General features: G+C 46.3%; 27 protein-coding genes. 16 read left to right on the top strand and 11 right to left on the bottom strand.

Features of this window, described 5'->3' with window-relative positions:
• The first annotated feature begins 506 nt into the window (after window positions 1–506).
• The 4 genes from H6F66_RS12120 (at window position 507) to H6F66_RS12105 (ending at window position 6,313) form a co-directional block, all read left to right on the top strand.
• A complete protein-coding gene (locus H6F66_RS12120; protein ID WP_190421500.1) occupies window positions 507–710 on the top strand; it encodes a hypothetical protein in 204 nt (67 codons plus the stop codon).
• A 568-nt stretch (window positions 711–1,278) separates the two neighbouring features.
• Window positions 1,279–3,126 carry a S8 family peptidase gene (locus tag H6F66_RS12115; protein WP_190421508.1) on the top strand — a complete coding sequence of 616 codons (1,848 nt, stop codon included), beginning with the start codon at window positions 1,279–1,281 and terminating at the stop codon, window positions 3,124–3,126.
• Window positions 3,123–3,353, top strand: a complete 231-nt coding sequence (locus H6F66_RS12110; protein WP_190421498.1) for a DUF5818 domain-containing protein — start codon at window positions 3,123–3,125, stop codon at window positions 3,351–3,353. The genes H6F66_RS12115 and H6F66_RS12110 overlap by 4 nt, the downstream gene beginning before the upstream one ends.
• A 452-nt stretch (window positions 3,354–3,805) precedes the next feature.
• On the top strand, window positions 3,806–6,313 hold the full coding sequence (locus H6F66_RS12105) for a CHAT domain-containing protein (protein WP_199295510.1): 2,508 nt from the start codon (window positions 3,806–3,808) through the stop codon (window positions 6,311–6,313).
• A gap of 95 nt (window positions 6,314–6,408) precedes the next feature.
• On the opposite strand, the gene H6F66_RS12100 is transcribed toward H6F66_RS12105, so the two are convergent.
• Window positions 6,409–7,131, bottom strand: coding sequence for a hypothetical protein (locus H6F66_RS12100; protein WP_190421496.1), 723 nt, complete (start codon window positions 7,129–7,131; stop codon window positions 6,409–6,411).
• Between the two features lie 309 nt (window positions 7,132–7,440).
• On the opposite strand from H6F66_RS12100, the gene speA reads away from it, so the two are divergent.
• Window positions 7,441–9,474 (top strand): biosynthetic arginine decarboxylase, encoded by a 2,034-nt coding sequence (gene speA, locus H6F66_RS12095; RefSeq protein WP_190421494.1) that lies wholly within the window; start codon window positions 7,441–7,443, stop codon window positions 9,472–9,474.
• A gap of 190 nt (window positions 9,475–9,664) precedes the next feature.
• Here the strand turns inward: speA and H6F66_RS12090 are convergent, their stop codons facing one another.
• Window positions 9,665–10,858, bottom strand: coding sequence for an HhoA/HhoB/HtrA family serine endopeptidase (locus tag H6F66_RS12090; protein WP_190421492.1), 1,194 nt, complete (start codon window positions 10,856–10,858; stop codon window positions 9,665–9,667).
• 569 nt (window positions 10,859–11,427) lie between these two features.
• Entirely contained in the window at window positions 11,428–13,752 is a 2,325-nt protein-coding gene (locus tag H6F66_RS12085) for a CBS domain-containing protein (RefSeq protein ID WP_190421490.1), read from the bottom strand.
• Window positions 13,753–13,893: 141 nt separating this feature from the next.
• Between H6F66_RS12085 and H6F66_RS12080 the strand changes: the two genes are divergently transcribed.
• Window positions 13,894–14,124 (top strand): hypothetical protein, encoded by a 231-nt coding sequence (locus tag H6F66_RS12080; RefSeq protein WP_190421482.1) that lies wholly within the window; start codon window positions 13,894–13,896, stop codon window positions 14,122–14,124.
• 348 nt (window positions 14,125–14,472) lie between these two features.
• Here the strand turns inward: H6F66_RS12080 and H6F66_RS12075 are convergent, their stop codons facing one another.
• On the bottom strand, window positions 14,473–16,281 hold the full coding sequence (locus H6F66_RS12075; protein WP_190421480.1) for an NFACT RNA binding domain-containing protein: 1,809 nt from the start codon (window positions 16,279–16,281) through the stop codon (window positions 14,473–14,475).
• A 273-nt stretch (window positions 16,282–16,554) separates the two neighbouring features.
• Between H6F66_RS12075 and H6F66_RS12070 the strand changes: the two genes are divergently transcribed.
• The 3 genes from H6F66_RS12070 (at window position 16,555) to H6F66_RS12060 (ending at window position 18,480) form a co-directional block, all read left to right on the top strand.
• Window positions 16,555–16,818, top strand: a complete 264-nt coding sequence (locus tag H6F66_RS12070) for a DUF370 domain-containing protein (RefSeq protein ID WP_190421478.1) — start codon at window positions 16,555–16,557, stop codon at window positions 16,816–16,818.
• Window positions 16,819–16,987: 169 nt separating this feature from the next.
• Window positions 16,988–17,566: a guanylate kinase gene (gmk, locus tag H6F66_RS12065; protein WP_347269372.1), complete on the top strand. Its 579-nt coding sequence runs from the start codon at window positions 16,988–16,990 to the stop codon at window positions 17,564–17,566.
• Window positions 17,567–17,781: 215 nt separating this feature from the next.
• On the top strand, window positions 17,782–18,480 hold the full coding sequence (locus H6F66_RS12060; protein WP_190421476.1) for a hypothetical protein: 699 nt from the start codon (window positions 17,782–17,784) through the stop codon (window positions 18,478–18,480).
• Window positions 18,481–18,643: 163 nt separating this feature from the next.
• On the opposite strand, the gene H6F66_RS12055 is transcribed toward H6F66_RS12060, so the two are convergent.
• From H6F66_RS12055 to H6F66_RS12045, 3 genes are all read right to left on the bottom strand, one after another.
• The gene (locus tag H6F66_RS12055; protein WP_190421474.1) at window positions 18,644–19,015 is read right to left on the bottom strand and encodes a hypothetical protein; all 372 of its coding nucleotides are present in this window, start codon (window positions 19,013–19,015) and stop codon (window positions 18,644–18,646) included.
• 67 nt (window positions 19,016–19,082) lie between these two features.
• Window positions 19,083–20,795, bottom strand: coding sequence for an AarF/UbiB family protein (locus tag H6F66_RS12050; protein WP_190421471.1), 1,713 nt, complete (start codon window positions 20,793–20,795; stop codon window positions 19,083–19,085).
• Window positions 20,796–21,203: 408 nt separating this feature from the next.
• Window positions 21,204–23,822 carry a M1 family metallopeptidase gene (locus H6F66_RS12045; protein WP_190421469.1) on the bottom strand — a complete coding sequence of 873 codons (2,619 nt, stop codon included), beginning with the start codon at window positions 23,820–23,822 and terminating at the stop codon, window positions 21,204–21,206.
• A gap of 570 nt (window positions 23,823–24,392) precedes the next feature.
• On the opposite strand from H6F66_RS12045, the gene H6F66_RS12040 reads away from it, so the two are divergent.
• The 3 genes from H6F66_RS12040 (at window position 24,393) to H6F66_RS12030 (ending at window position 31,888) form a co-directional block, all read left to right on the top strand.
• Entirely contained in the window at window positions 24,393–26,060 is a 1,668-nt protein-coding gene (locus H6F66_RS12040) for a DUF3352 domain-containing protein (RefSeq protein ID WP_190421467.1), read from the top strand.
• A gap of 149 nt (window positions 26,061–26,209) precedes the next feature.
• Complete coding sequence (locus tag H6F66_RS12035; RefSeq protein ID WP_190421465.1) at window positions 26,210–27,124, top strand: class I SAM-dependent methyltransferase; 915 nt, start codon at window positions 26,210–26,212, stop codon at window positions 27,122–27,124.
• A 345-nt stretch (window positions 27,125–27,469) separates the two neighbouring features.
• Window positions 27,470–31,888: a CHAT domain-containing protein gene (locus H6F66_RS12030; protein WP_199295509.1), complete on the top strand. Its 4,419-nt coding sequence runs from the start codon at window positions 27,470–27,472 to the stop codon at window positions 31,886–31,888.
• A gap of 54 nt (window positions 31,889–31,942) precedes the next feature.
• Here H6F66_RS12030 and H6F66_RS12025 read toward each other — a convergent pair whose 3' ends face one another.
• Window positions 31,943–33,196, bottom strand: coding sequence for a glycerophosphodiester phosphodiesterase (locus H6F66_RS12025; protein ID WP_190421460.1), 1,254 nt, complete (start codon window positions 33,194–33,196; stop codon window positions 31,943–31,945).
• Between the two features lie 207 nt (window positions 33,197–33,403).
• Here H6F66_RS12025 and ligA point away from each other — a divergent pair, with 207 nt between their 5' ends.
• Window positions 33,404–35,461, top strand: coding sequence for an NAD-dependent DNA ligase LigA (gene ligA, locus H6F66_RS12020; RefSeq protein WP_190421502.1), 2,058 nt, complete (start codon window positions 33,404–33,406; stop codon window positions 35,459–35,461).
• Between the two features lie 131 nt (window positions 35,462–35,592).
• Window positions 35,593–36,516, top strand: coding sequence for a DMT family transporter (locus H6F66_RS12015; RefSeq protein ID WP_190421458.1), 924 nt, complete (start codon window positions 35,593–35,595; stop codon window positions 36,514–36,516).
• 302 nt (window positions 36,517–36,818) lie between these two features.
• Here H6F66_RS12015 and H6F66_RS12010 read toward each other — a convergent pair whose 3' ends face one another.
• From H6F66_RS12010 to dusB, 3 genes are all read right to left on the bottom strand, one after another.
• Window positions 36,819–38,579: a serine/threonine-protein kinase gene (locus H6F66_RS12010; RefSeq protein ID WP_190421457.1), complete on the bottom strand. Its 1,761-nt coding sequence runs from the start codon at window positions 38,577–38,579 to the stop codon at window positions 36,819–36,821.
• A gap of 114 nt (window positions 38,580–38,693) precedes the next feature.
• Entirely contained in the window at window positions 38,694–40,460 is a 1,767-nt protein-coding gene (locus H6F66_RS12005) for a serine/threonine-protein kinase (RefSeq protein WP_190421455.1), read from the bottom strand.
• Window positions 40,461–40,533: 73 nt separating this feature from the next.
• Window positions 40,534–41,589, bottom strand: coding sequence for a tRNA dihydrouridine synthase DusB (gene dusB / locus H6F66_RS12000; protein WP_190421451.1), 1,056 nt, complete (start codon window positions 41,587–41,589; stop codon window positions 40,534–40,536).
• A 29-nt stretch (window positions 41,590–41,618) separates the two neighbouring features.
• Here dusB and H6F66_RS11995 point away from each other — a divergent pair, with 29 nt between their 5' ends.
• The gene (locus H6F66_RS11995; protein WP_190421450.1) at window positions 41,619–41,795 is read left to right on the top strand and encodes a hypothetical protein; all 177 of its coding nucleotides are present in this window, start codon (window positions 41,619–41,621) and stop codon (window positions 41,793–41,795) included.
• A gap of 204 nt (window positions 41,796–41,999) precedes the next feature.
• Window positions 42,000–43,916: a molecular chaperone DnaK gene (gene dnaK, locus H6F66_RS11990; protein ID WP_190421448.1), complete on the top strand. Its 1,917-nt coding sequence runs from the start codon at window positions 42,000–42,002 to the stop codon at window positions 43,914–43,916.
• The last annotated feature ends 244 nt before the right edge of the window (window positions 43,917–44,160 follow it).

Here is a 44,160-nt window from a genome sequence, read left to right as displayed (position 1 = left end):
GAAGTATGAGCCATTGATTTGACTGATTTGTGTAGTTACTTACTAGCCTAAATCAAGCTCTGCTTCCCTCCTGATTTACGTTTCACCCCTAAGCAGTTTTGTCAGTCAACCAAGGGTTGTCTCTCGTTAGGAGTTTCTGGCTGGGAATGCCTACACTAAGGCGGCCGCCTCAGATTCTCTGTTTCCTTTTCACCGCCGATCGGCGTTCCCATTTTCTGACTGGGAACGAGGATAAAATTATCCAAATCCTTTGCCAGGTAAAGGGTTGAGGCTTAAGGCTATCTGAAAAATTTAGGAAGACAACCGGTTTCCCTAGAGTCAAATGTGACCCGGATCACTTGGGACAGTAAGAGGTAGTCACAATCTCTTAGCCAACGCGATCGCTTAAACTTTGGGATTTCAATCAAAAATTTACATCTAAAATGTCACATCTTGCTACAGGTTTCTATCACTTGATGTTCTTTATAAAAGCTTCATATTAAGAATATCGAATTTTACGAATCAGGATGCAATCTCAAATTGACCTAACCCAGTTCACTATTGAACAAGTGATTCATCAGATATTTACCTTTCGTAGAATTTCCCGCATGGATCAGCATCTACTCATGTCAGTGCTGCTATCCAAGGATTCCATCAGCGACCTGGAGAAAACTCTAATCGACAAAATGTTCGTTGCTGTGAAGCTTGGCAGACTGAGAATTGTCGATTAAAACCGAGTGTAACTTTACCAGGCATTTATATTTTAGCAAAATGCTTCTCATACTTTGGATAGTTGACAATGCCAAATAATTGTTCATTTATAAAAGTTAATTTTTCTTAATTACCACTGAGAAAAACTTATGGAACATATTCCTTAAAAAATATTCAAACTAACAAAAAGCTTTTTACCTTTCAACAATTTGAAAGTGCAGAAGTTACCTACTATCAAGGGGATGTGATGGGGTGTTTCCTAAAAATTATAACTATAGTTATTTTAATTATTATGATGCAAATGATTAATATGAAAATGGTATTTTCCCTAGTAAAACAGCACAATATTATAGAATTTCAGAACTACGAACCGGCCGATTATGGCAGTCCAGAGATTAGCCAAGGTGCAGGGAGGCGTTAAAGAACAGCTGCTTTGCTTGGAGAGAGGGAGACAAGCCGATAAAAAAGCACATCAACATGAGAGTTATATAAATCTCAAAACTAAAAAATAATAAAAAAATAAATATACCATCTGCTAGAGGCATGAGTTATCGTGGGGAGAAAACTGGCGATCGCGAGACGGTGGTTATGAGAAAGCTTTTGATAGCGTGCTTGTTTTTATTAGGGCTAGGATTTGCCCTGTTTAACTTCAAGGGATTGGCAGCTCAGGGAGAATTTGAGACGATTGTGCTGGACTTCCGCGAGGACGTGCCAGCCGAGGTGCGGCAGGAGCAGGTGCGATCGCTCGGCGCACAGCTAAACAGCGAATTCTCCCAGGCGGATAATGTGTATATCGTCAAAGGCGATCGCACTACCCTGAAAGCCTTGAGAAAATCCGGCCTAGTCAAACTGACAGAATACATCGAGCCGAATTATATGTATAAGTTGCCGGAAGCTCCCGGCAACTCCAATTACCGGGCATTCTCATCCAGCAAGGATGAGGCGCAGCCTGCCTTTAGAGGAGCTAACGATCCCTTATACGGCAAGCAGTGGAACCTGCGTAACGTCAGCATTGAACCAGCCTGGGACGAAACCAAAGGCGCAGGCATTACAGTTGCCGTAATTGACACCGGAATCAGCCAAGTTCCTGACTTGAAAGATACCAAATTTGTCAAAGGCTACGACTTCGTAAGCGACAAAGTAGAAGCAGACGACGACAACGGACACGGCACCCACGTAGCTGGAACAGTAGCTCAATCTACTAATAACAACTACGGTGTCGCCGGTGTTGCCTACGAAGCCAGCCTCATGCCCCTCAAGGTTTTGAGTTCCAGTGGCGGCGGAACAGTTGCCGACATTTCCGAAGCAATTAAATTTGCCGCGGATAACGGTGCTGATGTAATTAACATGAGCCTCGGTGGTGGCGGTGAAAGCCAAATGATGCAAGAAGCGATTAACTACGCCCACAGCAAAGGTGTCGTCATCATCGCCGCAGCAGGCAACTCTAACGAGAACTCTGCCTCCTATCCAGCTCGATATCCCCACGTCATCGGTGTTTCCGCCATTGATTCATCTGGGGAAAAAGCCTTCTACTCCAGCTACGGTGCTGGTGTGGATATCTCCGCCCCCGGTGGAGCAATGCAAGGAGAGGGAGATTCAGCAGCTGGTGGAATTCTGCAAGAAACCATCGGCTATGACGAAAATGATAATTTAATCCCCGTCTTTGCCGCCTTCCAAGGCACCAGCATGGCATCTCCCCACGTAGCCGGAGTTGCAGCTTTAATCAAAGCCGCTGGCGTGACAGAACCAGATGACATTGAGAAAGTTCTTAAGGAGTCAGCACGGGCAGTTCAGGATGACGGACTCAACTACTACGGTGCTGGCCATTTGGATGCTGGTGCTGCTGTAAAACTTGCCCTGCGCGGACAAATTACCTTCCGTGATTTCTTCCGCTGGCTGCGGGACAATGGCTATCTCAATCCTCGCTTCTGGATTGATGGCGGTGCTGTGGCACTGTTGCCTAAAGTGGCGATGGTACTGGGTTCCTATCTCCTAGCTTGGTTCTTGCGGAATTATTTCCCCTTCGGTTGGAGTTGGTCGCTTGCCAGTGGGTTACTTGCTGGGAGTTCTGGCTTGTTTTTCCTGCGGGGGTTCTATATTTTCGATCTTCCTCAGTGGCCTTTCCGCGTCATGGGTAGTTCGATTCCTGAGTTGGGAAGTGCAGTTCAAGGAAGCGGTTTATTGAATCCGATCTTTGCCAGCGTGTTAATTCCCTTTATTTTAGTAGCACTGCTACTGGGACACCGCAGCTGGAAGTGGTTTGCTATCGGTTCAGCGGTCGGTGTGGCATCCTGTTTAGTGGTGAGCGCCGTAGTAGATCCGGCGGTATTGTGGTTGGGTGAGGGCGCGATCGCTCGCACCTTCCTGATTACCAACGCCCTTCTGTGTTACGGACTCGCCTATCTAGCCTCTCAAGGAGAGAAACAAACGGCATGAGCATTTCAGTAACAGGCACCATCGAACGCAAAGGACTCGGCCCTGGAACCTGGGCATTAGTCACCGACGATGGCGAAACCTACGAACTCCAGAAACCCCCGGAAGAGTTACGCAAATCGGGACTGAAAGTAAAAGTCAAAGGTGAAGTCAAAAAAGATGTGATGACTTTCGCCATGATTGGCCCGGTTCTGGAAGTCAACTCTTTTGAGCAACTGAGTTCGGACTAAGGCTAAGGTCAGGATGGCTAATTGTATTCTGGTTAGCCATCCTGACCTTGAAAAAAAATCCCCGGCTCAAACCGGTGAGCCAGGGGATGTCAATCAGGGTGCATCTACCAATCTACTTTTCTCTGGCTTACACCACTTATCCGGAGAAATCCCAGGAAAATTTTTTTGTTCTAGGGAATGTCAGCTGTGAGGCGACCGCCTCACTTAAACTACTACTCCGTCTATCGTTAGGGGAGGCAGAGCCTCCAAGAATTACGTTTCTAGGCAGAGCTTAGAAATAAAAAGTCTTTTATCCTTCTCTCGTTCGCTTCACCAGGTATGTACCATCAGAGAAGGCGAAACTGCAAATTATGGAAACTTTAAGTAAATTAAATCTATCTAGGAAAAGAGGGGACAAATTACTCCTCCTCCAAAAAGAGAGCAGACAGATGTTCTAACTGAAGCAGGAGTGCATGGTAGCAGTGGCTCAGGAATTTCACATCTCTGTAAATCCCTTAGGGGAAAATAAATATTGGGTGCGGACAGAATGTGTTGGTACACCCGGTGCTGTGCCATTGGCCGAGGAGCAAGTGACGTGGCAGGTGGAGGGGTGGTTGGCCGATGCCAAGCACTTGATGAATGACCCGTTGTTGATGGTTTTGTCTCCAGGCGACACTTCTCGATCGGCATCGAACAACACACAGGCAAATCAATCTTCTCTAAACCTGGTGGCTTTGGGCCAGCAGCTTTACGAGGCGTTGTTTCAAGGTACGCTGCGAGATAGTTGGATGATTGCCCAAGCGATCGCGCAACATCGACAAGAGGTGCTGCGGTTGCGGCTGGGACTCAAAGACCCCCGCTTACTCAGCCTACCTTGGGAAGTGCTGCACGATGGCGAGCGCCCATTGGCAACGGGTACAGATGTTGCCTTCTCCCGTTATCAGGTGAATACCAGGTTGAGAAGTGCCGCTTTATCAGGGGCTTCCCAGGCAAATCAACCAATAAAAATATTAATGGCGATCGCTGCCCCGACTGACCAGGAAAGTTTGGATCTTAAACAAGAAGCAAGCCATCTGCAAGCAGAACTCAGTAAACGCTCTCATAATGGCTTGCCAGAAATTCAGCTCACTGTTTTGGATCAACCAGGCTCAGAACAACTGACGCACGAGCTAGAACAAGGTCAGTATCAAGTTTTTCACTACGCAGGGCATAGCGACCAAGGCGCAGATGGCGGCGCTCTTTACCTGGTTAGTCGCAAAACTGGCTTAACGGAGACTTTAAGCGGTGATGACCTAGCTGGGTTGCTGGTAAATAACGGCGTTCAACTGGCAGTATTTAACTCTTGTCGCGGCGCTCATACCGCTATGTCAAATTCCAGCGATGGCGCAGCAGAGCGAAACCTGGCAGACGCTTTGGTTAAGCGCGGAATTAAGAGCGTCCTGGCGATGGCAGAACGGATTCCCGATCGGGTAGCTTTGACGCTGGCGCGCCGGTTTTACAGCAATTTGAATCAAGGTTATCCCATAGACCTGAGCTTGAGTCGAGCGCGGCAGAATTTAATATCTACTTATGGTTCTCGCCAGCTTTACTGGGCTTTACCCATCCTTTATCTGCACCCGGAATTTGACGGTTACTTGACACCAGCCCATCACGCCATGAATGCGGGAGCCGAACGCCTCCAGTTGACTGACGCTGCTGGTACAGACCTTCCTTGGGCGGGAATTCTTGGTACACTCACCGGGGAAGAAGAAGCTACATTTGTTGCCCCGCCTGTGTCTAGATCCGGTTCCCTAACCCCCGACAACAATTCAAATCTACCGCCCAAGGATGATGATTTATACGATGAGTATGACGAACCAGACTGGGCAGATCCGGTTGACGATCTATATGACGATGCTGGCGACGAGGACGACATCGCCCTAGTCGCGGATTTGCTGCGCCAGCTCAACCCTGAACCGGGAACGCCAGCTGGGGAGACTCAGAGCGGGGGAGACAATGTAGTTTTCCATCCCTCTGTGTCCCAACCCCCAATCCCCAGCCCTCAGCCCCCAGTCTCCAATCAGCCTACCCCTACTGCCCAGTCAGCCCCTACTAAGAATTCGGTGTCGGAGACATCGCTACTAGGATATTCTGGTGCCGTAAGGCCACCAACCCCCTTCTGGAGACGTGGTGAGGGCGGGAGACAACGGGTTAAAGTCGTTCCAGCCGTGTTGGGGGCGTTAGGATCGGCGGTAGCGATCGCGCTTTTAGGATACTGGTTCTTCCAAAGTCGCCCGCCCCAACCTGGAGAACTTTTAGAATCCCAAAGAAGCTCTTTGCCAGTTACCCAGCTACCCAGTTCAAATCTCAAAGCTGTTGATTTGAAAACAGCCAACACCTCCACAGTCACAGTTGCCGCAATTGAACAGTTCGGTCAAAATAACTTAGCCGCCGCAGTTCCTGCTGTAGAAGAATTGCTCAACCGAGGAGCATTGCAGCAAGCCAAAGGAGCGCTAGATACTGTTTCTCGCCAGCAAATTGATGACGCTGCGATTAGTTTCTTGAGAGGGCGTTTGGCGTGGCAATCTATTCAAACTGGCAACAAGGATTACAGTCTAGATGATGCCCGTCGTTTTTGGGAGGTAGCTGTCAAAAAACAACCCAAATCTATCGCCTACCTCAATGCTTTGGGTTTCGCTTACTATGCTGAAGGCAATTTCAAGCGTGCTAATGAGGTTTTGTTTGATGCTTTATATTTAACTGGAGAAAACAAGCCCAATCAAAACACCTTGACTACCTATGCTGGCTTAGCACTGGGACTGAAGGAATTGGCGAAAACTCAGCCAGATGATAAGCGGACAAAACTTTTGGACGAGTCTAAAAAACTTCGCCAAAAGGTGATGACAGACGATCCCGTTAATTTTCAACCAGAGGCGCTTAGTAAAAACTGGCTCTGGTCAGAAAAAATAATTCAAGATTGGCAAAAAGCCAATAAAAATTAAAAATTGCCTCTTGAATTTTTATTGGGAATTGGGAATTGGAAGAAATCTTACCCAGTCCCTATTCTCCAGTCCCCATTTCCCAGTCCCTTCTTTTTTTACTTTTTTAGCAGTGCTGCAAGAGGCTGCCGCTTTCGCAGATCCATAACTTCTGCCAAACTTTCCTCGCCCCAATCTAGAGGATGATTCTCCTCCGCAGGCACCACTGTTACTTCACTCCTTGCGGATGCAGTCCTTGGGATGGGCGCTACTTGAATCCCATCTACAGATGGTTGATTTTGCAACATGGGACGGCGTTGCATTGGGCGCGCCAGCGTTGCGGTGTTGCTCTTAGCAATTCGCTTTTTGCCGACACTAGAACTAGGGACGGGTTTTGTACCTGCCCTTGGACGTTTGAGCGATTTACGCCGAGATGTACGATTTACGTTCAGCGCTATCAAAAGAGAACCGCCACAAAAGCCGAACGCGATCGCAGCATACAACCAAGAAGGCACTTTCTCTTTCTTTGGAGCTTCCACTTCCGGTTCTGGAACCGCCGTGAAGCCGGGTAGGGCGGTCTGGGAGTCCTCAGTCGGGCTCAAGCTGGGTAGAGGCGTTGAGGATTCCGGAAGCGTTGTTTGAGCAGGTACAGGATCAACAAGTACAGGCTTCTCTTCCTTGATTGGGCCGGTACTGACCAGACCCAGCGCTGCTATTGCACCAATTACCACTACCGATGCCCACAAGCCACCCCAGAAGGCAAGTGGGTAGTTGTAGAGCATCTGGTGCAGAAAATGAACACTGAGGCGCTGTCTATGAGGCTTATCGGGCTGATTGAGCATTGAACGCCCTCAACTGGCACAACTGACTAACATTGGGTAGTTTATATCAAAGTTTAGAACAACAGGTATAACTTAGCAGTGGCAAATTGCAAAAAGAAGGGATTGGGAATTGGGAATTGGGAAGAATCTTACCCATTCCCTAGTCTCTAGTCCCCAGTCCCCAATCTCCTACAGCAAATTTTGTTAACAATAGAGGTGAGTTTATTAGACATCCAACCACAGATACAGGCTGGGTACAAAATGGCAGTTTAATCTTGCAGGATACGATAGACTAGCTACTCGACAGGGTATAGCGAGGTTAGAAAGAAAATGGGTGAGCAAGTCACTTCTGCAATTCCAGAACATTCACAAACCGATGAAGTCAACACGGACAAGTTATCAAATGACCGTGCATCGGCAATTGTTAAACAACCTCAAATGAGTTTGTCGCGGACGACCCGCGAAGACTCGCCTAAATCCTGGGCAATAGAAAATAGTGAGAATTTATACCGGATTGAAGGCTGGGGTCAACCGTATTTCTCGATTAATGCAGCGGGTCATGTCACGGTTTCTCCCAAAGGGGAACGCGGTGGATCTTTAGACTTATTTGAACTGGTTAACGCCCTCAAGTTGCGTAATCTGGGACTGCCATTGCTGATTCGCTTTTCTGATATTTTGGAAGACCGGATCGAGCGATTGAATGCTTGCTTTGCTAAAGCGATCGCTCGTTACAACTATCCCGGTGCTTATAAAGGGGTGTACCCTGTCAAGTGTAACCAGCAGCGACACTTGCTTGAGGATCTGGTGCGGTTTGGCAAGCCGCATCAGTTCGGTTTGGAAGCTGGCTCTAAGCCAGAAATGATGATTGCTTTGGCATTGTTGGATACGCCGGGAGCGCTGTTGATCTGCAATGGCTACAAAGACCGGGAATACATCGAAACTGCGATGTTGGCTTCAAGACTGGGACAAACGCCGCTGATTGTGCTAGAGCAGATTGAAGAAGTGCAGCTGTGTATTGAAGCTAGTCGCCAGTTAGGAATCAAACCGATTTTGGGTATCCGGGCTAAGCTCTCTACCCAAGGTGTGGGACGCTGGGGAAGTTCTACAGGCGATCGCGCTAAATTTGGACTCACGATTCCAGAAATTATCCAGGCGGTACAAGAGTTACGAGATGCCGATCTGCTGGGATGTTTGCAGCTGTTACACTTCCACATTGGTTCGCAAATTTCTGCTATTAACGTGATCAAAGACGCAATTCAGGAAGCTAGCAAGATTTACGTCGAGTTAGCCCATCTGGGAGCTGACATGAAATATCTCGATGTCGGCGGTGGTTTGGGAGTGGACTACGATGGTTCTCAAACCAACTTCTACGCTTCCAAAAATTACAATATGCAGAACTATGCCAACGATATCGTGGCAGAGTTGAAGGAAGCTTGCGCGGAACACAATTTGCCAGTTCCAACGCTGATTAGTGAAAGTGGCAGAGCGATCGCTTCCCATCAGTCAGTGTTGATTTTTGATGTTCTTGGCACCAGTGATGTCCCCTCTGGCGCACCCGAACCCCCACAAGAAGGCGAATCAGCCATTATTCGTTACCTCTGGGAAACCTACCAATCCATCAACGAGGAAAACTTTCAAGAACTGTATCACGACGCGGCTCAATTCAAAGAAGAAGCCATCAGCCGCTTTAATTTGGGGATTTTACGCCTGACCGAACGAGCCAGAGCTGAACGGCTTTACTGGGCTTGTTGCGAGAAAATTCTGGCGATTACCAGAAAGCAGGAATACGTTCCTGACGAACTGGAAGACCTGGAAAAAATCATGGCGAGCATCTACTACATCAATCTGTCTGTATTCCAATCTGCGCCGGATTGTTGGGCAATTGACCAGTTATTCCCCATCATGCCAATTCATCGGTTAGATGAAGAACCCACGCGGCGAGCGATTCTGGCAGACCTCACCTGCGACAGCGACGGCAAAATCGACCGCTTTATTGACCTGCGGGATGTAAAGTCAGTTCTAGAGCTGCACAACCTAAAGCCGGGAGAACCCTACTACCTGGGAATGTTCCTGAATGGCGCTTACCAGGAAATTATGGGCAATTTGCATAATTTGTTTGGCGACACCAACGCTGTCCACATTCAGCTGACACCCAAAGCCTACAAAATTGAACACGTAGTCAAGGGAGACACGATGACGGAAGTGTTGGGTTACGTGCAGTACGACTCTGAAGATTTGATTGAGCAGATTCGCCGTCTATGCGAACAGGCGCTACTAGACAAGCGGATTACTATACAAGAATCCCAGCGCTTACTGCAAAACTACGAGCAGAGTCTGAGTCGGTACACTTATCTGTCGTCGTAAGTAGCAGGGGCAATGTCAAAGCCCTTTAATATCGTAGACAAGTAAGCCCTAGTAGGTTGGGCCTCGTGCAACCGCGAAACCAAACAAATGCCCTATTACCTATATTCCGCACCCCCAGTTGTCACATAAGACAATTGAAGGTGCGGAATTTGGGTTAGATGTCAAGTGAGGGAAAATCGTCAGCGTAAAACTACTCAACAGGGAAAGCACCGGGTTGGACTTGGACATTCTGGTTTTGACCGTTGCGATTGATTTCTACTTCCAGCTTGCCACCAACTGAACTAGCTTCTACCCGTTCCTGTACTTGATCGGCACTATTGACTTGTTGACCGCTAATTCTTTTAATAACATCTCCTTCACGTAAGCCAGCGCGGTCTGCTGGTGAGTTTTTGACGACTCGCACGATTAAAACGCCTTTGTCCTGAGTGAGTTTAAATTGTACTTCCGGACTTTTGTTAATTTCTTCTTTCACGTCTGGGGTAATCGTCACCATTTGAATTCCCAAATAGGGATGTTCAGCACGACCTTGGCTAAATAGCTGATTACCGACTCGCGAAGCAGTTTCAATCGGGATAGCAAAACCGAGTCCCTGAGCATTTGCCCGAATTGCTGTGTTGATGCCAATGACTTCGCCACGAGCGTTTAATAACGGGCCGCCGGAGTTTCCGGGGTTAATTGCCGCATCAGTTTGAATAAATCTTACTCGCTTATCAGGGACACCCACCTGTAAACTGGAACGACCTGTAGCGCTGACGATGCCTACAGTTACAGTGTTATCTAGTCCGAGGGGATTGCCAATAGCGATCGCCCACTGACCTGGTATCAAATTTTCCGAATCTCCCAGCCGTACCCACGGCAACTTATTAGCATCAATTTTGACCACAGCCACATCAGTAACTGGATCTGTCCCCACTACACGACCATTCAAAATCCGGCCATCCTTGAGCGTCACCTTAACTGTATCTGCCCCAGCGACAACATGAGCATTTGTCATCAAGCGGCCATCTGAGCTAAGAATGAATCCAGAACCCGTACCCCGCTCAATTCGGTCTTCTGGGGGAATTGGCATTTCGTTGCCAAAAAAGCGTCGGAAAAAGGGGTTTCTGAAAGCATCCGGAACTTGCTGGGACACGGTACGAGCCGAATCTATCCTGACCACCGCAGGGCCGACTTTTTCTACAGCTTCAGCAATAAAGTTCAGGTTATCTTGGGACGACCCGCGCCCTGGAGATATTTGTTGTACCGCTGGGGGAAATATTTGCTGCTGTCCGCTACTAACGCGAGTTTCGTCAGCATTAAAATAGCGACTGGCATATATTCCTGCACCACCGCCGATAGCCAACAAAGCGAGATAAGTGGTCAGCTGCTTGGCAAGTAAACTCATATTCTTTGCGCTGAACGACAGCAATACAGTAGATAATCCCACTGTAATCAAAAAAGTTCTTCACCGCAGCAGCAAATAGACTGAATACGGTTTCTGTAGTAGCTCAGAGATTATGGGCATATCTAGGCTGCAAAAGAGAATGACACACTTGTTAAGCCAGGACAGACGCTACAAAATTCGCAGGTTGGGAAGTTGTCTCTATCCTTGCAGAAGTTATAAAATATTTTTTCGTTCGTAGCGTCTCCTCACGAGAGCGACGGGCTAAAAGGGCTAAAGGTTACAAATTAAATAAGACGGCTGTAGAAATATAGGGTTTCTCAGTCGGGTGGAATATATCGCGATTGTTTTCTTTTCGCCACCTTAGTCAAGACATAGTAATGCCATGTCCTTATAGACGTATCGCACTCAACTCTTGAATTGCTAAATAAAATTGAGTAACCAATTTACCATTGAAATTGTAGAAACAATAAATTAGCGATCGCGCATTTTTTTGGGTTATTTCTCACGGCAGAATGCGATCGCCCCCAGCACCAAAGATTCAGCTCATATAGAATGTTTTTTATTAATTTTTAATTTTGCCTTTTTAATCCCTCACAAACACACTCATTCTCGTGTATTTTCTGTGTTTCGTTTCGTTCAATAGTAGGTTTTAATCGTCGATTTGGATAAACCGGTTTGACGTGAGATTGCTGTCTAATCGGAATTTGAATTATAAACTCTGTTCCATGACCAAGCGCAGAATTACACTGAAGCTGACCGCCGTGTTTTTCCACAATAATTTGATAGCTAATTGACAATCCTAACCCAGTGCCTTTGCCTACAGGTTTCGTTGTGAAGAAAGGGTCAAACATTTGACGACTGATTGCCTCTGTCATACCAATGCCATTGTCTGCAATGCAAATCGCCACTTGATTTTTGTCTACTACTTCGGTGCGAATCCGAATAGTAGGTAATTGGTAATTGGTACTTTCCTCGCCATCCTTGATTTCCCATCGCCCCTTATCCCCAGAGGGAATTTCAAATTCTCCGCTCCGCATTTTCAAGGCATCAATCGCATTACTCAGTATATTCATAAATACCTGATTAAGCTGACCCCCTAAACACTCTACAAGAGGCAGGTTGCCGTACTCTTTAATGACTCTAATTCCAAAACGCCCTGTTCTTGCTTCTAGCTGATTTTGTAATATCAAAAGGGTACTATCTAGCCCCTCGTGAATGTTAACAGATTTTAATAGACTCTCATCTAATCGAGAGAAGTTCCGCAGTGACAGCACCAAATCCCGGATACGGTTCGCTCCCACTTTCATCGAAGCTAACAGTTTCGGAAGGTCTGTACTGAGAAAATCTAGGTCAATTTCTTCAGTAAGGCGCTGAATATCAGATGTTGGCTGGGGATAGTGCTTGCTAAAGAGTTGCAGCAGCTTCAGCAAATCTTGGACATATTTATCTGCGTAGTTGAGATTGCCATAGATAAAATTGATGGGGTTGTTGATTTCATGAGCAACACCAGCAACTAGCTGCCCCAGACTTGACATCTTTTCTGTTTGAATTAGCTGGGCTTGCGTTTTTTGCAATTTGTCAAGAGTTTGTTGTAAATGCTGGGCTTGTTGTTTTAATTGCGCTTCTGATTGCCGCAATGCCGCTTCTACTGAGACGCGCTCAATAATGTCTTGTTTGAGGAGAGCATTGGCTTTATTGAGTTCGGCAGTTTGTTCTTCTATCTGTATTTTTAAATCATCATGTGCTTGCTGCAATGCCTTCTCTGCTCGTTTGCGTTCAGCAATCTCAGAACGCAGTCGCTCGTTGCTGTTTCTTAATGCGGTAGTTCGTTCCTCTACTGCTTGCTGCAATACTTCGATGACATTATACATATCTGCTGGGTTCAGCACTTGCAGCAAACTGGTTTGGGAAACGATGCCTAGTAGTTGTCCGCGATCGCTACTTACAACCAAACGCCGCACACGCCGCCGTTGCATTTCTTGATGGGCATCCCATAGGGAATCTGAGGGACGCAAGCAAAACAAGGGCGTACTCATTACATCTTGAGCCTGCGTTTTTGACAAGTCCAGCTCTAACGCCTGGAACTGCACAACGTCTCGCTCTGTAACGATTCCCACTGGGACTAGGGGTTGGGGATTGGGGATTGGGGATTGGGAATTGCAAGGACTCTTACCCAGTCCCTTGTCCCCAGCCCCCTGTCCCTGTTGTGTAATAACTACACAGCTGACTAGCTGCTGAGCCATGAGCTGGGCTAAATCTAGAACAGAAGCGGTTAAAGGTGCATGAACGACTTTAGATGTCATCACATCGGAGACATATCGCAATCGCGTCAGGAGATTGACGGGTTGCAGTGCTTTCCGAATACTGTCGTTTGTCACTACCCCAACAATTTGATCGTTATCGTCCATTATTGGCAAGTGGCGAATCCGATGCTGACGAAATAAAGAAAGGGCAGTGAAAACATCCTGAGCTTCCGATTTTCTCAGTGTAATCGCTGTTTTTGTTACTATATCGCCAATTTTGACGTTTATTAGGGAAGTTCCAGCAGCAGTCAGTCGGACTATATCCCGCTCTGTGAATACTCCCACTAGCTGCGTACCTTCTATGACCAATACGTAACAACCCGAAGAATCGGCGGTGTCAAGAACACTTTCCCTTTCTGGAAACACAGAGGTGGACGATGCGACACTTCTCTGATAATTCCTCCCTATGAGATCTTTTGAAACGTCATTGGCATCTGTTTCTATCCTGTTGGGTAGCACACAACTACTCCTTAACTGACTCATGAGCGCGAGAACATCGACTAGAAGTGTGTCAGGCGCAACGGTTAGAGGTTGACGCTCAATGGCAGGCTCTAGAGATAGTGAAGGAATAGGCAAACCGTTTAGGTGCATATATAAACCCAGCCAGTAATTTCCACAGGGGTTCTGTTGGCAATTGTAAGCTAGGATACAGCCAAATTTGTTGTTATTCTTAGTTGGGTGCAATAAATCATTACTTTAGCGTCATAAATTATTACATACTCTCATGTTTATTTGCTGCTGAAGTTTAGACAGGGCAAGACTGAGGAAGCTAAAAAAGCCAATACGGAGGGAAAAAGCAGTTTTCCCTCCGTATTGGTTATTTTTAGCAAGTTAATTGTTACAGCCCGCGCTCAAGTAAGGCTATGGCGATGGCATAGGAAAAAGGTGAATAGGGAAAAGAGGGGATACCCAGAGCGGCGATCGCGTAATATTCTCAACAATAGCGATCGCGTCCATTTTTAGTTGTTAGGCTTGATGATCAAGCTGGTTATGGGGCGCAACAACCGTACCCATACCATCTGCTGCTGGCGCGAACGAGTGAAAAGCTCAAAAAGGCGAAAAGCCGGAAAACTAATTGGGTTTTTAATTGATAAATTTAATGTTTCAATAGATATTTATCTCTACCTAATAAAAAAGACCAGCTGTTACCACAGCTGGCGCAAAAAACTCGTTGATTCTGTTGTCGTTGATCTGAGGAAATCCTAACCTGCGCGTTCCCAACCGCCAGCCTAAAAGATTTCTTAATATTTACTGTAACAGGAAATACAAACTTTGGATCATAAAAATTTACATTTTGTTGAAATCTTCACACTAAAGATAGTTGACGGCTTTCTGAGGACGACCCCAAATGATGCGCTCATGCTTATAAATCGCAATCCCAGGTTTAGCACCTTTAGGCTTGTAGACGTGTTTGGGTTGAGTGTAGACCACTGGAACCTGGTCACTTTGTCTGGCGCGGCTGTAGTAAGAAATTAAGTCGGCGGCAAATTGCAAATCGGCTTCGTCAGGGACTTCCCCCGGTGCGACGCGCAGCAAGCCATGACTTCCGGGAATTTCCTGAGTGTGGAACCAGAGGTCATAATCTCCAGCCATGCGAAAAGTTAGCTGATCGTTCTGGCGGTTGTTGCGCCCAATTAGTAATTCAAAGCCGCTTGGTGTCTGGTAATTGTATGGGTGACTCGCTTCCTCATCCCTACGGCTGCGGTTGTCTGGATCTTCTAGATATTTCTGCCCAATCAGTTCATCGCGGATTTCTAAGAGCGTTTGTAAATCTTCGGGGTCGTCGTAAGCATCAAGCTGGGTGAGCGTTGCTTCCACTTGCTCCAGGTAGTCAATTTCCTCTTGCACCTGTTGGAGTAAAGGTTCAACGGCTGTACGAGCGCGTTTCAGTTTCTGGTGTCGCTTGTAGAGGGATTGGGCATTTTGGACAGCGTTTTTTTCTGGATCTAGGGGAATTGTGACTGGCTTATCTGTTTCAAAATCGTTGAGTGCGATCGCCTTCATCCCTGGTTCCCAGTCTTGGAGGTAAGCCATCAGCAAGTCTGCTTGTTCTCGGTACTGGTCTGCTTGGTCTGATTGCTGCAAGCGTTCTTTGAAGGTAGAAGCCTTCTGACGCAATTTTTGCAGAATGTTATTGAGTTTCTGACTTAACTGATGGCGGATCTGGTTAAATTCTTGTTGATTTAGTTGGTCGGTGTAGTAGCGGTTGAGTAATTCTTGGACTGATGAGGCAGGCTTGATAATACCCCAACCTAAGACGTTATAACCCTCTGGTGTAAAGCCGGGATGAAACTGGCTCTTGAGTGGGGACACGGAGGACAACGCTTTTTCTTCCTTCTCTCCTTGTTCCCCTCTACCTCGGTTCCCCTCTTCCCCAGTCCCCAGTTCAACTACTTGCAGCCACTCTTGCCATTTTTGAAATAATTTATCCCAGTCGGATGATATCAAGCTATCGGTGGTAGCCTCTGAATCTAGGCCTGCGGCTTGTGCCATTGATACCACCAGCGCTGGACTTAAACCCCGGTAGTTTTTCAGTAAGTTCCGCCGCAGCGTTCCTGGTACAAGACTGACTCGCTCTTGCCAGCGCTCTTGGGATTCTCTCAAACTGGGAGTAGTGTTGGTGAGCGCTGGGGGTACTTCGTAAGGTTGTCCGGTTTGGATAGGACGGACGCTGGACTGCTGGCTGCTAACTTGATGGGCGACAGTGACAATTAGGTTGTCTGCACCTGTGAGGATAACGTTGCTGTATTTGCCTATAACTTCGACGTACAGGTGCCAGAATACCGGGTCTCCGGGACGTTTGGCAAATTGCAAGTCTAGCACTCGCTCCCAAGGCGCGATCGCTTCAATTGCCACCAAGGCAAATCCTCCCAGTTGATGTCGCAGCTGGTCGCTGAAGGTAAATGTATCCGGTGTCCGGGGCGGTGGATTTCCTATACAAACTCTCGCCGCTTGCGGATGCCAACAAATTGTCAGCCAACCCCGTCGCTTCAAGGTTCGCAGTGCTAGAGATATTGTAAAGCGATCGCGCTGATAAACCTGTTCGGTGCGCGCTGGTATCCATTCATCGCGCAGTTCGCAACAAGCACCAGTTAGGGTAGTAAAGTCAACAAGTTGCACGAGAGAACGTAGTTTTTATTGTTACAAGCTCACAATTAGTTTACTTCTATCCTTGCTAACTAAGTCACCTGATCTGGAAGCAATTCACATGGAACCGCTATTTTTATCTATTTCTTTTGGAAGAGTTAAAAAGAACTGAAAGGTAAAAAAAAGCAGTTAGTACCTAAAAACGGGGTTTTTCGTGGATTTTAAGCTTGTAAGTCAATATTATTGTAGATAACATGGGAACTAGACTCTATGAAGCTTTTTATGCGGCTATGCCGTTAGTTTTTTATGGACATCCAGCTAATCAACATCGGTTTTGGTAACATTGTGTCTGCAAACCGAGTTGTTGCCATTGTCAGTCCAGAATCTGCCCCGATCAAACGGATCATTACCGATGCCAGGGATCGAGGCCAGCTGATTGATGCCACTTACGGGCGTCGTACCAGAGCAGTAATTATTACTGATTCTAGCCACGTCATTCTCTCCGCTATTCAGCCGGAAACTGTTGCCCATCGCTTCGTTATCGGCAAAGACGGTAGCGCCAACAACTAAAGACTAAAAAGGCAATCATGTAAAAGGCAAAAATGAATAATTTTTGCTGCGCTCCTTTCGTGGGGGATCGCCTGAAAGCTTTCTTATTGAGAGACGAAGGAAATATATAGTTCCTATAGTCCAAAGTCTCAATTCAATGTTTTAAAGTAGAAAGTCTACAGTTTGTTGCATGAGTCAGAAGAGTATGGGAAAAGGGAGACTGATTGTTTTGACAGGGCCGAGTGGAGTAGGCAAAGGCACGCTGCTGCGATCGCTTCTAGCGCGTCATCCAGAACTATATTTTTCTGTATCGGTCACCACTCGCTCCCCCCGTCCTGGGGAGATTGACGGTAAAAATTATTATTTTGTCAGCCGCAACCAGTTTGAGGAAATGGTAACAGCTGGTGAACTGCTCGAATGGGCTGAGTTTGCCGGAAATTATTATGGCACTCCCAAACGCCGGGTGAAGGAACACATTCAGCAAGGACAGTGGGTGATTTTAGAAATTGAACTCGAAGGGGCGCGGCAGATCAGGAAAAATTTCCCAGAGGCATTGCGGATCTTTATCATGCCTCCTTCTGTAAGCGAGCTAGAAAACCGGATACGAGGCCGGGGACAGGATTCTGAGGTAGCGATCGCCCGCCGTCTCAGTCACGCTCAAGCAGAAATTGCCGCCGCCAGTGAGTTTGATATTCAAATCGTCAACGATGACTTGAAAGATGCTCTTCAAGCGATTGAAGACGCTATTTTTACCACAGCAAACTGTTGATTTTTTTACGCCCACAACGCGAAGGTTCACGCTTTAGGTAGCACAGCGATCTGCCTGTCTCTTTAAATGTTCCTTTCTTTATAAAGAATCACCCTTTCGGGTGATTTACTGTTGCACACTGTCTTGTATTACGAAAAATTTGTTTGTGTATTTGTGTCTAATATCATGCCGAGAAAAAGACACTCGCAGACTGAATTAAAGGACACAAAACTGCTATGCAACTAGGAACTCTCAAAAAAATTGGCGCTGGCTTAACAGCTTTTACTCTATTAGGAATTACACTAAGTGTTGCCGTTCCCCAAAATTTAGCCGAACCATCTAACGCAGGTAATAAGTTTGCTCCCAGAACTGTCGCACCAGAGCAAGCAGGAGGTGCGGTTAGTGAAGCCGATACCGTCCGCCAATCCATAAAAGCTAGAGTAGGTACAGCAAACGCACTCGGTGCAGGTGTGCCAGGGACAGCGACAGATGATGGTCGGGTTTATAACGTGTTGAGTACCGTTAATATCCGCTCTTGTCCCAGCACCAGCTGCCGTATCTTGCGCGTCGCTCGACCGGGAGCCGATGTTTTAAACGATCCTAGCGGAGGCACTCAGCAAGGCAATGGTTATACTTGGGTTCGCGTTACCTACGGTTATACTTCCGCCAATGTCTGTGCAAGCGGTCGTCTTCAAGGCTGGATGATTGTTAACCCACTGGCTCCGGGAACGGCTCATGTAGTTAAGTCACCTGTAAATCTTCGCAGATCGCCATGCAGTGGCCAAATTATCAAAACTGTACCTATTGGCACCAAGTTGAACTTTGCTGTAGATAACAACCAGTGGAACAATAAGTGGTACAAAATTACTGTGCCTGGGTCAACACCAGGGACATTAGGTTATGTTGATGGTTGGGACTATGTTGATGTCTACTAACAATTAGGCTAATTCTTGTTGCTGATAAAGCAAAGCCCGGTAGTGATACCGGGCTTGTTTTTTAGAGCGTAGAGAGTAAGGTTAGACTACTCCTGTGCTGCTTTTTCAAGAGAGTTGTAAGGTGATTGAGGTTACAAAACTCAACCTACAACTAACTAATGACTTATTCCCAAACGTCCAAATCGAGCGCTCGCGAACCACCCCGTTCTAGCATTAACAAAAGGTTCTTGAGTTGTCCCCAAATCAAGAAGCCGATAAATAAAGTGAGTGGCACAGCAACCCCACAAGCCAGCGAGCCGGGAAAGCCAAAAATCTCTAATCCAGCCACAAGAAATACGCAGACACCCGCACAAATTCCCAGAAACGGCAGTTGTAACTGCATACCTTGCATTTGTGCTAGGGTGCGGGTGGAGCGGTTTTTTGCCCACTCCCGCACTTGTTGTTTCAGGGTGGCTTCAAAAGCAGCGCCAGAGGTTAGTCCAGCGAATAAACCAACAACGAGTAAAAAATACGGCGGGTCTGGAAAGTAATACACTAATAACTCCTAATGGTTAATGGCTAATAGCTAATAGCTAATTATTAAAAGCCATTAGCTATTAGCTTCAAGATTTGTGTTGAAAAGCAGAGAATGTGGAAACAGTGGGCAAAAGCGCTGCGACTCCCTCGGTGGAGAGTTCAGTTAAGGCTCCCAATGCCACATTGAACAACCGTGCTGGTTTCAGGTCGTCTTTAACCAGATTCCAGAGGCGTCGGACTTCCTCGGTATGAAGGCGGTCATCTTCTGTTAAAGCTATCAGTAATTGCCGTCGCAGAAACTGACCTTCTTCAGAAAGGATAAACTGTAAACCGAGTTGTGCTGTGGGTAATAGATCGAAATTATCATCACTGCGGGCGATCGCAATCATATTTTCCAATCGCTGCCACTGGAATTTACCATCTTTGAACAGCACCTCAATCAACCGCCGCCGCATTTCGGGAGTTTCCCCGGTGAGTAAACGCCGCGCCACATAGGGATAGCCAACTTCGACGATTTTGAAATTCGGATTCAAGCTTAAAGCTAATCCCTCTTGCGTCACCAGAGAACGAATAATCAAGGCAAATTTTGCGGGGACGCGGAACGGATATTCATACATCAGTTCCGAGAACTTGTCTGTAACTGTCTTGAAGTTGAAGTCTCGCACACTTTCGCCTATCGCTTGATCCAGCACGGTTTCCAGCGCCGGAATGATGGGAATAATGTTTGTCTCTGGTGTCAAAAAGCCTAGCTTCACAAAGTCTTTGGCTAACTCGATGTAGTCTTTGTTGATTAGGTGAACTACGGCGCTGACGAGGTTTTCTTTGGTATGCTCCTCCATCTGATCCATCATGCCAAAGTCAATGAATGCCATGCGCCCGTCTGGCATGGCAAACAGGTTGCCTGGATGAGGATCGGCGTGGAAAAAGCCGTGTTCTAGCAGCTGTCGCAGTCCTGATGTTACGCCAATTTCAATCAGGCTATCTGTGTTCAAACCTGCTGCTTTGATCCGCTCAGTATCTGTCAGCTTGAAGCCGTGAATCCACTCTAAGATAAGAACGCGGTTGCTGGTGTATCGCCAGTAAATTGCTGGAACTTTGACGGTGGGATCGTCGCGGAAGTTTGTGGCGAATTTTTCGGCGTTGCGTCCTTCGTTGAGGTAATCAACTTCTTCAAATAACTTGGTGCCGAACTCATCGACAATTAAGCGCAGGTCATGCCCTAAATTTAGGGGAAGCCAGGGAGCTACCCAACCAGCAGCCCACCGCATTAAGTACAAGTCTAGGGTAATGGTTGGTAGCAAGTTGGGGCGTTGCACCTTGACTGCTACTTCTTCGCCAGTGTGGAGACGGGCTTTATATACTTGTGCTAGGCTGGCTGCGGCTAGAGGATCTGGGGAGATTTCGCTAAATATCTCTTCTATGGAGCGGTCTAGCTCTGTCTCGATGATATTGAAGGCGATCGCATTATCAAACGACGGCAGTTGATCCTGTAGTTTGATGAGTTCTTCTAAAAAGTCTTTCCTTATTAGGTCAGGGCGCGTGGAGAGGGCTTGACCGACTTTAATAAATGTAGGGCCGAGGCGGGTTAGTATTTCCCGCAGTTCGGTGGCGTGTTTAGATGCGACTTGTCGCATCTCTACATTCCACAATTCATCCCACTTTAACCCGATAAAGAATCTCGCAAAGGACAAAATAATGTTGATGCCACGCCAGATAACTAGCCAAGGACGATAAAGGTAGTATTGGGCGATCGCTTTTGGATCGTAGCCCCCAGACTGGACGAGTGGATACCGATTCACGCTTGTGTCTGCCTCTCAAAACAAAACTTATTAGTAAGTAGCGGCTTGGTAGTAGTAAAGCCACTTTTTAACTTGATCAATCAAATAACACTTATTTCCAGAGATTCCTTCCGCAATCTCTCGTAACTTTATACATTGTTTTTTACCAGTTTTTTAACGTTTTATTAACTATAGTATACAAAAATACAGACACCATCGGGGATCAATATCCTGGGCTGGGGACTGGGGACTGGGACTGGGGGCTGGGGACTAGGTAAAACTTTTTCCCAATCCCCAATTCTCAATCCCCAATCCCCAATCCCCAGCTCCAAGATTGCAGGGGAAAAACTTTTTTGCTCAAAGGGGGAAATTCAGGAGAATTTTTACCCTCCCCGACATGGGGAGGGGTCAACACGTTCGGGCTTCAGACTAGCTGCTGGACTTGGCTTCTAGGTTTTCCATGCGACTTTTTAGCTCCTGATTTTGCTTTTTCAACTGATCGAGTTCCTCTCGCAATTGTTTGATAGCTTGATCGGAACCAACGTTTTTTTGCACCCGTTCAACTGCTTCCTCAGCGATACGACGAACTCGCCCATCGGGAGTTTGATCGGCAAGACTTTGTAAAATCGCGATCGCTTTCGGAGTCTCCATCTGTCCCAGTGCTATAGCAACTGAAACTTGCGTTAAGAAAAACGTTTCTTTAGAAAGTTTGCTTAATTGCTCTAGAATCCGTTCCAGGTTGACATTATTCTGACCTGTAGAAATGCCTCCTAGTGCGCGAATGGCTGCAAGGCGCAAAGCCTGCGGAACTCCGGGCGCGGTATATTCTAAAATCAGATCCAAAGCTTCTGGTGAAGTTTTGAGTTGAGATAAACCTGCGATCGCGCCCGTCCTAACAACCTCATTCCAACCAGCTTTTTCCTTCAGTACCCAGTGCAGCAGTTTCAGTACCTTTTCTTGCTTGGGCTTTTCGTCCAAGTGGGCTGCTCCAATTCCCGCGATCGCGTTAGCTGCGGCAGCTTCCACATAGTAGCTGGCATCTCCTTTTTCCAGCAGTGGTTTCAGTGCTTTATAGCTTTCTTGCGTCTTGATTTGAGCTAGTGCTTGCACCACTGCACGACGTACTAAAGCCTCTTTATCTTGCAACCCGACAACTAAAGCATCAAACGACTGATCGAGTTTAACTTCAGAGAGTTGTTTGGCAACTTCCGCCCGAACTCCCCAGCAAGAGTCATTCCGCAAAGCAGCAGCAAGAGCCTTTACCACCTCTAATCCACCTTTTTTTGCCAACGCCTCAGCAGCGTAAATGCGAGAAACCGGATCGGGATCGAATTGCAGTTGTGCTTTGAGTTCGGCAACTGGGTACTCTAAAGACACAGTTTTCAGGAAATTATTTCCCACATCAAAGCTTACATATTCGGGTTTCTTTTCTAAGGGGAAGTAAAAACTTTGTTCCCGCTCATTTACCCGAACCTTGAAAATCTTTGATTTTGGATTTTGCTTGTCGGGGTCAGCGTCCTCTTGCTGACTATAACCGAAGGCAATCGGAATTTTCAAGTCAAATAACTCGCTTTTGCTGCCGTTATTATCACTTGCAGCTTGAGTTTGCGTAACTGTAATTTTTGCTAACTTGCTGTCAGCATCCCAAACATAAGCAACTTTGAAATCTGGATGACCGCCGCGATAAACGTACTGGTCGAATAGAAATAATAAGTTGCGTCCGGTAGCTTTTTCAATGGCTCTTAGCAAGTCAACTGTTTCGACTGTTTGGTGGGCGTTATCCTGAACAAACGTATGAATTGCCTTAAAAAATAGCTCGTCTCCCAACTCTGTCCGAATCATGTGATAAACGCAAGCGCCTTTTTCGTAAAGGTGCCTGTCGTACAATTCAATTGCTTCCCGGTAAACATGAGTTACAATTGGACGACGGTAGCGGCTGCTATCTTCTGAAATGTAGCTACGAGCTTCATTTAATAGATAATAGGCTGCATCTTGCGCTCCATATTCTTCGTCTGTCCACAGCACTTCTGAATAAGATGCCATGCCTTCTTTAATCCAAGCATGAGACCAGTGCTTGATAACCACTAAATCCCCGAACCACTGGTGAGCGAGTTCGTGAGCAACTAAACTTTCAGTAAGGCGATTATCTAAAGATGCCCGTTCATCTAACAAGCAGCGGTCAGTTAGCAGGGTGGTAGAAGTGTTCTCCATACCGCCAAAAATGAAGTCATCAACGCAGACTTGGGCGTATTTAGGAAAAGGATAGGGATAGCCAAATTTTTCGCTGAAAAATTCAATCATCCGGGGAGTTTTGCCCATGCTGCGGCGGGCATCTTGTTCCCGATTTTTCTCCACATAATATGTTACGGGTTTGCCATTCCATTCATCCTTAATTTCCGCAAAGTCACCTACAGCTAAAGTTATCAAGTAGGAGGGATGAACTTGCTGCTGTAACCAGTGGTAAATTTTGCTTTCGCCATCTTCCTTTGTTTCGATCAATTCTCCATTGGAAATAGCGATCAGAGGTTTGGGAATTTTGACGCGAATTTCTGAAGTTGCCAACTGTCCCGGATAATCAAAGCAGGGGAACCAGAAGCGGGAGTCTTCATCTTCTCCTTGCGTCCAGACTTGCGTCGGTTTGTGGGGATAATGTTTGTTGGGGGTGATGAAGTAGATGCCGCGTTGGGGTTTTTCGACCGAGTAAGCGATCGCTACCTTTACCGATTTTCCCATTTCCGTAGGTGTCTGCATCTGAATATGCAGCTCGTTGCCATCATAGTCAAACGTTTGCGGCGATTCGTCAACCTCCACTGAATGAATATTTAGGTTAACGGCATCCAAAGTTAAACGGTCAATCCCACTCCGCACAGGGGATAATGTGATGGTGCAAGTGCCGACGACGCTTTGATTGGGAATGTCGAGGGCTAAATCCAGAAAAATATGTTCAACTTGTCCGGGTCGGTCTGGGTTGTAGTGGGGTCTAGCACCCGGTAACTCAAAGGATTTATGACGTGTATTGTCGGAATCAAAACTAAGCTGGAAATTCATGTTCGCGATCGCGCCCTTGAGACAATAGGGGTATGGCTACAACCCCTTAAACAAAGCCATTGAAGTATATTTTCCACATTAGCGCCTTTCCCGCGATTGTACTTAGGATTCCATGCACTACAGGGGATTTTTCATCATTGGACTGCTTTTTCAGCGATAGAATTGCTTTTACTCCACTTTTTAAGCAATTTTATTGCTTGGAGCCTCTCTTAAAAAGGATATTTAACGGTATCTCCACATTGCTCAATCCTCTCCAATTTATCGGAGGTTGGGGGTTCGCCTCGTGAAATCGCACGCAACTCAACTGTCTTGACTTCTATTCCAATTAACAATGGCAATTTACTCCCGCTCCTCTGATTTTATTTAAACTTAATAATTCCATTTGCGGAGTTTCTTCTAATCGCATTGAAGTAGCCCTAGGACACTCCCATAAAAAATAATTTAATGGGAAATAGTGCATAAGTAAAATTACCAATTGGGCTGCCAAAGAATTGGAATGAGAATATCCCAATACCATCACTGGCAGCAGCGACGACAATCAAAGAAGAAATAAACCGAGGAAAAATTAAAATGTCTGAAACAAAACCAAATCGTTTAGTTCCTATTGTTGTTGGTACTGCCGTTTTAATTGCAGGTGGCGTAGGTGGCTATCTTTACCTCAAAGGTGGTTTGGGTGGCGATGCGACGAGTCCTCTGGGGAGTGCCAAAGTGGTGCCAGATGAAGCATTAATGGCAGGTTTTGTCTCCACAGATCCGAAAGCTTGGGCGCAATTGGAACAGTTCGGCACCCCGGAAGCCCAAAAGTTAGTTGCCAAAGGTTTAAACAATTTCAACAAAGATATGTTGACTGAATCCAACGTCTCTTATGAGAAAGACATTAAGCCTTGGCTAGGTAGCGTGATGTTTGCTGTGCTGCCATCGTCTCCAGTAAAACCTGTACAAGCTACGCCACAATCCACACAGGAACCGAATGTTTTGATGGTTGTCGGTATCAAGGATAAAATTAGCGCCTTGAATTTCGCCAAGAAGGTGAAAAAAGCTGGAAGCAAGGAAATTGACTACAAAGGTATCAAAATAACCGAAGATCAAGGGAAATCTAGCAAAACTTATACAGCGGTTTTAAATAACCATTTAGTGTTGTCTGACCAAAGAAAAACTGTAGAATTAGCGATTGATACCTTCAAAGGTCAGCCTTCATTTGCTGGTAAAGAAGGTGCAGCCAATATTCTCTCGAAGAGTACAAACGTACAGAACTCCTTAGCTCAATTTTATGTGCCTGATTACGGCAATATGGTAGAGGAATTGTTGGCAACCAATCCTAATGCAACGCCATTACCTCCAGAAACAATAAAGCAGCTGAAAGCATTGAAGTCAATGGTTATCGGTGTTGGGGTCGATAATGCGGGTATACGCATGAAGGCGATTGGTAAGATAGACCCGACAGCGGTTGTGCAAGCAGAGTATAAACCCAATGCTGGCAATGTGGTGTCTCAATTTCCTGCTGATACTATTGCCTTGATCAGCGGCGGTGGTATCAGCCGTACTTGGGATGCGGTAGTTGAACAGTCGAAAAAAGATCCCGAAGCCCAGAAAGCATTTGAACAAACACGCCTACAACTAAAGGAAAGCCTGAATCTTGACCTAGATAAAGATATCTTTGGTTGGATGGATGGTGAATTTGCTATGGCTGCAATTCCATCTAGTCAAGGTATTTTAGCGCCAGTTGGCTTTGGTGGAGCTTTGGTGTTTCAAACAAGCGATCGCAAAACCGCTGAAAATACCTTCAGTAAACTTGATGCACTTGCTAAAGGTAACTCAATCACGGTAGCCCAAAGAAATGTTAAAGGTAAAGCTGTCACTGAATGGCAGATACCACAACAAGGTGCATTTTTGGGACGTGGTTGGATAGATGAAAACACCATGTTCATCGCTATCGGTGGCCCCATCGCTGATGTGATCGCCACCAAACCCAGCCAGACTTTGGACAATAGCCCATCGTTTAAAGCCGCCACAGCGTCGTTGCACAAGCCAAATGCAGGCTACTTTTACCTAGATATGGACAAAACCATGTCTCTAGTAAATCGCCAGCTACCTGCTTCCCAAAAGAATGCGATCGCGCCAGAAACAGCCGCTGTTCTCAATTCCATTCGGGGTGTCGGTCTAACTGCTACTCAGTCTGACAAAACAACTGCTGAAATTGAGGTGTTACTAGCCCTAAAGCAGAAAACTGGGAATTAGTCAATAGTTATTGGTCATTAGTCAGCAGTCAGGGAAGAGTTGGAAAGTTGGAAGGAAAATCCCTAGCCACCGTTTCAACCTTCAAACGTTGCAACGCTAACAGACAACAAACAATAAACTAATAACTAATGGCTAATAACTAGGGACTAATGACTACTGCTGTAAAAACTGCTCCCGGAATATCTTCGCGCTTGGTGAATGGGTTGCTGGCGATCAAGCCGTTAGCCAATCTTGCCAAGCATCAGGCGCGAACTATGATGATTAAACGCGCCGAGAGAATTGGAGTACCTTGGACAAAGCAAGTAAAGGAACTATCGCAACTCGACTGGGGAACTGGGTTAGAGAAAGTACAAAACCCAGAGCTAGTTTACCCAGAATACTATGTGCGATCGTTTCATGCCTACGAAAGCGGTAATTTAAGCTGGGAGGCTGCTTGGGAGGTAGAAGTCGCCGCTTATGCCGTTCATGCTGGTGTTTGGAAAGATGCTGGTAGCCAGGGAGATGCTAGACTTCGCCAAAGTTTCTTCGATATTCTCACTAGCCAAATTTCCACCCAGCCGCAAGATATTTTAGACTTGGGGTGCAGTGTCGGGATGAGTACCTTTGCCCTGCAAGATGCCTATCCCCAGGCAAAAATCACTGGCTTAGACTTGTCTCCCTACTTTCTGGCAGTTGCCCAATACCAATCGCAACAGCGTCAGAAATCAATTCAGTGGGTTCACGCAGCTGCTGAATCTACAGGATTGCCAGATGCTTCGTTTGATTTAGTTTCCATCTTTCTGATGTGCCATGAGTTGCCTCAATCGGCAACAATGCAAATTTTGAGAGAAGCCCGGCGCGTACTGCGTCCCGGTGGCCATTTGGCAATTATGGATATGAACCCAAAGTCGGAAATTTACATCAAGATGCCACCGTATATCTTGACATTGCTCAAGAGTACCGAGCCTTACCTGGATGAATATTTTGCCTTAGATATTGAACAGGCGCTAGTAGAGGCAGGATTCAAAGTACCCACTATTACTTTCAATACTCCTCGCCACCGCACGGTAATCTCACAAAAGTAATACTGTCGCTTTCGTGACGAGAGGGCTACAAAAAATTTTCTAACTCGTTTAGGACTATAGCAGTCCTAAACGAGTTGTGAGCCAGCCCTTCAGATGCCCGACTTCTTAGAGAAGTCGGGCATCTCGCCTTCACGAATTGTTTAAGGCTGCTACATGGGTTTGGACTTCGGGGATCGCAGTTTCTCGGTAAATCGATAAAGTCGAGCTTAGGATAGATTGCCTAAGCTGAGGAAAAAAGCAGAATATGGTGACTGCGTAAACCTATAGAACAGTGCTTGAGTGCAATTGAAGTGCATCTGAAATTGTCTCAAGGAGCGCAGAGATTTAGATATCATGCGATCGCTTATGCAAAAAGTTCTTTGGTTACTGGCAGCACTTTCCCTGGTCGGAGCTATTGGTCAACAACCAGCGCGCTCGCAATCTATTATCCCAGCTACTGACGGCACTGCTACCGTCATCACCCCTAACGGTAATCTTATCAACATTAGCGGCGGAAATCTATCCGGAGATGGAGTAAATCTCTTTCATAGTTTCACCGAATTTGGTATCCGCCCTAATGAGATAGCTAACTTTCTTTCTAACCCAAATATTGAGAACATACTCTCCCGTGTAACTGGGGGCAAAGCCTCAATAATTAACGGTTTAATTCAGGTTACTGGTGGCAACTCGAACCTATTTTTACTCAACCCATCGGGCATTATCTTTGGCCCAAAAGCTATTCTTAACGTACCGGGTGACTTCACCGCTACCACCGCCAACGGTATTGGTTTTAATCAAAATTGGTTTAGTGCTATTGGTACAAATAATTATGCGGCTCTAGTAGGCAATCCCACCAGCTTTGCCTTTACGATAAATCAGCCGGGGGCAATTATTAATGCAGGTTCTCTAGCAGTTGGTGCAGGACAAAATTTAACTTTGTTAGGCGGCACTGTCATCAGTACAGGAAAACTTGTTGCCCCTGGGGGTAATATTATCGTGGCGGCGGTGCCGGGTGAGAGTACGGTGCGCGTGAGTCAGCCGGGAAATCTGCTGAGTATAGAGGTGGGAACTGGGGACGGGGGACTAGCGACTGGAATTAAACCCCTCTCTCTTCCCCAGTTATTGACAGGCGGGAAATTGAGGAATGCGACTGGAATAACAGTTAATAGCGATCGCATACAATTAACCGGATCTGGGTTGCCAGTAGCAGCTGGAGATGTGGTAGCGCGGGAGGTGACGGCGGGAGCAGCGACACTCTCGGCACGCAATTTGACGCTGGTAGAAAGTCAACTCTACACTACTGGAAACTTGAATCTGCAAGCCACAGAGACAGTGCGAGTCCGGGACAGCGTGGAAAAAAGCTTTGTTGCCCAAGCTGGAGGCAATTTATACATTCAAGGCAATCAAAGCATCGATATTCTGGCGCTAAATCACCCAAAAACGCCCTTTACCAGTGGTGGAAATCTCAGTTTAATTAGCGATGGCAATATTTCTGGGGATGCTCACTTTAGCAGTGGCGGCGACTTTTCGATTCGCAACACACTGGGAAACCCTGGAAAATTTGTCAGTCTCTATGACCCGATTATTAGCTCAGTAGGGGATGTTAACTTTGGCGATTATACGGGAGTTTCGCTGAAAATAGAGGCAAAAGGCAATATCACAGCTGGCAATATTGTCATTACGGGAGCAGATACATCACTCATTGTTGGTCAAGACCCAGATATTCCCATTTTGAGCAGCACTCCCGCCTTAATTTTAAGAGCAGGCGTTACCAATCTGGAAAATCCGCCCAACTTCGGCTCAAGCTCCTACTCTATTACAAACCTCGGCACGCTTCCAGGCGGTAACTTAAGTAACGCCTATGACATCAACAATAATGGTCAAGTGGTGGGTGTTTCCAACATCGCTAATGGAAACTCTAGCGGTGTAGTGTGGGAAAACGGCGCTATCCAAAACCTCGGAACTCTCCCCGATAATGACTTCAGCAGCGCCAACGCTATCAATGATGCTGGTGTGGCGGTTGGTAATTCAGGCACTTTTAGCGGCAACTTAAATGCTGTAGTGTGGCAAAACGGCGCTATTCAAAACATAGGCAATAACTCTCTTCAAGCCAACGATATCAACAATCTCGCTCAGGTGGTTGGGATTACTAACTTAAACGGTAATAATCAGGCTTTTTTGTGGCAAAACGGGGCTATCCAAAACCTCGGAACCCTCCCCGGCAATGACTTCAGCAGAGCCAACGCCATCAACAACAATGGTCAAATTGTCGGCAGTTCAGGCACAGTTAGCAACGGTTCTCAAGCTGTGCTGTGGCAAAATGGCGTTATTCAAAACTTGGGTACGCTTCCAGGCGGTAATTTCAGCAACGCCTATGGCATTAATGATGCGGGTTTTGCGGTCGGGGATTCGCAGACGGCAAACGGCAACTCTCAAGCTGTGCTGTGGCGAAATGGCGCGATCGCACTCGGAACTCTACCAGGCGATAACTTCAGCCGCGCTAACGACATCAACAACATCGGTCAAGTTGTCGGTAGTTCGGAAGGTGCGAACCAGAACACTCGTGCTTTTCTCTGGCAAAACGGCATAATTTCAGACCTGAATAACTTGATTTCTCCCAGTTCTGGCTGGGATTTTCTGCAAACTGCCGCAGCTGTCAATGATGTTGGGCAAATCGTGGGAACTGGTTTCATCGGCGGACAAAGCCGTGCTTTTCTGTTGACACCGCTTACTTCTAGTTCTGTAGCAAGTCCGGGAAGCATTACGGTAGGAAATATTTTCACCCCAGGGGGGCCAGTTATTTTGTCAGCGACAAGCGATATTAATCAGCTTGGTGAAATTAACTCCAATGGTGGGGAGATTAGCCTTACTACTAGCAACGGCAACATCACTGCGGGAATAATTAATTCTAGTTCTACGGAGAATGGTGGTGCTGTCACCTTGAAGACTCCTAATGATATTCAAGTTAACTATATAAATGCCCAAGGTGGCGTTTCTGGCACAGGTGGTAGAGTTGACATTACCACTGATAACTTTTTTCGGGCGATCGCTACTTTTCCGAACCAAAATGCGATCGCTGCCAGCATTTCTACAGTTGGTGGACTAAATGGTAATCAGGTAACTATCCAACATGGCGGCGGAGCCAAGAGTATTCCTTTTGTAGTCGGCGATGCTACTGTGAATGGTACTGCTGGTGCAATTACTACTGGCAGCAGACTTGTAGATAATGCGATCGCGCCGCAGCGTTCTTTTGCAAGTAGCTTCACTCAAGGCAATATCCAAATCATTACTCAAAACTCGCCATTACCAGACCCAAATCAACCGCCATCAGATCCCAATCAACCGCCATCAGATCCCAATCCACCGCCATCAGATCCCAATCCACCGCCACCAAATCCAAATCAACTAAGTGAAAATTCCGCACCACCACAGGCATATCCAATTTCCCAGAGTGCGATCGCTTATAGTGTTCCTAACGTTGAAGTAGACGCGGTGGTAGCTGGACTTGAAAATTACTTTACCAACCAAGTTGAACAATATCTGGGTACAACAACCGATACTGCGCCGATAAATTTGGCACAAGCCCGCAACGTACTCCAACAAACTGAAACAGCAACAGGTGTGAAACCAGCACTTATATATGTAGTTTTTGTGCCACCATTGCTGAAACCAGAAACAGGGGAAAATAGGAGCAATTCCCAATTCCCAATTCCCAATTCTCCAGCCTCAAATTCTAGCGACCAACTCGAACTGGTAGTAGTCACCGCCAAGGGTGAAATAGTTCGCAAACGAGTAGAAGCGAGTACACGAGGCGCATACGCTACGCGATCGCAAGTTCTCAAAGTTGCTGACGACTTCCGCAACCAAATCTCCAGCCCCAGAAATACTCGGAGTTACCTCGCCCCAGCCCAGCAACTCCATCAATGGCTAGTAGCACCCATCAAAGAAGATTTACAAAACCTGGGCATCCAGAATCTTGTATTTATCATGGACACCGGCTTGCGTTCCTTGCCCTTAGCCGCCCTTCACGATGGCGAAAAATTCTTGGTAGAACGCTACAGTGTAGGACTAATGCCAAGTCTCAGCCTCACCGATACCCGCAGCAGCGACATCAAAGAATCCCAAATTTTAGCGATGGGGGCATCGCAATTTACCAATCTGCAACCCTTACCAGCAGTGCCAGTAGAATTATCTTTAATTACCCAGTATCTGTGGGAAGGGAAATATTTTCTTAACGAAGCTTTTACCCTGAAAAATCTCAAAGCGCAACGTCAGCAGAACCCCTCTGGAATTATCCACCTTGCCACTCATGCAGAATTTAAGCCTGGTGAACCCAGTAAATCTTATATTCAGTTGTGGGATACTCAGCTGCGACTCAACCAGTTGCGCCAACTAGAGTGGAATAACCCGCCAGTGCAATTATTGGTGCTAAGTGCCTGTCGCACAGCGTTAGGGAATGAACAAGCAGAATTAGGTTTTGCTGGGTTGGCTGTGCAGGCGGGTGTCCAATCGGCGTTGGCAAGTCTGTGGTACGTTTCCGATGAGGCGACCCTGGTACTGATGAGTGAGTTTTACCAGCAGTTGAAGAAAGCCCCCATCAAAGCCGAGGCGTTGCGACAAGCGCAGATAGCAATGTTGCGGGGAGAGGTAGAAATTAAGGGAGGTCAATTGCATACTTCGGCTGGAGATATACCAATGCCTCCCAACTTCGCCAACCAGGGAGATAAAAACTTTACTCATCCCTTTTACTGGGCAGCTTTCACAATGATTGGCAGTCCTTGGTAGGGGCGAATGCTTCGCCCCTACGACCCGCAAAAATCTTTGTGTCTATTCTATTGTCTATGAGGATGCGATCGCTTTTTTTGCTTTCTTCCCACCTTGATTTTGCCGACGGCGCAGAATTTCTGCTAACGGTAAAATACCCAATATTGCTAACGAACTTGGTTCGGGAACTGCTTGATTTGGATTTCCAGCCACACGGTTGCGGACAGCAACAGCAGTATCTGGGAAATCGCTAAACAAGCCATCAAGGCCAAGTTTCAAGAACTTTTCGTACTCCAGTTCTGGGTTTCCGTTGTATTCTGGAGCCAGGAAAAAGTCCTCATTGCGGAAAGTGTAGGCATGAACAAGCAAACCCGCCGCGTGAGCATCATCAATCAGCGTGGTAGGTTCTTTTAATGGCCTGTCAGCATCGCTGATCACACCATCCCCATTCAGATCGTCAGCTTTACCATCCCCATCGCGATCCACAGTTGCAGAAGGTATAATTAACCCTTTTGAAGGGCCAATCCCTTGTGCATATTCGGCAATACCTGCTAATCCTGTAGAAGTTACCAAGTCGCCATAAGTCCGAGAGTCCCCACTGACAACAAAATCATACGGCTGAGAGCCACTTCCACCAAACAACTGAACCAGAGAGACATTCGTTAAGGTGTTCAGTCGTTGTAGGTTTGCAACTTCAAAAGACTGAATGAAAACCGCATCGTCAGCATCAGTGTACCCGTTAGCCGTGAGGATTTCTACTAAAGGTTCTTCCAGCGATAAACCCACAGAATTAAAGTAGGTGGGGTGCTTGGTTTCCGGGTAAATACCAATGGTGCGACCAGTTTCCGCACTTTTGCGCTTGGCTAGGTCAATAACCTCTTGCAGAGTAGGAACTTCGTATAAACCGTCATAAGCTGTACTACGCAGCTGGGGAAGACGCTCTTTGGCGCGGAGAGTTTTGATTTCTGCTAGAGTGAAGTCTTCGGTAAACCAGCCTTCTACTTCTGCCCCATCAATAATTTTAGTGGTGTAACGGTCAGCAAATTCTGGACGACTGGAAACATCGGTGGTTCCAGAAATTTCGTTTTCATGACGAGCAATCAGAACGCCGTCTTTAGTTGAAACTACGTCTGGTTCAATATAGTCAGCCCCCATGTCAATTGCTAACTCATAAGCAGCCAGCGTATGCTCTGGGCGATAGCCACTGGCTCCCCGGTGTCCAATTACAATCGGGGGTGCGCCCGTTAAAGTTGCGGCTGCTGCTTCACCAACAGGTACAAGTGCCAAAGCTGCCGTTGCTAATAATACCAACTTCAAAGAACGAAACATAATTTCAGCTAAGTAAATGAATATGCCTAAGTGAATATACAGGTATGACATTAAGCTTAGAGAGCAATTTAGGTTAATTTAAGTATAAATACGGATTAAAATTTGCTCCTCGTTCCCAGTTTCCGGCTGGGAACGAGAAACAGATAGGGGGTTTTGCTAGTTACACTAAAATCGAACGGCTATAAGTTTTTGGTGGGGATAGACTCCGTGGAACAGGTGACACAGGCAGTCAAACAACGGGTTCAGGAACTGCGGCAGCTGTTGCAGAATGCCAGCTTAGCTTACTATGTCCTTGATAATCCCATCATGGAGGATGCTGTCTACGATCAGTTGTATCGGGAACTGCAAGACTTAGAAAGCAAGTATCCCGGACTGATAACGTCCGATAGCCCTACCCAGCGCGTCGGAGAACGCCCAGCATCACAATTTACATCGGTAAGGCACAATATTCCCCTCTACAGCCTGGAAAATGCCTTCAATATGAAGGAATTTTCTAAATGGCAGGAACGTTGGCAGCGCCACCGTCAAGAATCTCCTCTTGCTCAGGGAGGGTTAGGCGAGATTGAATATGTGTGTGAGCTGAAAATTGACGGTTCTGCTATAGCTTTGACTTATGAAAATGGGATTCTGGTGAGGGGAGCAACTAGGGGTGATGGTGTCGCTGGTGAAGATATTACCCAAAATGTGCGGACGATTCGTTCGATTCCGTTACGGTTGAATCTAGACAATCCTCCTGGTCGCGTTGAGGTGCGCGGTGAGGCGTTTTTAGGGTTGGAGGTGTTTAAACAAATCAATCAGGAACGCTCCTCTGCTGGCGAGTCCCTATTCGCCAATCCCCGCAATGCGGCGGCTGGCACTTTGCGGCAGTTAGACTCGCGAATTGTGGCGCAGAGACGGCTGGATTTCTTTGCCTATACTTTGCAAATTCCCGGTAAGGATGATGCTGAGGTTGCTAAAACGCAGTGGGAATCGCTGGAATTGTTGCAAGAGATGGGTTTCCGGGTGAATCCGAATCGGAAACTCTGCCGCTCTTTAGAGGATGTGCAGGCTTATTATGAATACTGGGATACAGAACGGCTGAATTTGCCCTACATGACTGATGGGGTGGTGGTGAAGCTGAATTCGATTCTGCTTCAGGAGCAGCTAGGATTTACGCAGAAGTTTCCCCGCTGGGCTGTGGCGCTGAAATATCCGGCTGAACAAGCTCCGACGCGGGTGGAAAATATTTCCGTGAATGTGGGACGGACGGGGGCGCTGACACCACTGGCGGAGTTGCAGCCTGTGCAATTGGCTGGGACTACCGTACAAAGAGCTACGTTACACAATAGCGATTATGTGCGATCGCTTGATATCCGCATTGGCGATACAGTAATTATCCACAAGGCGGGCGAAATTATACCAGAAGTGGTGCGTGTTTTGCAAGAACTTCGCCCATCTGGTACGCAACCTTTCCAAATGCCTACCTGTTGCCCAGTGTGCAATCAGCCAGTAGTAAAACCACAAGATGAGGCGGTGACGCGCTGCGTGAATGCGTCTTGCCCAGCTATCTTAAAAGGGGCGCTGGTTCACTGGGCGAGTCGCAACGCGATGGATATCAACGGCTTGGGCGAAAAGCTGATGCACCAGTTGGTTGATAAAGGTTTGGTGGATTCGGTTGCTGACTTGTACGATTTAACGGTTGACAGGTTGGCATCTTTGGAACGGATGGGCAAGAAGTTAGCCGAGAAGTTGGTGGATGCGATCGCGCACTCAAAAACTCAACCTTGGTCTAGAGTATTATATGGTTTGGGAATCCGTCACGTCGGTAGCGTGAATGCTCAGACTTTAACTCAAAAATTCACCACAGTTGAGCAGCTTTCTTCTGCATCAGCAACCAATATTGAAGCAGTTTACGGCATTGGCCCCGAAATTGCCCAAGCTGTTTATCAGTGGTTCCGAGTTCCTGCGAATCAGGCTTTGATTGACAGACTCAAGGCATCTGGGTTACAACTCGCCAATCAGGAGGCGGGGAAAATGCCCACTCCACAAGAAAATCTGTTTTTACAGGGCAAAATCTTTGTGATTACTGGCACTTTACCCACGCTGAAGCGAGATGAGGCGAAAGCACTCATAGAAAAAGCTGGAGGGAAAGTGACAAATTCTGTCAGCGCCAAAACTGACTACTTACTTGTCGGGGAAGACGCAGGTTCTAAGTTGGAAAAAGCTCAAGAATTGGGAATCACCCAGTTGAGTGAAGCCCAATTGCTAGAAATAGTCGAAGATTAGATGTCATCAGCAAACACACAATGGAAAGAGTAGGGAGCGTGCGCTTTTATTGCGTAACGCTCCTTTTCCTTGAAAGTACCCGGCAGACTTTAGTCGTCAGGCTTATTTTACCAAAAATCGGATTAATCCCAATGCAACTTCATTCTAGTTCCGGTAGATGGCGCTTAGGACTAGCGTTATCGCTTGTGACTGTATTCCTATGGGGAATTCTACCTATTGCTCTGACGGTGACGCTGCAAGCGTTGGATGTTTACACCGTCACTTGGTTTCGCTTTCTGGTATCTTTTGGATTGTTAGCGATTTATTTAGCGGCACGGAAACAATTACCATCAGTAGAAAAACTGAAAACAACGCCTATAGGATTGTTAGCGATCGCTATCTTATTTTTAGCAGCTAATTACATCCTTTTTCTACAAGGTTTGCAGCTAACTTCGCCAGCTAATACCCAAGTTCTCATTCAAATGGCTCCCGTGCTTATGGGTTTGGGCGGCTTAGCTATTTTTAAAGAACGCTATACTTTGCGTCAATGGATAGGTTTAGCTGTACTAACTCTAGGATTCGCGCTGTTCTTTCACGAGCAATTAACTAACTTAATTACAGCCCAGGGCAAATATTTAATTGGCTGTGGCTTAATTGTGCTGGCAGCTATAACTTGGGCTATTTATGCTTTAGCTCAAAAACAGCTTTTGCAAAAATTGCCTTCTTCTAACATTATGCTGCTAATCTATGGCGGCTGTGCAATTTTGTTTACTCCGTTTATCACACCGCAACCGATTCTTACACTGAATCCCTTACATTTAGGAATGCTACTTTTTTGTGCTTTGAATACTGTTATTGCTTACGGTGCTTTTGCCGAATCTTTGGAACACTGGGAAGCATCGCGAGTAAGTGCCGTTTTAGCTATTACTCCTATTGTAACTTTGATATCTGTGTCCGCTGTAGCGGTTTTTTTACCTAGTTTAATCGCCCCGGAAAAACTCACAATATTGGGGATTTTTGGAGCAATTTCAGTAGTATCTGGCTCAATAGCGATCGCGTTGGGAAAATCGCGTTAATCTTAGAATATTATCCGACCTGAAAAGACTCCTCAAAAGTCTTAGGTTCTAGAAGAGATTTTCCCTTTTCTAAAGTGTATTGGCTTTTCATTCTGTTTCTTCCTCTTCCTCTCTGCTAATTTCCTCTAGTTACTGAATTGCATTGTTAACATCATTGCCTGATATAGCAATCCTATTTAAGTTGTAATTCAGCGGTTAAGATACTCGACTTCTTAGAGAAGTCGGGTATCTAGCTTTCACGAATCATTTAGGACTGCTATAAATTGGCTCAAGTAGTAGAGAATAAAACCCTATTGCATCTCCTAGGGTTTAATTAGACGCCTATTTCGTGCTGCATGGCGATACTCAGCCATCAATTTTTCTCGCTGTTGATATGGATAATACATCATGGCAACTAAGGATAAACTGGTTCCTAGTAGGGATGAAAACAAAAAGAAATTGAGGAACCCTACACTGAATCCCGTGCCTAAGCTCATGCCTAAACCTGTTATCAAAAGTGCGCTACTAACAGCAATCTTTTCAGTAAATCCTCTCTCCTTATAATTCTTAATTACCGCCCCATTTACAAATCCAATCACTAGACCTGCCAAGGTTCCTAAGGCAGCAATAGCCGCTGGTAAGAACCCGGATGATAACAAAACAACTAACATTGTCAAAGTTGTCAACCAAGCTGCAATCTTGATGCCTATTACAGTTCTGATTCCAACCGCAGCAAGTAGAGTTCCGGCTAAAAACCAAGCCACAAATACCGCTATTACTCCAAGTTGAAAAATTGCTACAGATGGCCAAGAGGCAAATTTGAATAGGACTGCTACCATCCAAGCGATCGCACCTGTCCAAAACCCAGTCATTGCCAAAGCAATTACTAACAGCAAAACCATTGAAATATAAGGCGGCTTTGGAGTTTCAAGCAGAGTTGTGCGAACTGTAATCGTGAGCGGGTAAGTTTCTGGGGAACAATTAGTGTGTAATAAAATCTGACGGCTGTAGGTTTTATCTGCCATCAACTTATTAGTATTTACGGTAATTTTGCAATCAGCATGATTACTCTTAAATACACTTGGTTCAAAAGAAATCCAAGCATGAGAATTGGAATAGCGCGGATCACTTTCGTGGGGTGCAACTTCCCAAGTACCTTCAAGCAGTGTATCTGGCACGGAGTTATTAACACTAACGGTTTTAGTTAATTTTTCGCCTAGTTGTGTTGTTTTTAATTCCAAAGCCAGTTGGCTAAATTTAACTTCCGGTAAGCGATTAACATAAATCGGCTTGAGAGCTTCCAAAGCAGCCGTAGCATTGGGGAAACGGTCTTTTGCTTTGGGTTCGACCATTTTTGAGAGCCAGTCCACAAAGCGCAGACTCAGCTTAGGAAGCAGCGGCTTGAAATTAAGCCGACCATCTTCATCAAATAAGGTGTCAATTGCTGTTGATTTTGTCCCAGTTAACAAGCAAATGAGTGTTGCGCCTAAACCATATAAATCGGTCGCTTCGTTTAGCTGGCGGTTGTATATCTGTTCGGGTGCCATAAACCCAAATGTCCCGGCGGCGACGCTGCTCATTGCCATTTCCCCACTGCCAATTCGAGCTAAGCCAAAATCCACCAGATAAACATTTAGTTGCTCGTCCACGAGGATATTTTCAGGTTTAATATCCCGGTGAATTACAGATGGAATCCGATTTTGTAAATAAATAAGAATTTCTAGGACAGAAACAGCAATTTTTTGGATGTCATCCGGGTCAAAACTGCGCGGAGCGGATAAAGGCAGGGCATCTTTATACTCCTGTACCATGCAGAAACCAGATGGGGTTTCAAAGGAATCGAGATAACGGGGAATTCCCGGATGATCGAGTCCTCGCAAGACTTGAATTTCGCGCTCGTAAGCTTTAAAACCCGACCATTCAGACCCAACTTGGGCAAATAGAAATCGCTTCAGGATGACTAACTGCTCTGTGACGTTATCCTTTGCCAGATAAGTGATGCGACCCCCGGCGCGATTGCGCCCAAGTTCTCGAAGGGTCTGATAGCGGGGACGGCGACTTAAAGTGTGTGAGGAGTTGCTCATGACGGCAAACAATGCAGGTAGATGGCGTCTATTCTAGGCGATCGCTATCCTTCCTTTCTTTTCCTTCGCGCTGTATAAAAAAGACAGGGCAGTATAATCGCCTAAATTAAATAATTATGGTTTAATTAAGTGTTGCTCAGATTTGCGATATTGTGCAATGAGTCTGCGTCGCTGCAAAGGTGGATAGAGCATCATTCCAGCTAAGGGTAAACCAGTCCCCAATACTGCTGCTAACGCAAATAGATTCGAGGCTCCTAACTTCATCCCAACTCCCAGGCTACTTCCCAACCCTATTGTCAGAATCAATATAGCAATACTAGCTACTTTGCTAAATCCTTTATTCTTTATTTCAGCTTGTATTTTCTTGGCTGTATATACAAGATAAGCCCCAACCCAAGCCAAAGCATAAAAAATCAGACAAACGACATAAAAGCATACTATAATCACAACACTAAAAAGGATAACCTGCCACAAAACCAAACACAGAATAATACCTCCAAGTCCAGGCGGTGGCTCTAACTTAGGTGCAAACGGAAAATGCTTCCACAAGTTCTCAACTACACCTCCAAATACAGCCTCAAGCAAGGCTCCGCCAAAGACTATGAGCATTAAAACAGCGCTAAATTCAGGCGGTAAAAGCCAAATTTGTGAAACAAGCCAAACCGAGCTGAAACAAATCCCACCTAGCAGAGCCAGGGACAAATAGGGCAGTTTCCTAGTTGCAATTGGAATACCATCTGTCTGAACTTGAATGGTTAGAGAGTAAGTTTCTGTTGCGGAATTTGTGTGCAATAAAATCTGGCGTTCATAGCTTGTAGCTGCCATCAACTTACTCGTATCCACGGTAATTCTGCACTCAGCACAATTACTTGCAAACCTTGCTGGCGCAAATTTAATCCAAGCATGGTCATCTGGCATATGCGGTGGGTCGCTGGGATGCGGTGCCACTTCCCATTTGCCCTCTAGAACCGTCTCTGGGATAGGGTTATTTACCGTGATAGTTTGAGTTACCCTTTTACCAAGTTTGGATGCCTTAAACTCCAACCTAGATTGACTCAACTGAACTTCCGGTATGCGATTAACATAAATCGGCTGGAGTGCTTCTAGGGCAGCAGCAGCATTGGCATAGCGGTTTTTAGGATTAGGCTGCACCAGCTTTTCTAACCAGTCAACAAAGCGCAGACTGAGCTTAGGAACTAGCCGCTTAAAGTTAATTCGATTATCTTCATCAATTAAGGTGTCAATTGCCGTTGATTTTGTCCCCGTCAGCAAGCCAATCAGAGTCATTCCGAGACTGTACAAATCGGTTGCTTCGGTTAGTTGGCGATTGTATAATTGTTCTGGTGGCATGAAGCCTAGCGTACCTAATGCTACGCTGCTCATCGTTATTTCTCCAGCACCAATTCTGGCAAAGCCAAAATCGACAAGATAAACATTCAATTCCTTGTCAACTAAAATATTTTCTGGTTTAATATCCCTGTGAATTACAGGAGGAATGCGATTTTGCAAATATACCAAAATTTCTAATAGAGAAATAGCAATTTGCTTAATTTCATCTGGACAAAAACTGCGCGGTACAGCTAAAGACTGGGCATCTTTGTATTCCTGCACCATGCAGAAGCCATCGCCAGTTTCAAAAGAATCCAGATAGCAAGGAATACCAGGATAATTCAGCCCTTGTAAAACTTGAATCTCGCGCTGATATGCCTTAAAACCAGACCAATTAGAGGCAGATTTAGCAAACTGAAACTGTTTAATAACTACTGGCTGCTGAATCCTGGTATCAGTTGCCAAATAAGTGATGCGACCACCAGTATAATTGTGACCAAGTTCTCGGATAACTTGATAGCCGTGGCTAAAAAAATCAGGAAAGTTGCTCATGGTCATAAAGATAAGGGTAGATGACGATCAATTTTATGCGATCGCCCTCCTTTCCCTCCTCTTCCTCAGCGCCTCAAACCTCCACCAACTCTAACTCCTCAACCTCTTGCGAACCTGTAGAATTAGCCAATCGTTCAATCGCCCGATCGATTGTCTCCAAACCCTGCTGAAGATTTTCTATCACGCTAAGATGTCCGCGCAGCTCAGCAGCACCAGCAAAACCTTTGGCATACCAAGTCATATGTTTGCGAGCTTGTCTGATACCGCGATCGCCTTTATATTCCCACAAAGCTTGCAAATGTTCTTTTGCACATTCCAGCCGTTGTATCGGCGTTGGTGGCGTCTTTTCTTGCCCAGTTTTCAAGAAATAATCAATTTCCCCTACCAAAAAGGGATAACCCAGAGTTCCCCGCGAACACATCACCCCATCCGCGCCGGTTTGTTCCAAACACTTCACCGCCGCCTCTACGGAAAACATATCGCCATTGGCAATTACTGGAATCGACAGAATTTCCTTCACTTTACCAATCCACTCCCACTTAGCAGGGCCAGTGTAACCTTGGGAACGGGTGCGACCGTGTACCGTAATCATTTGCGCCCCCGCATCTTCCATGCGCTTAGCAAAGTCCAGAATATTGATTTCCTTATCTGTCCAACCGATGCGGGTTTTCACCGTCACCGGCACATTTACCGCCTTCACGACCGCCCGAACAATTGCCTCAGCGACCTCCGGTTGCCGTAACAAAGAAGAACCGCCACCATTTTTAGTAATTTTATTAACTGGACAACCCATATTAATATCAACTGTATCCGCCCCTTCTTTCACAGCCATTACAGCTGCTTCCGCCAAGAAATCTGGGCGACAATCAAACAACTGAATACTAATGGGTCGTTCGTTGGGGTCTACTTCCATAATTTTAGGAAGTTCTTTCACATAGTGCAGCCCTGTGGCATTTACCATCTCGGTGTACATCATCGAGTCTGGTGCATAACGACGCACCAAACGCCGAAACACTAGATCAGTCACCCCAGAGAGAGGCGACTGTAAGACGCGGCTTTTTACTTCAAAAGAGCCAATTTTGAGAGGAGTGGAGAGTCTAGATTTTAAGCTGGGAGATAGGGAAATCATAAACCTTATCAGGCAAACGAGGCTTTTTTATGGTAGCCGTTTCTCAGCACCTCTCACGTCCTCTGTTCCCTTCGCCTTATGCAGCATCTTTGCAGTTAAACCCCTCCAAGACGGCAAATACAACAGATTTATTACGGGTTGCACCCCTACCGAGAGCCAAAGATTTCCTTAGAGTAGACACAGTGATAGCAATCAGCAGCAGATAGGTGGATGAAGGAAGGAAAATGGCTTCGCAAGTTTAACCGTCCCAAACTAGGTTCGGAAAACCCCCCTTCATCGAGTAGCAACTCGCGCTCAGTATATATAACAGTACGCACTCGGCGATCAGACTAAACGTTTGCTGGTTCAACTTGTACTTTTGTATTCCCAGTTTTGCAGTTTTGTAGTTATAGGAACCGAGAGAAACCCTTATGCCGAAAGTTGTTGGAATTGACTTAGGTACGACAAACTCCTGCGTAGCAGTAATGGAAGGTGGTAAACCCACGGTAATTGCTAACGCAGAAGGTTTTCGCACCACACCATCGGTAGTAGCATTTGCCAAAAATGGCGATCGCTTAGTCGGACAAATCGCCAAACGCCAATCGGTGATGAACCCCGAAAACACCTTCTACTCGGTGAAGCGCTTCATGGGGCGTAAATTTGAAGAAATTACCCACGAAGCCACGGAAGTTTCTTACAAAGTGCTGCGCGACAGCAACGGTAACGTTAAGTTAGACTGTCCCGCACAAAGTAAGCAGTTTGCACCAGAAGAAATTTCTGCTCAAGTGCTTCGCAAACTGGTAGATGATGCCAGCAAGTACCTGGGAGAAACCGTTACCCAAGCTGTAATCACCGTACCCGCCTACTTCAACGACTCCCAGCGCCAAGCCACCAAAGATGCTGGTAAGATTGCCGGGATTGAAGTAATGCGGATTATCAACGAGCCTACCGCCGCTTCTTTGGCTTACGGTTTTGATAAAAAGAGCAACGAAACCATTCTGGTATTTGACCTTGGTGGCGGTACCTTTGACGTGTCCATCCTAGAAGTTGGCGATGGCGTATTTGAAGTATTAGCAACCTCTGGTGACACTCACCTGGGTGGTGACGACTTCGACAAGAAAATCGTTGACTTCTTAGCTGAAGAATTCAGGAAAGCCGAAGGTATTGACCTCCGCAAAGACCGTCAAGCCCTCCAGCGCCTGACTGAAGCTGCTGAAAAAGCCAAAATTGAACTGTCAAGCGTCACCCAAGCAGAAATCAACCTGCCCTTCATCACTGCGACCCAGGATGGCCCGAAGCACCTGGATATGACGCTGACTCGCGCTCAGTTTGAAGGACTCTGCTCCGACTTGATCGATCGCTGCGGCGTTCCGGTACAGAACGCTCTGCGTGATGCCAAGTTAGATAAAGCTGCGATCAATGAAGTTGTGTTGGTTGGTGGTTCCACCCGGATTCCCGCAGTACAAGAATTGGTAAAGCGGATTTTGGGCAAAGACCCGAACCAAAGCGTTAACCCGGATGAAGTGGTAGCCGTAGGTGCTGCAATTCAAGCTGGTGTGCTTTCGGGTGAAGTAACCAACATCTTGCTGCTTGACGTTTCCCCCCTATCTTTGGGTGTGGAAACCCTTGGTGGTGTGATGACCAAGATTATCCCCCGCAACACCACGATTCCCACCAAAAAGTCTGAAGTGTTCTCTACTGCTGTAGATAATCAGACCAACGTGGAAATCAAGATTCTGCAAGGCGAACGGGAGATGGCGGCGAACAACAAGGAGTTGGGTATCTTCCGTCTAGATGGTATTCCTTTGGCTCCTCGTGGAATGCCACAAATTGAAGTTACCTTCGATATCGATGCCAACGGTATCCTGAATGTAACTGCTAAGGATCGCGGTACTGGCAAAGAGCAATCGATTAGCATCAGTGGTGCTTCGACTCTGCCACAAAACGAAGTTGAGCGGATGGTTAAGGAAGCCGAACAAAATGCGGCAACTGACCGGGAGCGTCGTGAGAAGATTGACCGTAAGAACCAAGCTGACTCCCTCGTTTACCAAGCTGAGAAGCAAATGGCTGACTTGGGTGACAAGGTTCCCTCTGCTGACAAGACTAAGGTAGATGGATTGGTCAAAGATTTGCGCGAAGCGATCGCTCAGGAAGACGACGACCGCATCAAGTCCCTCACCACTGACTTGCAACAAACTCTCTACACCATCGGTAGCAACATCTATCAGCAAGCTGGCGGCGCAACCCCAGGCGATGGCACTGGCGATCCCACTGGCGGCGGTTCCACTCCGCCTTCCGGTAGTTCACCAGATGATGTGATTGACGCTGATTTCACTGAATCCAAATAATTAGCTGTAAGGGTGGGGAAACCCCACCCTTACTAAAAAACAAAGGTTGATGAGCGCTTAAAAGCACTTCATCAATCTTTTTTTTTACGCAAAAGAACGCAGAGTTAAAACTTCCTCTGCGTTCCTGTACATATAGCTGTATTCATGCTTGTTAGGACGCTGCCTGCTTGAGAACGGATTCCATCGCCTCTCGTAAACTTGAGGATTGGGGTAACAACTTGCGAACGCGGCTTTTCAACCATGC

Origin of the sequence: Trichocoleus sp. FACHB-6 (genome assembly GCF_014695815.1) — a bacterium.
GTDB classification, from domain to species: Bacteria; Cyanobacteriota; Cyanobacteriia; order Cyanobacteriales; family FACHB-T130; genus Funiculus; species Funiculus sociatus.
Note: the sequence above shows the minus strand (reverse complement) of the source record. Positions and strands in the feature narration are given on the sequence as shown.

What these genes read in the sequence shown, in the direction of transcription:
- H6F66_RS12045 (WP_190421469.1), bottom strand. Translation starts at nt 23,822, where the DNA reads ATGAATTTCCAGCTTAGTTTTGATTCCGACAATACACGTCATAAATCC.
- H6F66_RS12105 (WP_199295510.1), top strand. Translation starts at nt 3,806, where the DNA reads ATGGTAGCAGTGGCTCAGGAATTTCACATCTCTGTAAATCCCTTAGGG.
- H6F66_RS12030 (WP_199295509.1), top strand. Translation starts at nt 27,470, where the DNA reads ATGCAAAAAGTTCTTTGGTTACTGGCAGCACTTTCCCTGGTCGGAGCT.
- H6F66_RS12115 (WP_190421508.1), top strand. Translation starts at nt 1,279, where the DNA reads ATGAGAAAGCTTTTGATAGCGTGCTTGTTTTTATTAGGGCTAGGATTT.
- H6F66_RS12010 (WP_190421457.1), bottom strand. Translation starts at nt 38,579, where the DNA reads ATGAGCAACTCCTCACACACTTTAAGTCGCCGTCCCCGCTATCAGACC.
- H6F66_RS12015 (WP_190421458.1), top strand. Translation starts at nt 35,593, where the DNA reads ATGCAACTTCATTCTAGTTCCGGTAGATGGCGCTTAGGACTAGCGTTA.
- dusB (WP_190421451.1), bottom strand. Translation starts at nt 41,589, where the DNA reads ATGATTTCCCTATCTCCCAGCTTAAAATCTAGACTCTCCACTCCTCTC.
- speA (WP_190421494.1), top strand. Translation starts at nt 7,441, where the DNA reads ATGGGTGAGCAAGTCACTTCTGCAATTCCAGAACATTCACAAACCGAT.
- H6F66_RS12100 (WP_190421496.1), bottom strand. Translation starts at nt 7,131, where the DNA reads ATGCTCAATCAGCCCGATAAGCCTCATAGACAGCGCCTCAGTGTTCAT.
- H6F66_RS12025 (WP_190421460.1), bottom strand. Translation starts at nt 33,196, where the DNA reads ATGTTTCGTTCTTTGAAGTTGGTATTATTAGCAACGGCAGCTTTGGCA.
- dnaK (WP_190421448.1), top strand. Translation starts at nt 42,000, where the DNA reads ATGCCGAAAGTTGTTGGAATTGACTTAGGTACGACAAACTCCTGCGTA.
- H6F66_RS12035 (WP_190421465.1), top strand. Translation starts at nt 26,210, where the DNA reads ATGACTACTGCTGTAAAAACTGCTCCCGGAATATCTTCGCGCTTGGTG.
- H6F66_RS12005 (WP_190421455.1), bottom strand. Translation starts at nt 40,460, where the DNA reads ATGAGCAACTTTCCTGATTTTTTTAGCCACGGCTATCAAGTTATCCGA.
- H6F66_RS12070 (WP_190421478.1), top strand. Translation starts at nt 16,555, where the DNA reads ATGGACATCCAGCTAATCAACATCGGTTTTGGTAACATTGTGTCTGCA.
- H6F66_RS12090 (WP_190421492.1), bottom strand. Translation starts at nt 10,858, where the DNA reads ATGAGTTTACTTGCCAAGCAGCTGACCACTTATCTCGCTTTGTTGGCT.
- H6F66_RS12120 (WP_190421500.1), top strand. Translation starts at nt 507, where the DNA reads ATGCAATCTCAAATTGACCTAACCCAGTTCACTATTGAACAAGTGATT.
- H6F66_RS12110 (WP_190421498.1), top strand. Translation starts at nt 3,123, where the DNA reads ATGAGCATTTCAGTAACAGGCACCATCGAACGCAAAGGACTCGGCCCT.
- H6F66_RS12060 (WP_190421476.1), top strand. Translation starts at nt 17,782, where the DNA reads ATGCAACTAGGAACTCTCAAAAAAATTGGCGCTGGCTTAACAGCTTTT.
- H6F66_RS11995 (WP_190421450.1), top strand. Translation starts at nt 41,619, where the DNA reads ATGGTAGCCGTTTCTCAGCACCTCTCACGTCCTCTGTTCCCTTCGCCT.
- H6F66_RS12085 (WP_190421490.1), bottom strand. Translation starts at nt 13,752, where the DNA reads ATGCACCTAAACGGTTTGCCTATTCCTTCACTATCTCTAGAGCCTGCC.
- gmk (WP_347269372.1), top strand. Translation starts at nt 16,988, where the DNA reads ATGAGTCAGAAGAGTATGGGAAAAGGGAGACTGATTGTTTTGACAGGG.
- H6F66_RS12040 (WP_190421467.1), top strand. Translation starts at nt 24,393, where the DNA reads ATGTCTGAAACAAAACCAAATCGTTTAGTTCCTATTGTTGTTGGTACT.